This is a genomic window from Pelatocladus sp. BLCC-F211 (assembly GCF_041928655.1).
Taxonomy (GTDB): Bacteria; Cyanobacteriota; Cyanobacteriia; order Cyanobacteriales; family Nostocaceae; genus Pelatocladus.
Genome location: NZ_JBHFLM010000213.1, coordinates 1 through 49970 on the forward strand (window position 1 = coordinate 1; position 49970 = coordinate 49970).

General features: G+C 39.8%; 43 protein-coding genes and 1 pseudogene. 28 read left to right on the top strand and 16 right to left on the bottom strand.

Annotated elements, in window-relative coordinates:
* Window positions 1–139 precede the first annotated feature (139 nt).
* Window positions 140–478: pseudogene (locus ACE1AT_RS25555) on the bottom strand (Uma2 family endonuclease); the annotation flags it as partial.
* A 213-nt stretch (window positions 479–691) separates the two neighbouring features.
* Between ACE1AT_RS25555 and ACE1AT_RS25560 the strand changes: the two are divergent.
* From ACE1AT_RS25560 to ACE1AT_RS25575, 4 genes are all read left to right on the top strand, one after another.
* Window positions 692–1231, top strand: coding sequence for a phosphate-starvation-inducible PsiE family protein (locus tag ACE1AT_RS25560; RefSeq protein ID WP_374873523.1), 540 nt, complete (start codon window positions 692–694; stop codon window positions 1229–1231).
* A 158-nt stretch (window positions 1232–1389) separates the two neighbouring features.
* Window positions 1390–1632, top strand: coding sequence for a hypothetical protein (locus ACE1AT_RS25565; RefSeq protein ID WP_374873525.1), 243 nt, complete (start codon window positions 1390–1392; stop codon window positions 1630–1632).
* A 210-nt stretch (window positions 1633–1842) separates the two neighbouring features.
* The gene (locus tag ACE1AT_RS25570) at window positions 1843–4254 is read left to right on the top strand and encodes a hypothetical protein (RefSeq protein ID WP_374873527.1); all 2412 of its coding nucleotides are present in this window, start codon (window positions 1843–1845) and stop codon (window positions 4252–4254) included.
* A gap of 255 nt (window positions 4255–4509) precedes the next feature.
* A complete protein-coding gene (locus ACE1AT_RS25575) occupies window positions 4510–4644 on the top strand; it encodes a photosystem I reaction center subunit VIII (RefSeq protein WP_071524776.1) in 135 nt (44 codons plus the stop codon).
* Between the two features lie 223 nt (window positions 4645–4867).
* On the opposite strand, the gene ACE1AT_RS25580 is transcribed toward ACE1AT_RS25575, so the two are convergent.
* The 6 genes from ACE1AT_RS25580 to ACE1AT_RS25605 form a co-directional block, all read right to left on the bottom strand.
* Window positions 4868–4987 (bottom strand): photosystem II reaction center protein J, encoded by a 120-nt coding sequence (locus tag ACE1AT_RS25580; RefSeq protein ID WP_026720600.1) that lies wholly within the window; start codon window positions 4985–4987, stop codon window positions 4868–4870.
* A 124-nt stretch (window positions 4988–5111) separates the two neighbouring features.
* The gene (locus ACE1AT_RS25585; protein ID WP_015209609.1) at window positions 5112–5231 is read right to left on the bottom strand and encodes a photosystem II reaction center protein L; all 120 of its coding nucleotides are present in this window, start codon (window positions 5229–5231) and stop codon (window positions 5112–5114) included.
* A 9-nt stretch (window positions 5232–5240) separates the two neighbouring features.
* Window positions 5241–5372, bottom strand: a complete 132-nt coding sequence (gene psbF, locus ACE1AT_RS25590) for a cytochrome b559 subunit beta (RefSeq protein ID WP_196797829.1) — start codon at window positions 5370–5372, stop codon at window positions 5241–5243.
* Window positions 5373–5381: 9 nt separating this feature from the next.
* Entirely contained in the window at window positions 5382–5630 is a 249-nt protein-coding gene (gene psbE, locus ACE1AT_RS25595) for a cytochrome b559 subunit alpha (protein ID WP_374873531.1), read from the bottom strand.
* A 241-nt stretch (window positions 5631–5871) separates the two neighbouring features.
* Window positions 5872–6882, bottom strand: coding sequence for a photosynthesis system II assembly factor Ycf48 (locus tag ACE1AT_RS25600; RefSeq protein WP_374873532.1), 1011 nt, complete (start codon window positions 6880–6882; stop codon window positions 5872–5874).
* A 127-nt stretch (window positions 6883–7009) separates the two neighbouring features.
* Complete coding sequence (locus ACE1AT_RS25605; protein WP_374873534.1) at window positions 7010–7345, bottom strand: rubredoxin; 336 nt, start codon at window positions 7343–7345, stop codon at window positions 7010–7012.
* 193 nt (window positions 7346–7538) lie between these two features.
* On the opposite strand from ACE1AT_RS25605, the gene ndhC reads away from it, so the two are divergent.
* The 3 genes from ndhC to ACE1AT_RS25620 are packed head-to-tail and all read left to right on the top strand — an operon-like array spanning window position 7539 to window position 9158.
* Complete coding sequence (gene ndhC / locus ACE1AT_RS25610) at window positions 7539–7901, top strand: photosynthetic/respiratory NAD(P)H-quinone oxidoreductase subunit C (protein ID WP_026086894.1); 363 nt, start codon at window positions 7539–7541, stop codon at window positions 7899–7901.
* Window positions 7892–8638 carry an NADH dehydrogenase subunit K gene (locus ACE1AT_RS25615; protein WP_374873537.1) on the top strand — a complete coding sequence of 249 codons (747 nt, stop codon included), beginning with the start codon at window positions 7892–7894 and terminating at the stop codon, window positions 8636–8638. The genes ndhC and ACE1AT_RS25615 overlap by 10 nt, the downstream gene beginning before the upstream one ends.
* Window positions 8631–9158, top strand: coding sequence for an NAD(P)H-quinone oxidoreductase subunit J (locus ACE1AT_RS25620; RefSeq protein WP_374873539.1), 528 nt, complete (start codon window positions 8631–8633; stop codon window positions 9156–9158). The genes ACE1AT_RS25615 and ACE1AT_RS25620 overlap by 8 nt, the downstream gene beginning before the upstream one ends.
* 343 nt (window positions 9159–9501) lie before the next feature.
* On the opposite strand, the gene ACE1AT_RS25625 is transcribed toward ACE1AT_RS25620, so the two are convergent.
* On the bottom strand, window positions 9502–10527 hold the full coding sequence (locus tag ACE1AT_RS25625) for an anti-sigma factor antagonist (RefSeq protein ID WP_374873594.1): 1026 nt from the start codon (window positions 10525–10527) through the stop codon (window positions 9502–9504).
* Between the two features lie 305 nt (window positions 10528–10832).
* Here ACE1AT_RS25625 and ACE1AT_RS25630 point away from each other — a divergent pair, with 305 nt between their 5' ends.
* On the top strand, window positions 10833–11630 hold the full coding sequence (locus tag ACE1AT_RS25630; protein ID WP_374873541.1) for a 7-carboxy-7-deazaguanine synthase QueE: 798 nt from the start codon (window positions 10833–10835) through the stop codon (window positions 11628–11630).
* A gap of 197 nt (window positions 11631–11827) precedes the next feature.
* Here ACE1AT_RS25630 and phnE read toward each other — a convergent pair whose 3' ends face one another.
* The 3 genes from phnE to ACE1AT_RS25645 form a co-directional block, all read right to left on the bottom strand.
* Window positions 11828–12622, bottom strand: a complete 795-nt coding sequence (gene phnE / locus ACE1AT_RS25635; protein ID WP_374873543.1) for a phosphonate ABC transporter, permease protein PhnE — start codon at window positions 12620–12622, stop codon at window positions 11828–11830.
* Window positions 12623–12694: 72 nt separating this feature from the next.
* Window positions 12695–13426, bottom strand: coding sequence for a phosphonate ABC transporter ATP-binding protein (locus ACE1AT_RS25640; RefSeq protein ID WP_374873545.1), 732 nt, complete (start codon window positions 13424–13426; stop codon window positions 12695–12697).
* Between the two features lie 174 nt (window positions 13427–13600).
* Window positions 13601–14575: a phosphate/phosphite/phosphonate ABC transporter substrate-binding protein gene (locus tag ACE1AT_RS25645; protein ID WP_374873547.1), complete on the bottom strand. Its 975-nt coding sequence runs from the start codon at window positions 14573–14575 to the stop codon at window positions 13601–13603.
* Window positions 14576–14797: 222 nt separating this feature from the next.
* Between ACE1AT_RS25645 and ACE1AT_RS25650 the strand changes: the two genes are divergently transcribed.
* From ACE1AT_RS25650 to ACE1AT_RS25660, 3 genes are all read left to right on the top strand, one after another.
* The gene (locus ACE1AT_RS25650) at window positions 14798–15445 is read left to right on the top strand and encodes a histidine phosphatase family protein (protein ID WP_374873549.1); all 648 of its coding nucleotides are present in this window, start codon (window positions 14798–14800) and stop codon (window positions 15443–15445) included.
* Window positions 15446–15556: 111 nt separating this feature from the next.
* Window positions 15557–16582: a glucokinase gene (locus tag ACE1AT_RS25655; RefSeq protein ID WP_374873551.1), complete on the top strand. Its 1026-nt coding sequence runs from the start codon at window positions 15557–15559 to the stop codon at window positions 16580–16582.
* A 121-nt stretch (window positions 16583–16703) separates the two neighbouring features.
* On the top strand, window positions 16704–17306 hold the full coding sequence (locus ACE1AT_RS25660; RefSeq protein WP_374873553.1) for a hypothetical protein: 603 nt from the start codon (window positions 16704–16706) through the stop codon (window positions 17304–17306).
* A 94-nt stretch (window positions 17307–17400) separates the two neighbouring features.
* Here ACE1AT_RS25660 and ACE1AT_RS25665 read toward each other — a convergent pair whose 3' ends face one another.
* Window positions 17401–18840: a glycoside hydrolase 100 family protein gene (locus tag ACE1AT_RS25665; RefSeq protein WP_374873595.1), complete on the bottom strand. Its 1440-nt coding sequence runs from the start codon at window positions 18838–18840 to the stop codon at window positions 17401–17403.
* Window positions 18841–20741: 1901 nt separating this feature from the next.
* Here ACE1AT_RS25665 and ACE1AT_RS25670 point away from each other — a divergent pair.
* The 7 genes from ACE1AT_RS25670 (at window position 20742) to ACE1AT_RS25700 (ending at window position 28760) form a co-directional block, all read left to right on the top strand.
* On the top strand, window positions 20742–21827 hold the full coding sequence (locus ACE1AT_RS25670; protein WP_374873554.1) for a hypothetical protein: 1086 nt from the start codon (window positions 20742–20744) through the stop codon (window positions 21825–21827).
* 67 nt (window positions 21828–21894) lie between these two features.
* Window positions 21895–23412 (top strand): lysine--tRNA ligase, encoded by a 1518-nt coding sequence (gene lysS, locus ACE1AT_RS25675; protein ID WP_374873556.1) that lies wholly within the window; start codon window positions 21895–21897, stop codon window positions 23410–23412.
* Window positions 23413–23581: 169 nt separating this feature from the next.
* A complete protein-coding gene (locus ACE1AT_RS25680) occupies window positions 23582–24337 on the top strand; it encodes a YebC/PmpR family DNA-binding transcriptional regulator (protein WP_374873558.1) in 756 nt (251 codons plus the stop codon).
* A gap of 324 nt (window positions 24338–24661) precedes the next feature.
* Window positions 24662–25945 carry an FAD-dependent hydroxylase gene (locus ACE1AT_RS25685; protein WP_374873560.1) on the top strand — a complete coding sequence of 428 codons (1284 nt, stop codon included), beginning with the start codon at window positions 24662–24664 and terminating at the stop codon, window positions 25943–25945.
* Between the two features lie 352 nt (window positions 25946–26297).
* The gene (locus ACE1AT_RS25690) at window positions 26298–27578 is read left to right on the top strand and encodes a glycosyltransferase family 4 protein (protein ID WP_374873562.1); all 1281 of its coding nucleotides are present in this window, start codon (window positions 26298–26300) and stop codon (window positions 27576–27578) included.
* Window positions 27579–28436: 858 nt separating this feature from the next.
* Window positions 28437–28592 (top strand): hypothetical protein, encoded by a 156-nt coding sequence (locus ACE1AT_RS25695; RefSeq protein ID WP_374873564.1) that lies wholly within the window; start codon window positions 28437–28439, stop codon window positions 28590–28592.
* 9 nt (window positions 28593–28601) lie between these two features.
* A complete protein-coding gene (locus ACE1AT_RS25700; protein WP_016865305.1) occupies window positions 28602–28760 on the top strand; it encodes a hypothetical protein in 159 nt (52 codons plus the stop codon).
* Between the two features lie 302 nt (window positions 28761–29062).
* Here ACE1AT_RS25700 and ACE1AT_RS25705 read toward each other — a convergent pair whose 3' ends face one another.
* Window positions 29063–29248: a CopG family transcriptional regulator gene (locus ACE1AT_RS25705; protein ID WP_374873566.1), complete on the bottom strand. Its 186-nt coding sequence runs from the start codon at window positions 29246–29248 to the stop codon at window positions 29063–29065.
* 1030 nt (window positions 29249–30278) lie between these two features.
* Here ACE1AT_RS25705 and ACE1AT_RS25710 point away from each other — a divergent pair.
* The 3 genes from ACE1AT_RS25710 to ACE1AT_RS25720 all read left to right on the top strand — a co-directional run bounded on the left by ACE1AT_RS25710 (window position 30279) and on the right by ACE1AT_RS25720 (window position 34284).
* On the top strand, window positions 30279–32015 hold the full coding sequence (locus tag ACE1AT_RS25710) for a ScyA-related TPP-binding enzyme (protein WP_374873568.1): 1737 nt from the start codon (window positions 30279–30281) through the stop codon (window positions 32013–32015).
* 38 nt (window positions 32016–32053) lie between these two features.
* Window positions 32054–33193 (top strand): 3-oxoacyl-ACP synthase III family protein, encoded by a 1140-nt coding sequence (locus ACE1AT_RS25715; RefSeq protein ID WP_374873570.1) that lies wholly within the window; start codon window positions 32054–32056, stop codon window positions 33191–33193.
* Window positions 33194–33300: 107 nt separating this feature from the next.
* Window positions 33301–34284, top strand: coding sequence for an SGNH/GDSL hydrolase family protein (locus ACE1AT_RS25720; RefSeq protein ID WP_374873572.1), 984 nt, complete (start codon window positions 33301–33303; stop codon window positions 34282–34284).
* A gap of 23 nt (window positions 34285–34307) precedes the next feature.
* Here ACE1AT_RS25720 and ACE1AT_RS25725 read toward each other — a convergent pair whose 3' ends face one another.
* Window positions 34308–37826: an NB-ARC domain-containing protein gene (locus ACE1AT_RS25725; protein ID WP_374873574.1), complete on the bottom strand. Its 3519-nt coding sequence runs from the start codon at window positions 37824–37826 to the stop codon at window positions 34308–34310.
* A gap of 436 nt (window positions 37827–38262) precedes the next feature.
* On the opposite strand from ACE1AT_RS25725, the gene ACE1AT_RS25730 reads away from it, so the two are divergent.
* Window positions 38263–39024, top strand: a complete 762-nt coding sequence (locus tag ACE1AT_RS25730) for a thioesterase II family protein (protein WP_374873576.1) — start codon at window positions 38263–38265, stop codon at window positions 39022–39024.
* 237 nt (window positions 39025–39261) lie between these two features.
* Here ACE1AT_RS25730 and ACE1AT_RS25735 read toward each other — a convergent pair whose 3' ends face one another.
* Both ACE1AT_RS25735 and ACE1AT_RS25740 read right to left on the bottom strand, forming a co-directional pair.
* Complete coding sequence (locus ACE1AT_RS25735; RefSeq protein WP_374873578.1) at window positions 39262–41163, bottom strand: choice-of-anchor Q domain-containing protein; 1902 nt, start codon at window positions 41161–41163, stop codon at window positions 39262–39264.
* A gap of 563 nt (window positions 41164–41726) precedes the next feature.
* Complete coding sequence (locus ACE1AT_RS25740; RefSeq protein WP_374873580.1) at window positions 41727–43160, bottom strand: pentapeptide repeat-containing protein; 1434 nt, start codon at window positions 43158–43160, stop codon at window positions 41727–41729.
* A gap of 557 nt (window positions 43161–43717) precedes the next feature.
* Here ACE1AT_RS25740 and ACE1AT_RS25745 point away from each other — a divergent pair.
* From ACE1AT_RS25745 to ACE1AT_RS25770, 6 genes are all read left to right on the top strand, one after another.
* On the top strand, window positions 43718–44923 hold the full coding sequence (locus ACE1AT_RS25745; RefSeq protein WP_374873582.1) for an FAD-dependent oxidoreductase: 1206 nt from the start codon (window positions 43718–43720) through the stop codon (window positions 44921–44923).
* 63 nt (window positions 44924–44986) lie between these two features.
* Window positions 44987–45781, top strand: a complete 795-nt coding sequence (locus ACE1AT_RS25750; protein WP_374873584.1) for an alpha/beta fold hydrolase — start codon at window positions 44987–44989, stop codon at window positions 45779–45781.
* Between the two features lie 707 nt (window positions 45782–46488).
* Window positions 46489–47733 (top strand): ABC transporter substrate-binding protein, encoded by a 1245-nt coding sequence (locus ACE1AT_RS25755; protein WP_374873586.1) that lies wholly within the window; start codon window positions 46489–46491, stop codon window positions 47731–47733.
* Between the two features lie 8 nt (window positions 47734–47741).
* A complete protein-coding gene (locus ACE1AT_RS25760) occupies window positions 47742–48692 on the top strand; it encodes a branched-chain amino acid ABC transporter permease (protein WP_374873588.1) in 951 nt (316 codons plus the stop codon).
* 4 nt (window positions 48693–48696) lie between these two features.
* Window positions 48697–49299 carry a Uma2 family endonuclease gene (locus tag ACE1AT_RS25765; RefSeq protein WP_374873590.1) on the top strand — a complete coding sequence of 201 codons (603 nt, stop codon included), beginning with the start codon at window positions 48697–48699 and terminating at the stop codon, window positions 49297–49299.
* A 79-nt stretch (window positions 49300–49378) separates the two neighbouring features.
* On the top strand, window positions 49379–49834 hold the full coding sequence (locus tag ACE1AT_RS25770; protein ID WP_374873592.1) for a cupin domain-containing protein: 456 nt from the start codon (window positions 49379–49381) through the stop codon (window positions 49832–49834).
* Window positions 49835–49970 lie beyond the last annotated feature (136 nt).

Consider the following 49970-nt stretch of genomic DNA (forward strand, 5'->3'; position numbering starts at 1 on the left):
CGTGGTGATAACACTCCACCTTCTTTGCTTCCACAAGTTACTCCTTGTTCTGATGATTCTGAGTTATTGAAAGCGGCTTAATTTCATTCCTTGATTTTGGGAAATGTTTTTTGTTTTCTTTACACCCCCTGAACGCTTACGGAATAGATTCGGCTTGACTAACAGTAGATGCTTTTTTCCAGAGTGTTTCATTTATTAGGTTAGGACGATTTAGTATCACCACATCTGGCGAGTAAGCTGAATCGTTCTCAGATGGCTTAACAAATGCTGTTTTAGGGACAAAGTAAGGCAGTTTTAAACGTTTATATTCTGTAACTATTTCTCCAACTAAAAATCCAACTACCTCTTCATGATCACCTGTAGGTGGGGGCATCTCAATAATTACTCCATCGTATAATTCATAGCGTCGCTGTGGGTTTTCTGGATACCAAGTAACGAATTCATCAAATGTAACTAGTTTCCGTAAAGCTTGAGTCATGACTTAATTCCTCAACGCAAAAATTAGTATATGCCTGAAAGTATTGAAAGTATCAAAAACTAATCAAAATCTTCATACACCCCTACACCTTTTTTTCTAAAAGCCAAAAACCTTGCTTGCATGTTCCCCTCATCCTTAATTCTGCCAAAATAAAAGTATTGGGTGGACTGGCTGGTGTGTCAACAGTTGTCCCAATACCAAAATGGAAAATTCATGAGAAAGCGCCCCAAAAGCCAATTTTTGTTTTGCGATCGCTGGTTTGATCGACACTGGATAGTCCGCAATATGGAAGCCTTCCAAGATTTAATTGTGGTTATCTTGTGTTTGAGCTTGTTTAGCGTCATGCTGATGCAACTATGGTCGATATTTATGGCCCTCACACAACAACTGGACTATAAACTAGTGACTGCCAAAATATTATTTATCTTAATTTTGGTGGAATTGTTTCGACTGCTGATGATTTACTTACAAGAACACAGCATTGCTGTAGGTGTGGCAGTTGAAGTCACAATTGTATCAGTACTCCGAGAAGTAGTTGTGCATGGAGCTTTGGAAATTTCTTGGATTCAGGGAGCTTCAATTTGTGCCTTATTATTAATTCTTGGTGCATTACTAATAGTGTGTGCCAAAACACCGCATATGGATTGCATTAGTGCTAACACAAAATCTTGCCCAAATGTATATATAGAGAGTAATCAACTACAAAAAGAGCAAGAATTTGACCGATCCGCATCAATCCAAAAAAGGAGATAAGGAGGGGACATATCAATTCAAAATTCCAAATTCAAAATTAAGAACTTTTTGACTTTTGATTTTTGACTTTTGACTTGTTTTATACCCTTCTGGACAGATGAACACCTCTTTGAGGGCTAGTAGAAGTAATTATAGAAAGCCTAAAGGAGGGTGAATCAATGACTCAAACGACAGAAAGACAAGCTCAAAATCCTATCAGCGATCTAGAATACGACTTTTTGACTGTGCTGCACAATAAAGGCGAAGCAATTAAAGCTTACGACACTTATATCCAAGATGCACAACAAGCTGGTTCCCAGCCTTGTGTAGAGTTGTTTCAAAAACTTCGTCAGTCTGACATTGAGCAAGCACAAGAGATCCGCAACCATCTTCAGCAAGTAATGCAAAAAGGTAAGATGTAGGCTTGGTGCTACAAAGCGATCGCTTTCTAAATTTGTAGAAGAAAAAGCGATCGCTATACTTATTCATAACCACAAAAATATCTCTAAACAAGCAAATACAGTATCTTCATTGGCAAAACACGTGGGCTTTCTGCTTGTAATCGTGTAAACTGGCAGACAAACTAAAGCTATGATTACATGCATGGCTCTGGGTTCTCAGCAGATGTGACAATGGAACACTGGCAATTTCTTATACAGAAACAGGGCGATCGCTCTTGGGATTCCCTAAAATCGCCAAGCGTCGAAATCTCGGAAGGTAAGTATAGAGTTGTGGCTCGATCCAACCTTACCAATGTTGACGTGGAAGTACGGGTGACTCACTACTCAAGTTCAGAAATTCCACCAAAGCGCCGTGTTCAAAAGCGATCGCGTCGTACAAATGCTGAAGGCTTAATGGCAGTAATGCCTTTTACTTATCTCCACCCTGGACTTTGGGAGTTACAATGTTCTGGCGATTTAATGTCAAATCTTTTTGGTCAGCCTTGGCAGCATAGTATACAATTGCAAGTCTTGCCCCTGAGAAGAGATGGAGTGATGGGCAGATTGGGAGGTGAGGCAAGTAAGTACAAAGAAATCTCCACAATCGCCCAAACCAGTACGATTGAGAAAGAAGATGCGATTATTAATCAGCCTGTCAGCCCAGTTTGGCTACAAGGCCAGACAGCAGAGCAAATATTACAACAATTAGTAGAGTTAGTTTTACCAGTTTCCGAGCCTTTAGCAGAAGATGAAGTTATAGAGGATTCACCTCCACTAATCCCAGAACTACCACTGCTGCTGAGTTTAGAACAAGAAAACTATATCGCTCGTTGGGGGCAAATTCTCAGCATTGATGGGTGCGTGGAGTTCCCAGAAACATCGACTCTGCAAAAGTTATTGACCGGAGAACTACGGCTTGAGTTGCGATCGCCTCAAAGCCTAGAAATATTAGCCCAAAGACGGGAAACCTTACCAGAAAAGCTACTACCCTTTTCGATTAAATCTTCAATTGCAATCCCCACTGATTGTGAATCGAAACTCATCTTGGGTGAGATTAGTTTGTATGGCACACTCACACTCACCCCAAAGAGTGAAACTACACTGTTAGCTAGCCAATCTTTTACAATCACAGCCGATATTACGCAATTACTCGCAACTAGTACACCAGCAACTGAACCAGAGCCAGCACCAATACCACAAACCGAAGTAACGCCAGAACCATCTTTAAAGCTGGATCTAGAACTTTTTAATATTGTTAAATCTCAAAAAATAGCTCAGTTATCATTTACTGAACCTACTCCCAACATTCTGCCCCCATTAGTTACACGTTCTCATAAATCACCTAATTTTCGTTCGCCACAACTGCCTAAGTTTCCTCAAAAGCAGACTCCTATTGCTGTTTGCGAACCCCGAACCCAAAAAGAGTCTTTGGAAGCAAAAGATTCTGTGAATGTTGAGCAGATAGCAACAATGGATACCAGTGCAATTGTTCTTGCTTCGGCGACTCCCACACAGGTGCAGTCTTTACCTAAAGAAATTTCTTTTGCCATTGTCAAGCGTAGAGCAAGAAAGGACAGTACTTTTCCATTCTTGAGACGAATCAAAAACTTACCAGGCGATCGCGAAAATATTACAAGCGGTGTACCAGAAACATCTGAATCGCGTTTGCTGGAAAACTCTGATCACAGCCATGGCACTGCGGTTGTAGAAGATACACATCAATTAGCAACAACTCTTGATGATTCTTCTAACGACTCTGTAGCAGTAGTTGTGCAACGCCATTCTGAATTGTTAACAGTAGAAACTTCCAACATGTCGCCTCTGATTAGGAAGTGGATGCAGAGTCATGGATACACTTTGCCTGAACCTATCGATGTAGAGTATGAAGATTACGATCTTTGTGTCGCCACTCACCAAGAGATATCCGAACAACAATTTTTGTCCCCCATTGAAGCTGAAACCCCAGAAGTAGAAACCAAAGCAGAAGAACCAGAAGCAGCAGAAGAACAGGAAACTAAAGAACAATTCCCATTACCCCAATCTCCTTTTCTCTCAACCTCTCCATCCTCCCCTCTCCCCCTTCCTCCTCCACCTTCGCCATTTCGTATCCGACAATTCAAAACACCACCAGCTTGGTTAGCTAGAGAAATTGTTGTAGATGACGCTGATGATCAAGAAAAAGTTGGTGATTTATTACAGCAGCAGGAGGAAATTTCTGTGGCGATCGCTCCTACAATCATTGAACCCTTACCAATTCCGCAATTATATGTACCAGAAGGCGAATTAATTTCTGGTAAGTTTGTGAAAGTACGTGTACAGCTAGATTGTGTACATCCTAACGTTGCTATTAAGCTATGGGTTAAAGATTGCCAAACGCGCTGTATACTTGACGGGCCATGTTTACTCACCAGTTTCCTCCCCACAGCTTCCGGATTAGAGGTGATTGATCAAATCTATATTCCTCTGGGTTGTTTAGAAGTTCGTATAGAAGCGATCGCTGTAGATACAACCAACCAACAAGAAAGCCACAAAGCCACTGTTGTCAGAAGCGTGATTCCAGAAGACTTACCAACTCTGCAACTAGATGAACTCCTGGATCTTTAGTAAAGTGAGGGTGTGTAGACGCGTAGCGGCTACTTGCAGAAGTCGCTACGCGCCTACCCGTAAGGGTCGGTGTAAGGGTGTGGAAGAATAACAAATGACAAATGACCAATGACCATTGACCCTCAGCAATGAGTACTAAACATATGTTTACAAATAGCTTTTCTGTGTTAAAAATCTTTAGAAATTACAAATTTAGGCGAAGAATTGCAGTAAGCTCATTTTGAATTGTAGTGTGCTTTAAGAGGAATCTTTACTATGGTGACTTCACTTTTGGCTTCATACCCTGCTTCATTCTTGTCTCCAATTCTTGTTTACAGTATTGGTTGGATTGTGCCAATTGTTGTATTCTCCTTTCTACTGATCTACATCGAGCGCGAAGATATTGCTTAAATTAGTCATTAGTCATTAGTCATTAGTCATTAGTCATTAGTCATTAATCACTGGTTAGAATTAATTAACTTTTGACACAGGACAAATGACAAAAGACACAGGACAAATGACTAAAATAATAAATTAATACCGCCTATCTCTAGGAGATGGGCGGTTTTTTAATGCTGATTTCTAAACAAATTGCTAGAAAATTGCGGCTTTTAGTATTAGGTTCGTGTCAATTTTAGACAGAAGAACCCATTCCAGCGTAGGCTCCATAAAAGAAAATACCTACAACAGTAATCACACCTAATCCTGCGATTGTAGCAACAATCCACAAAGGAATTCTCCCACTTCCAGACACTGTTTTCTCCTCCCTAAACGCAAAATCAACACAGATTAATTATCAGTTATCAGTTATCAGTTATCGGTTATCGGTTATATAACTTCAGATAACTGTTCACTGATTAATTACCAACATATTCCAGTTAGTTGAAGAAGTAACTGGAAAACAGAATCCCTAGAACAAAAACTAGCAGTAGTCCCAGGTACAGTGAAGTCCGGTTAAGTTCAACCGGTTGATTGTTAGGATTGGGGCTTCTTTCCATTGTTTTCTCCTAGCGTTGAATAAACTGCATTGCGGCGATCGCGCCCAAAAAGAAGACTGTTGGCACAGCTAGGGTATGAACGGCCAGCCATCTGACGGTAAAAATTGGGTATTGTATTGGTTGATTATCGGTGGAATTCATAATTGCAAACTACTTCTCAATAAATTGTTCAACTTGTTGTTTTGCTTCATAACGGTTATTCACAATCGGCAATTCTTGCCGTACTTGTGTGTAATACTCGTTGGGGCGAGGTGTGCCAAACACATCGTATGCCAAACCGGTGCTGACAAATAACCAACCTGCTATGAACAATGCTGGAATGGTAATGCTATGAATTACCCAATAGCGAATGCTGGTAATAATATCCGAAAACGGACGTTCTCCAGTAGTTCCTGACATTTAGATTCCTACCTGTCTTTTCAAAGATGTTTTAATGGGTAGACTTCTTGGTTTTACCCAAGTACACTACATCTCATCTGGATGTTTGCCCCCAGACGGGACTACTACACACTCGCCCGATTGGGTTTGTGTCTATGTGGATTTTTTACATGAATTCATTATCCTATAAAGTTAAGAAAGAGTTACATCTTGCAACTTCTTTCTCAGAAATTAAGCAATGAATTCTTAAAGTTTTGTTACATTAAGCGGCATCACTTTTGGCAGCAGTGGCAATATCTGGTTGATACTTTAATAAATAACCGCGATCGCCAATCACAAATCCCTGCTCAGGTGAAAAGAAAACTATTTTGTATAAATTAGCAGGAATTCCTTCCACATCACGATCTTTTTCCCAAGTTTTGCCACCATCAGGACTGTGTAACAAATTACCGCTACCACCACTGAGCCAAACTTCTTCTGGAGTGCGATAAGCCATATCAAGCAAGCCCCAACTTGTAGCTAGTTCAGGATTTTGTGCTTCTTGCCATTTTTCAGCATCAGCAGTTTCGCTAAATTGTACCTGTCCTCCCCGCGCCAGCATCCACAACTGTCCATTTTGGGTAAAACCCATATTTTCTACACGTCGGGAACTATTGCGGTTATGAGGAACCCATGCATTTTGACCGGGTTCCCAAGTAGAGTAGAAATTTCCTTTAGCAGAAACAGCAACATACTTCCCATCGGGGGAACGTTCTATATTCCGCACCACACCAACTGCTTCTTCTACTTGAGCTTTCCAATTTTGACCGCCGTCTGTGGTTTTGTAAATTGCTCCCACATCAGTAGCCATTTCTGCTGAATTTCCTCCTTGGGCAAGAATACTAACTGGATTCCCAGGTAGCTTTTCACTCACAGGAATTCGCAACCACGATTTACCCTCATCAGTACTGTGCAGCAACAAAGAAGGTTCACCAACAATCCATCCTTCTTGACCTGTAAAACTGACAGAGTTAAAGCGGTACTTGCGATCGTCTAATTGCAGTTTAATTGGTTGCCAAGTTTCACCCCCATCTTTGCTTTCCAAAAGAGTAGCGTCACTGCCTACTAAGAAACCATGCTGAGGATTGCCAGTAAAAGCAATATCTAACAATTTGGCATCTGTGTCTACAGAAATTATTTCCCAAGGATTGTAACTTGTAGAGGGAACCTTACTACAACCGACACATACTAGAACAACTGCAAACAGGGCAATTAGTTTTTGCCAAATTTTCATTCTTGAACGCATTTGTATTTATTAGTTTTTTGTAAATTTAGTTTATGGTTACTCAGTCAGGGAAGGCAGCGCCTTGGACAGTTGTCCTGGTTGTCGCAACTGCCCCATCCCATCCTAAGAGCGCGTCCTATTGCAAGCCATAAAGACTGAGGAAAAATAAGACACCAAGAGCCAAAGCCCCAAAAATCAGAATACTCTTCTGAGTAGGGGTTAATTTGTTGACACCGAAACCATAACTGAGGTTTTCTTCAAAACCAGAAGCTTTACCCGCAGGACCGACATTGGCAAAAGCATTCTTCTTGGCACTACAAACTGGACAACGCCAAGTTAGCGGTAATTCTGCGAATGGTGTGTCTGGGGCAATGTCATGTTTTTCGTCCCCTTTGCTGGGTTCGTAGACATAACCGCAGGCGCGACACTCGTAGCGGTCTAAAACCGAATTTTCAACAGCTTGTTCGCTCATGGCTCTGGCATGGGTGAGGGTCAAAGCTTAAATATACGTTAAAAATTATGACATAATTGTTAGGTTTTTCTATAGCAAGCAACAACGAATCAAATATACTCTGAGTCTGTTTTGCAAAACTCAGAAATGCCTAAACTATATAATGTAAAAGAAAGTAACAGGTTATTTCCACCCATAACGGTAGATATTGATTGTGTTTGTCCTTAGCGGTTACGAGTACCTTCTAGGCTTCTTGATGATCTGTAGCTTAGTGCCTGCCTTAGCTCTTGCGGCATCTAAGCTGCTGCGACCCAGTAGTCGCAGCCCAGAACGTCGCACCACCTACGAATCCGGCATGGAACCCATTGGCGGAGCCTGGATTCAGTTCAATATTCGCTATTACATGTTTGCCTTAGTCTTCGTGGTATTTGACGTAGAAACGGTGTTTTTATATCCTTGGGCAGTTGCTTTCCACCGTTTAGGTCTATTGGCATTCATCGAAGCGCTAATCTTTATCGCAATTCTTGTAGTTGCCCTAGTTTATGCATGGCGCAAAGGAGCTTTGGAATGGTCTTAGATGCTAATTTAACAGCCAAAGATTTAGAACAGCAGCAAAAAGAGCGGATTCTCAACCCCATTGGACGTTCGACAGTGACTCATGAACTGTCGGAAAACGTCATTTTAACCACAGTTGATGACCTTTACAACTGGGCGCGTCTTTCTAGTCTTTGGCCTTTGTTGTTTGGTACAGCTTGCTGCTTTATTGAATTTGCAGCATTAATTGGTTCTCGCTTTGACTTCGATCGCTTTGGACTTATTCCCCGTTCTAGTCCCCGACAAGCTGATTTGATTATTACAGCCGGAACAATCACGATGAAGATGGCACCCCAATTGGTGCGTCTTTATGAACAAATGCCAGAACCGAAGTACGTGATTGCGATGGGAGCTTGTACCATTACTGGCGGGATGTTCAGCGTCGATTCTCCTTCAGCAGTACGCGGAGTCGATAAACTGATTCCGGTGGATGTGTACTTACCCGGTTGTCCGCCCCGTCCAGAAGCGATTATTGATGCGATTATTAAATTACGCAAAAAAATCGCCAATGATTCCATGCAAGAGCGGGATGTAATCAAGCAAACCCACCGCTACTACAGTACGACTCACAGCATGAAATCAGTGCCACAAATCCACACTGGTGAGTATTTGCTCAGTGATACTCGTTTTGCACCACCGAAGGAATTGAGCGAAGCGATTGGTATGCCTATACCACCTGCTTTGTTGACAGAGAAGAAGGAGGAGGTAAACCGTGGCTGAAGAATCAAAACCAGTGCCAGCAGAAGAAAAATCTCTAGAAGTAGCAGCAGGTAAAGTTTCCCAGTGGTTAACGGAAAACGGCTTTTCAAATGAACCTTTACAACCTGATGTTAACGGTGTAGAGATCATTAAGGTAGAGGCAGATTTCTTACTGCCAACTTGCACTGCTTTGTATGCCTATGGGTTTAATTATCTTCAGGTTCAAGGCGCGATTGATTTAGGCCCTGGACAGGAATTAGTCAGCTTCTATCACCTGGTTAAAGTTGATGATAATGCTGATCAGCCAGAGGAAGTAAGAGTCAAAGTTTTCCTTCCACGGGAAAATCCGAGAGTACCTTCAGTTTATTGGATTTGGAAAACATCTGACTGGCAAGAGCGCGAATCTTACGATATGTTCGGGATTATTTACGAAGGACATCCGAATTTGAAGCGGATTTTAATGCCGGAAGATTGGGTAGGTTGGCCTTTACGTAAGGATTATGTTTCACCTGATTTTTACGAGTTGCAAGACGCTTATTAGTAGTGAATAGCACCTCATCGTGTTAACCCCCTTCTCCCGATAAGTGGAGAGGGGGGTGGTTTTTTGGAACGCAAAGGGACGCGGAGTGCGATCGCTCAGGTAAGATAAGCGATGATAGGAATATTCAAATGTTATTGGTCAAGGTCTAAGAGAATGTTTGAAAAATATGGATTAAAAAATATAAAATCGCGTTCTATGCAGGTCACTCTAAAAAGTGCAAGGAGTTAGTCTTTTAGATTTTTATTTTTAGAGAGGTGGGGCAACCAAAAAATTACTTTGTAACTTTATATTTTGCAGTAAGTATGCCCCTAAACCTCTGTAAAGATATCTTTGTAGAATAAAACTAGACAGCACCACTGTTTTTGTGAAACAGGATAGTTACTGTTTTTATAATCAGTTTCAAATCGTATAGCAAACTCCAGTTTTTTTGATATTGCAAATCCAGACGAATTACATCCTCAAATTTACGTACGCTAGATCGTCCATTGACTTGCCATTCTCCAGTCATACCCGGTTTTACATCCAAACGTTGCCATTCTGGTACTTCATAACGTTCTACTTCATCGGGTGTAGGTGGTCTTGTACCGACTAGACTCATTTCTCCTTTGAGAACATTCCAAAACTGCGGTAGTTCGTCTAAACTTGTACGCCGCAAAAAGCGTCCTATTTTAGTAATTCTGGGATCATTGTCAATTTTGAAAAATGCCCCTTGTACTTGGTTATGTTTGGCTAATTCAGCCTTTCTGGCTTCAGCATCAACATACATGGAGCGAAATTTCCAAATGCGAAACCGTTTACCCATCCAACCACAACGAATTTGACTAAAGAAAATGGGGCCGGGATCGTCAATTGCGATCGCAATAGCAATAGGAATAAACAAAACTCCTATAATGACTAAACCTACCAATGCTCCAACAATATCGATGATCCGTTTCATCCAAGAACGGACAGAAGGATGTGTTGTCGGTAGCTGTTCTTCAAGTTGGTTCTTAGAGGGTACTGGAAGTGAGTTACTAGACTCAATGGGAAAAACCTTTTCCAGTCCTGTCAGGTTGAGTACAGCCATGACTTGGGGAGTTACATTCCGCAGTATAAATTCTATCCCTTGATCTTGAGCGATTTTAAAATTATTTACCAAAGCACCTAAACCACTACTATCCATAAAAGTAGTTTGCTGAAAGTCAATAATGATTTTCTGCGGAATTGGTTGTGTTTTAGTGATATTTTGGCAAGTTTGCTTAAAGGCTACCGCCTCTAGCACGCTTAATCGCTCTGATACCTGCACTATTGCCGTGTCATGTAAGAACATCACTGGAAAATCTACCTCTTGGGGTTGGCTAATCATGAAACCCTGCACCTTCATTGCCATGTTAGTCAATGTAATATGCCAAATATTACTTAGTTTTAGTGAATCACTTAAACTGATATGCGATCAGTTCAAATCATAACTAATCGCCAGTAGTCCGCTACCCAGGTTATGAACGGATTGAAAATGAGAAAAGATCAAAGGATAGTACCCCTTTACTTTTGCTCCACCCGTGAAAGTGTCTTTTCCGGAAGGCTAGTTACTGGAGTTGAAATTGGAGACTGCCAGTAAAGTTCACAATAGAACTATAACTTCAGAAACATTCCTACTTTTATGCCGAAAGGGCGCATACGCCTTTTGATTATCAAATGACTACTAAAATTGGTATTACACCCACAGCACGCCTGGTAGAAGTCTTTTCCGCTATTCAAGGGGAAGGACTGAATGTCGGGACACGTCAGATTTTTATTCGCTTTGCTCTTTGTGATTTGCGCTGTCAATTCTGTGATAGCGCTCATACATGGAATGCACCCACTACCTGTAGGATAGAGCGATCGCCAGGAAGACGCGATTTTGAAATTTACTCAAACCCTGTCTCTTTACCTATCTTACTCGAATGGATCGAGCGGCAAAATATACCTTCTTTACACGATAGCATTAGCTTGACTGGTGGCGAACCTCTACTTCATGCTGGGTTTTTAGTGGAGTTTTTACCACAGATACGTGCAATTACTGCTTTGCCTATATATTTAGAGACTGGAGGACACCGTCCAGAACAGTTGGCAATGATTTTGCCCTATTTAGACTCTGTAGGTATGGATTTGAAATTACCCAGTACTAGTGGTGAAAATCGTTGGCAAGAACACAGCAAATTTCTCCAACTTTGTTATGAATCACAAGTAGAAGTTTTTGTCAAAATAATCATTTCTGACGAAACCAACCCTGCTGAATTAGAGCGTTCAGCTTTACTTGTGGCACAGGTCAGTCCATCGATCCCAATATTTTTACAACCTGTTACTCCTTTGCCTGCTTCTAAACAATTCACTGAAAATCCTGTGCTTGCCCCTTCTCCAGAACAGGTATTGATGTGGCAAGCTTTGATCAAGCGCTTCGTTAAGCAGGTGCGGGTAATACCTCAAACACATAAGATGCTGAATCAGCTTTAGATTTAATAATTTAGTGGTTATTAGTTATTTACTACTGACCACTATCTACTAACTAGCAATGTTCTTTTATAAAGATAAATGCAAGAATTAAGTAAAATTTGTGAATTTTTGATATAAAAAATGTACTTAGTTTGACAGTTAACCTAGTCTTAATACGGTATCTTAATTCTTAAACCAGTGGGGTTCTCACGCTCCCGCTATATTTTGATAGAATCAAGGCGTTTACGCAACTGACTGCTAAAGAAATCTATGATAGTGACGACTATCAACAACACCAACATCATGGTTGTTGCTTTGTTATATTCAAAGCCATCTATATAACTTTTCAACTGAAAGCCAATACCACCTGCTCCAACTACACCCAACACAGAAGCAGCGCGGATATTGTACTCAAACATCCACAGTGTATATCCTAAGCCCAAAGGCAAGACTTGGGGTAAAATGCCATATTGCGCTGTTTGTAATCTTGATGCTCCCGTAACTTGCAAAAATTCTATAGAACGAGAGTCTACTGCTTCGATCGCTTGTTGGTAAAACTTGGCAAGGTAGCCAATCGTATAGATGCTTAAAGCCAAAGTACCAGCAGGGGCACCCAGCCCAGTTGCTGCGACAAAAATTAAACCCAGAATAATCGAAGGAACCGAACGCACTATATTTTGTAAAAGATTAGCCAACCATTGTAACCAAACAGGGGCAACATTACGGGCGCTAGCAATAGCAATTGGTAGAGAAAGAATTGCTCCTAAAGTTGTTCCCCACAAAGACATTTGTATTGTTTCAACTAATGCTTGAATAGCAATATCTAAAACAGCCGGCTCTGGTGGAAATAATCTAGAAATAAAATCACTTATGTAGGGCCAACTATTCTTGAGAAGTTCAAAATCTACCTTCAGACCCTGCAAAGCCCAAGCGTAAATGGCTAATATCAGGCACAATATCAGTAGGCGACTTAGCCAAGCAAAACGCTGACAAAAACTTACAAAATACTTCATTTTTATACAACTCAGTCACCAAAGACTAATCTAAGCGAACATGATATTAATTCTGATTAATTCTTTTTTCTTCTACTTTTTAATCACAGAAAACTGGGCTTGCAAATTTTCACAATGGCCGTCATAAACAACACGTCCATTATCTAAGACGATCGCTCGTTGAGCATATTCTGCTGCTATACCCAAATCGTGCAGAACTGTGACAATGGTTATGCCTTGCTGAGAATGTAATTGAGATAAAGTATCCATCACCTGTTTACAGGCCATGACATCCAAACCTGTAATCGGTTCATCGGCTAAAAGAATTTGGGGAGATTGAATTAAAGCACGAGCGATCGCTACCCGTTGTTGCTGTCCACCACTGAGTAAACTCGTTTTTTGATCAGCTTGTCCTTTCAAACCCAATTGTTCTAATATCTCTAACGCTTGACGGCGATCGCGTTTAGGAAAACCAAACAGGGTTTGCCAAGTTGTACGTGTACCTAGTTTCCCACACAAAACATTATCAATTGCCGGAAGTTGGGGAATTAATCCTCCACCTTGAAATAACATCCCGATGTCTCGCCTAATTTGCGTTAAAGTACGAGGATTCATCGGCACACCATTAATATTGATACTTCCTTGCTCTAAGGGTACTAGTCCAACAAGCGATCGCAGTAGCGTAGATTTACCCGCACCATTGAGTCCTAGCAAAGCTACAAACTCACCATGATGAATTTGGCAACTAATCCCATTCAAAATGGGGCGCTGTAAAGATGGTGAGTATGCTGTTTTTAGATTGTGACACTCAATAGCGGGATGCATAGGGATGTGTGCAAAGACAAGGAGGACAAAACAAGTCAAAAGTCATAGACGCGCAAGCGGCTTCCCGTTCGACAAAGTCGTTCCCGCAGGGTAGGGTAAGTCAAAAGTCAAAATTAAGAATTTTTGATTTGTTGCCCAATGACGAATGACAAATGACAAATGACCGTTAACTCTTTACGGCTGAATTCCTGCTAGTTGCAGGGCATTGCGTAAAGGTGCTAGATGTTGGTTATGGTCAACTTTGACCAATTCTGTAGAGTTATATAAGTTACGCAGCAATTGGTTATTTTGTGACTGATTCAACAGCAGCATAGCGTTGATAATTTTGTCGCGTGTAGGGGTGGGAACGTCATCATCAATAGCAACGCCGTGAGCAGGAACACCAGAGATTTTGTGGAGAATTCGCACTTGATTCTTTTCTGCTTCCGTAATGTACGGAGGATTAAGTGCATATTCTGACACAGCTGCTACATCTGCTTGACCACGTAACACAGCTTGTATGGCTTTGCCGTAATTGCCACCATAGGCAACTTGTCCAAAGAAATTATTCAAGCGATCGCGGTTTTCTACAAGCCCTTGTTTCACAAGTTCACCAGTGGGGAAAATAAACCCAGATCCAGAAGTGGGAGAGGTGAAAGCTATTCTTTTGCCGCGCAATTGTGACAAAGTGGCTTTAGCTGTGGACTGGGTTTTAAAAGGGCTATTTTTGGGAACAACAAATACTGAGTTATACGTGTATTTACCTGAATAAGTGGGGCGAACTTCAGCTAAATACAAACGAGCATTTGCCAATTGTTCAGCTTTCAACGCCGGACGGCTACTCAAGAAAGCGATATCAGCACGGTTAGCTCTTAAGGCTTCCACTGCTGCGGTGTCGTCACCAATCTGTGCTTTGACTGGAACTCCTAACTGTTTAGACAAAAATGTAGCTACAGCATTGGCTTTATTTTGCAAATCTGTAGAGTCAGAACGACTAGGAAAGATTACTACTAATTCATTTGTCTTTCCTTGGGCGAGTAAGGTTTGCTCTTTTTGATTGGGAATGAGATGAGCGATCGCCGACCTGTCTCCTAATGTACTGGCAAGCAAACCCGTAAGGGCTACATATGCCACACTTACACCCAGCACACCCTGTTTTGTGACTCTCATTTGTCTTTCTCCATTGGGAATTATTATCAGTATTTATGCGAATTTATTGCAATTGTTTTTCTTAAGACTTTAGAGTTTTGAGGAATCAAAGTCAAGATGAATTGTGTAAATATCGCTTTTGATTTATCCACCAAGACAGCAACCAGAATTTTTACAACAAAGAGAACATGAGATGATATTTACTTTGCAGTCTGCAAAGTGTATCCGCTTGGCAATCAACCCATGAGTCAAATCATCTGGATAGCAAGACACGCTAACCGCCTTGATTTTGTTAACCCTGATTGGTTTCTTACCGCCGAACGACGTTATGATCCCCCTTTGTCTGAAGATGGTTTCATACAAGCGAAGCAACTAGCTAACCGTCTCAAGAAAGAAAAAATTGCCCATATTTTCGCTTCGCCTTTCTTGCGAACCGTACAAACGGCAAACGCTGTTGCAGAAGTTCTGGATTTACCAATTAAACTGGAAACAGGTTTAAGTGAATGGCTCAATCCTGCTTGGATGACAGAGGAACCAGAAAGGCTTTCTATTCCTGCCCTGGCTGGACTATTCCCTAGAATAGATACTAGCTACACTCCCCGTATTACTGCTAAATATCCAGAAACTCAACCACAAGTGCGGGCCCGTTCCGGACAAACTGCTAGATGTCTAGCCACAGAATATTCTCCAGACAATATTTTGCTGGTGGGACATGGTGCATCTGTACTAGGCGCGGCTATGGGACTTGTTGGTGAAATTGCTGTAACGGAAGTTAAAGCATCTTTATGTAGCTTAGTAAAACTTGTACGTCAACATCCAGAATGGTTTCTCGAACTCAAGGGAGATACTTCCCACTTAACACAGGTCGAGGAATTTGTTCGGTTTAATTGATGGATATTAGGAGTATGTCACTGGGAAAAAATCAACTACTAACTACTGTAGGGTAGCACAGCTAGCTGTGTACCCCTAGCAATCAGCAACCAGCAACTACCATATATATTTATGACTTTACTACTAGCAGGAGACATCGGCGGCACAAAAACCATTCTGCGAGTGATGGAAGAAACAGAAGCACCTCTTTTACGGACGGTGTATGAACAGCGTTACCGCAGTGGGGATTTTCCTGATTTAGTGCCAATAGTACAGCAGTTTTTGACGGCGGCTAACACACCCATACCGGAAAGAGCTTGTTTTGCGATCGCTGGGCCTATAGTTCACAATACTGCCAAGCTGACTAATTTGGCTTGGTTTCTGGAAACCGAACGTCTACAACAACAACTCGGTATCAATCATGTCTCTTTAATCAATGATTTTACTGCTGTTGCCTATGGCATTCTAGGTTTAGAACCCCAGGATTTTTATACACTTCAACCTGGGAAACCAAACCCTGATGCACCCATCGGGATTATTGGTGCTGGTACTGGTTTAGGACAAGGATTTCTCATCAAACAGGGAAATTTTTATCAAGCTTTTCCTTCTGAGGGTGGACATGCTGATTTTGCTCCTCGTACTGAGTTAGAGTTTCAACTGCTGAAATATCTGTTGGATAAACACGGTATCCAGCGCGTTTCTGCGGAAAGAGTAGTTTCTGGTTTAGGAATTGTTTCTATTTACCAATTTTTACGCGATCGCAAAATTAGCAATGAATCACCAGAGATAGCTGAAATAGTCAGAACTTGGGAACAAGAAGCAGGAAAACCAGAAAAAAGCGTTGATCCAGGTGCAGTCATTGGTAATGCTGCTTTACAAGGAAGCGATCGCCTTAGTGAACAAACAATGCAGTTATTTATAGAAGCTTACGGCGCTGAGGCTGGTAATCTTGCCCTCAAACTTCTTCCTTATGGTGGTTTATATGTTGCCGGTGGGATAGCCCCAAAAATCCTGTCTTTAATTCAAAAAGGTGACTTTTTGTTCAACTTTACTCATAAAGGTAGAATGCGTTCCTTGTTAGAAGAAATACCAGTACATGTTGTAATAAATCAACAAGTGGGATTAATTGGTGCTGCTATTTACGCTTCTAGGTTATAGTATATATACGTAGGATAAGAATGCTCTTTTTACACAAATTTACGGGTGCTTCTAAAGTTTTTGTTAAGCTATAACAAACCTATTATCCTACGTGATATCAGCACGTGTAAAAGCAAAAACTATGACAAAAAGAGTGTTGTTTTCCTTAATTACTATAGCCTTACTATGTAGCGGATTTACTCGTGTCGAGGCGCGTCCCCCCCAGCGCCCCCTTTCCCCAACCAAACCAGCTCCCAATAAACCAATTAAGTCAGAATGGAAGCTATTCACTGCCCCAGATGGTAGCTTTAGTGTCTTAATGCCGGGAATGCCTAAAGCCATTACCCAAACTCAAAAGACCTATATGGGGGAAATAAACTTACAAGTTTTCGTTGGTCAACTAGCTAACCAAGAAGTGGCTTACGTAGTCGCATACAATGACTTTCCCCATAGCTATGGTCAAATGACAAATCCCCAATTAATACTTAACAATGCCCAAACTCTAGCTGTAAAAGCTACCCAAAGTAATTTAATTGGACAACGTAGCATTAATAGTTCAAATGGTCATCCCGGCAAAGAAATTGAGTATATTAACTCTGGTGGGAAAATCACTAAAAACCGAATGTATGTTGCTGATGGACGTTTGTATCAAGTCATGGCGATCGCAACTAAAAAACAACAGAAGACTTTATCTCAAACTATTGATGGATACTTGAATTCTTTCCAGTTAGTTTTGAAAAAATGAGGATTATGATTGACGCAAAGAAGACATTGAAAGTTGGCATTGGGCATTGCAAATAGCCAACAATCAACCACTAACTACTAACAACAGAATAGGTTCAAACGTCAAAGCTGTTGATTTGAAATTCACAAGCCCTAGAAAACTGTTGTGTTACGAATTCCTCAAAACTAACTAATGGCAAACAAGAGGGATTTTTAATCAATTCTTTTGCTAATAAAAAGCCTGCAACTGTCCATGTTTGATATTTTCTTGCTTGTTTGCCTTGCAGTCGCCCTCTTCTACCATCGTAATACTCTGGCCATTCATCATCTTTAAGACGTTCTTGGGCAATTTCAATTGCTCTGTCTGCTAAATATACTCTTTTAGTTTTAATGGCTGCTGCTGCCAACATCCACATTAAAACGGGCCAATTGCCACCGTTGTGATAAGACCAAGGTATATTCTTAGGATCGCAGCCAGTAATAATTCTATATTCTTCATTTTCCAAGGCTGGAAAAGTGATTTTCATCGGCATATCTCCGACTAAGTCATCCCAGCGTTTCTCAATTAAATTCATGATGGCTTGCGATTGTTGTTCGCTAGCAAGATCAGAAATAATTGCAACTAAATTTCCTAATGTGAAAAAGCGGGTATCCATCTGTGATGGGCCAACATTTCCTGCTAGATAACCACCTTGTTTTGGCAACCACCGATCTAATTCAGCATAAGGAAGCGAATCTACATATATATTGAATTCATTAACGGCTTCTTTGCCATACTCTTCACCTTTGTAGCGGTAAATAGCATTGAGACGATTTAAGTCTATCCAGTAATGTTTACGGATATGAGCGCGTAAAATCGGTAAGCGATTATCAATAGCTGTAACAATATCTTGATTGCCTTGGCAAATTAGCAATTCTCGCCCAGCACGTAATGCGGAGTAAAACAGAGATTGTATTTCTAAAGGATGTCCGTATATACCCAAACGACGGTCAATCATACAAGCACCGTCTGGAACCAACAGGGTAGGATACATATCAAAACGTGTCGCTAAGGACAGTTCCATAATCAACCTGATTCCTTGTTGAAAATCGCTTTGATATGCCAATGAATAATCCTGGGTAGCTACTACATAAGCACGTAGCAGAATCATCCACCAAAAACATGAATCTACTGGTGTGACTCTAGCGATTGCATGTTCTCCAAAATCTGCTTCTAAATATTCTTCACCACTTTGAGATACAACTACTTTAAAGCTAGCTGGAATCATGCCTCGACCAGGTTTGTAGGCATCCAATTGATTCTCTTTTGGCTGTAACTTTAAAGTTACTTCTAGAAAGTTACGAACAATTTCTGTTCTACCTTGAATGAGAAATAGTAGACCAGAAGAAACAAAATCGCGAATAAAGCATTGATCGTAATTGAGCGCATCTATTGTACTATCAATGGCGGCGAGTGTCCCAACTGGACGACCTTGATAGTACATAATCGATTTTTCTAAAACTTCCCAAGCTTCTCTTTCTACATTTTCAATTGTTGCCAAATCTTCTAATTGCATCGCCTCAATATCTCCATATAAATTTGTATTTTTCATTCGACATTGAATAAATAAAACTTAATTTATTCCTTACGATATCCTCACCATTATCAACATATTTTTTAATTCAAAAATAAAGATGAATGCTATTTCTAAAAATATTTTCGCTGTTCAAATAATCAATTTTATGATTGGCATTTTTAGCCTGAAAAAATGCATTTCTTGCTATTTTTATTAAAATAGCAAGAAACCTACTTGTTATAACCAAGCTCAATATATCCTTTAACACTTGGAAATTTATCAGGATTTAATTACTTTTTACCATACAAAAACATATATGAGTAGGTATTTAAATTTTTGTAAATTTAAATACTTTTACACCAGAAGTGTCTTTAGCTCTAACTAAATAATTTACTGACACAATAAAAATTATAACGATTTTTCATAATATGCAATAGTAATTTTAAAAATCATTTTTTATATTTAACATAGTAATTAATTTTACTTTTTATCTGCTAATCTTCTTTAGCAACAAAATAAATTAAACTTAATATAGTGCATCAAAAAATACACATCTAATAAAAAACCAACCTATTTTGAAAATAGTTATTTTAAATAAATAACAAATTTAATCATAGATAAATTATCGTCATACATACATTTAAAATCTTTTTGATGATCGGTAATTTTTTTCTTAATTATCCCTTGCTACTTATGCAAAATAGTGGTCTAATAAACCTCTACTAGTCAGCAAGTTTACTGATCAAAGTTTTTTTATGAGATTAGGAAAGAATGCAATACTACACTCGCCAAATAGATTAGAACGAACTTTTAGCTTTTTCGCCCCTTGTTATGGGAATGCGATCGCACACTAAAAAGTTGGTAGATACAAAAAACTAACTAGCTACACAAATGGCTATTCTGAGAAACAACTAGATGAGAGAAGCATATATATTAAAATAGCATATTATTTTGTAGCTATTGTTACTTTTATCATATCAAATTTCAGAAGTACATCAAGTATGGAAAACAACTATTTCCCAAAAATTTTCTTAAATCTTCCGGATAACAACTAAAGTTTGTGTACTTTACAAGCAAAAGGGGTTCGTATAGAAAAACTCCTAGTTCTCTGGATTAAAATTAAAAAATAATAAAGTTAAATCCCGCGACCTAGCAATGTGCGCCCAGCGTGCCTATTTGAAAAATCAAGGGTTGAAAGCCTTTGTCTAGAGGGTTTTGTTGCTTTCGCCATGACTGAGCGTTGCCTGATGCAAGAGTCATCCGATTTTGGATTTTGGATTTTGGATTTTGGATTTTGGATTTTGGATTTTGGATTTTGGATTTTGGATTTTGGATTTTGGATTTTGGATTTTGGATTTTGGATTGACCCCACGGATAAATCCGCTTTCTTGTACCCTGCTCGGAATGGTTGGTCAACAGAATAGAATTGCCTGTGTAGACTTCCAAAAATTTAACCCACCTTGATTTAGTGATATCAATTTCAAGGCTATATAGTTAAAGTACGATTCAACTGACTAATATTTTGATTTGGAGCATTAATTTAGTATTCACAAATCTGGATTAGGTGATAAAAACAAAAAATAAATCAACAAATATCAGCCAAAAGGACGACTTGGAATTCTTTTAGTCCACAAATAGTAAACTTTGGCCAAAAGCCTTGAAAAGTATTTGTGGACGGTTTATATCAACAATGGAAATAGCTCTAATAAGAGTACTAAATAGTGAGACCGAAAAACTCACTTATCTTAACCACAAATCAAATTTAATTAGCTTAAATTAGTTTATCATAAATATTCATTTAATTAAAATTACTTATTCTCGTAGAAAAATACTCCTAATTAACCATATGAGTTTGATTAATCATACGGAAAAATAAAAAATAAACTCAAAAGGAAAAATTGATGCTTAAAGCAGTAGAAACTGTTAAAACTCCTTCAGTAGAACGCTTGCTCAAACTTTGGGCAAAGCGTTATACACTGGATTTTTCTCACGTCTCACTAGACAAGTATATTCATACTAGTTTATTGGCAACCGCTTCACCAGAGGGACGAGCTTTTACATCTGCTAGGTTGATGAAGAATCTATTAGATATTAATTGCCAGATGGGATGTATACAAGCGAAAACTTTTTATAGTTATATCCCCAACATTATAGATTTGAACGAAGCAAGGCTGATAACTCAATTTGCTTTTCGAGTATATAAACAAACACTTGAATTTTATGAAAAAAACTCTCTTCAAGCACATTTATCCATAACAGAAATATTTGAAAGTAATAATATTTCTATATTGGGGATATCGGAAATCACTGAATTAGCCTATTTACTTGAACCAGTATTACTTGTATTTCAAGAGCAACACATAATTTCCAAAGATTGGCGTGCTCTTGGGTTCATGACAACGCAAATAAATTTTACAAATCAGTTAATTCTCAAAAAACTTACGTCAACAGAAAAAATATTACTAACTCCCTACTTAAAATTTGTTGAAGAACAAGTTGCCATACCTTGGCAACTTGTTTGTGCTAGCGCTACCAAGTATGAGGTAGATTCACCGGAATTAAATCTTATAGAACAGATGATGTTAGCTACACCAGAGATAGCTGAGTCGATTTATCGTCAATTGGTGGAGTTATTACCCAATCATTATAGCCGCAGGGGAGAATTGAGTAACCCAAGCATCAAACACTCTTGCCTTCGTGACTTGAATATGTTTCAAGCTTACTTGTGGTTGTGCTTTTTAGAAAAGAGCATGGAATCCATAGAAAGGGAACTTATACCTTTGTGTGTGATGGTTGTCAAGGGTGTAGGTATTAAATGGGAAATGACAGAAAAATGGTGTCAACTCTTGGTAGATGAAATTAGCAGCCACCTGAACGCAGAACAGAAGATGTTATTGTGTCCTTATCTGCAAGAAATGCAACAGCTATTTTTGAGTGAGCGATCGCGCTTGGGTTATAAAGAAGAATTAACTGGCGGTGTTATTTGACAGTTATAGTGTTGCCTACATTGCCAGCATCTATAATTAATTCTTGCCCTATGTTAGTTCGTTAATTATGTCGGAAGAAGATATCCGTGCTACGCGGCTAGAGAAAGTAGAACAGTTTAGACAGTTAGGGATGAATCCCTACGCCTATCGTTGGGAATCTACCCATCACGCAGCGCAATTGCAGGAAAAATTTGCTGATTTAGCCAATGGAGAAGAAGTAGATATAGATGTCGCTGTGGCTGGACGCATTATGGTGCGTCGCGTCTTCGGTAAACTAGCTTTCTTTGATATAGAAGATGAAACTGGCAAAATTCAGCTTTATTTAGACAAAAACCGCATCCAAGCAGGTATGGCAGATATTGATGCTAATGCCTTTAACCATCTCAAACAGCTTACAGATGTTGGTGACATCTTGGGTGCAAAAGGAACAATTAAACGGACTGAAAAGGGCGAATTATCAGTTTATGTTAAAGAATATACAATATTAACTAAATCTTTGTTGCCCTTGCCTGATAAATGGCACGGTTTGACAGATGTAGCTAAACGTTATCGACAACGCTACGTAGACTTAATCGTTAACCCAGAAGTTCGGCAAACTTTCCGCCGTCGCGCTCAAATTACTGCTGGTATTCGTAAATACTTAGAAGAGCGTGATTTCTTGGAAATTGAAACTCCTGTTTTACAAGCAGAAGCAGGAGGTGCTGATGCGCGGCCATTTATTACCCACCACAACACCTTAGATATGGAGTTGTATTTGCGGATTGCCACAGAACTCCATCTCAAGCGATTGATTGTCGGTGGTTTTGAAAAAGTATTTGAACTGGGACGAATTTTCCGTAATGAGGGAATTTCTACCCGTCATAATCCAGAATTTACTACGGTGGAAATTTACCAAGCCTACGCCGACTACAACGATATGATGGCGCTGACGGAAGGAATTATTACCAGCGTTGCTCAAGAAACACTTAGCACATTACAAATTACCTACCAAGGACAAGCAGTTGATTTAACGCCATCTTGGCGTCGTGTTACCATGCATGACTTGGTAAAAGAATATACAGGATTAGATTTCCGAGCCTTTCAAAGCTTAGAAGCAGCCAAAACTGCATCTAAAAATGCTGGATTAGAAAAAATAGAAGATTGTCCTTCTATTGGTAAGCTGCTGAATGAAGCCTTTGAACAAAAAGTAGAGGCTAACTTAATTCAGCCTACTTTTGTAATTGACTATCCCGTCGAAATATCGCCCTTGGCAAAACCGCACCGTTCCCAGCCTGGTTTGGTGGAACGTTTTGAATTATTTATTGTTGGACGCGAAACAGCCAACAGTTTCTCAGAACTTACAGATCCCATTGATCAACGCCAACGCTTAGAAGAACAAGCAGCCCGCAAAGCCGCAGGTGATTTAGAAGCCCAAGGAGTAGATGAAGACTTCCTGACAGCCTTAGAATATGGAATGCCTCCCACTGGAGGTTTAGGTATTGGCATTGACAGGTTAGTAATGTTGCTAACTGACTGTGCTAGCATCCGAGATGCGATCGCCTTCCCCTTACTCAAGCCAGAAAAATCTGAACAAATCGGGGAATAGGGGATCAGGGATCGGGGATCGGGGGAACAAGGGAAGGGGAACAACTTCTCAGTTATCAGTTATCAAATTAAACTGGAAACTGGTAACTGTTAACTGATTCATGCCCGATCCCCAACCCTCAATCCCCAATCCCCGATCCCTAACTGATAACTGATAACTGTTTCAACGTATGGCAGGACATAGTAAATGGGCAAATATTAAACGCCAAAAAGCAGTAGTGGATGCCAAAAAGGGTAAGACATTCACCCAACTTTCACGGGCGATTATTATTGCTGCTAGGAGTGGTATTCCAGATCCAGCAGGTAATTTCCAACTGCGAACAGCGATCGACAAAGCCAAAGCGGCGGGTATTCCCAACGAAAATATTGAAAGGGCGATCGCTAAAGGTGCGGGAACTTTTGCAGGTGATGGATCTCAGCTTGAAGCTATTCGTTACGAAGGTTATGGCCCTGGGGGCGTTGCTGTTTTAATCGAAGCCTTGACAGACAATCGTAATCGTACCGCAGCTGACTTACGCACCGCCTTTAGCAAAAATGGCGGTAATCTTGGTGAAACAGGATGTGTCAGTTGGATGTTTGATCAAAAAGGCGTTTGTATTGTTGAGGGAGTAGAAGATGAAGAAAAACTTTTAGAAGCATCCCTAGAAGGTGGTGCGGAATCCTACGAAATGACTGATGAGAAAACTGCTGAGGTTTTTACTGAGGTGACAAACTTAGAAAACCTCAACCAAGCCCTTAAAGAAAATAATTTTCAGGTGACAGACGCCGAACTACGTTGGATTCCAAGTAACAACGTCGAAGTTAATAACCCAGAACAGGCGCGATCGCTACTTAAATTAATAGATACTTTAGAAGGCTTGGATGATGTGCAGAACGTCACCGCCAACTTTGAAATGTCAGAAGAATTAATGGCTGTCATGTCTTAGCTTAAACTGCAATAAGAATTTCACATTAATTACACAGTACCGACATATTAGTTTGAGATATTGATATTGTTGATGACCAAATGTTAGTAACAGGTAGTGCCAAGCAACCAACAACTAACCATTAACAACCAATAACAAGTAACTTTATCTTACTCTTCAACACACTTAAACACGGTTTTTACCCTACTGCGTATCTCATGCACCAGTAGGGTTTTTATTTAATTAGTTGTTAGTTCTTAGTTTTCCTCCGTGTCCCCCTTCCCTTGTCCTCTACGGCGCGATCGCGTAAAAATAATAATTAAAACGCTGTAATTTGTCTTAACAATGGTGCAAGCACAGCTTCCACAAACTTTTTCCCCTAAGCAGGTAGCTACAAGCAAACGGGAATACGACTATGATTTGGTCATAGTCGGTGGCGGAATTATCGGCCTTACCCTAGCCTCTGCTTTTAAAAACTCAGGATTGAGTATCCTGCTGATTGAAGCAAAACCAGAATCCGCAGCAGTAGCCAAGGGACAAGCCTACGCCGTACACATGCTGTCGGCGCTAATTTATCAAGGTATTGGAGTCTGGGACAAAATCTTACCTCAAATTGAAACTTACCGCCGTGTCCGGCTTTCTGATGCTGATCACCCAAATGTGGTGGAGTTTACCACAGCAGACATCAATAAACAAGATTTGGGTTATGTGGCGGAACACCAAGCACTGTTGTATCCTCTGCGCGAGTTTGTCAAAGAATGTCCAAATGTGACTTATTTGTGTCCAGCAGAAGTAATAAATACTCATTATCACCAGGACATAGCCACAATAGATGTCAAAGTCGCCGGAGAAATGCGGACAGTCCGTAGCAAATTAGTAGTAGCTGCTGATGGTTCGCGATCGCCTATTCGCCAAGCTGCTGGAATTAAAACTCATGGTTGGAAATACTGGCAGTCTTGTATTGTGGCATTTGTCAAACCGGAAAAACCACATAATCATACTGCCTACGAAAAATTTTGGTCTAGTGGCCCCTTCGCAATTTTACCTTTGCCGGGAAATCGTTGTCGCATTGTCTGGACTGCCCCCCATGAAGAAGCAAAAGCCTTGTGTGCTTTGGATGATGAGCAATTTCTCACACAATTAAGTCGGCGTTTTGGTAATCAGCTGGGTAAGTTGGAATTGCTTGGCGATCGCTTTATTTTTCAGGTACAACTGATGCAGAGCGATCATTACGCCCTACACCGATTAGCTTTGGTGGGTGATGCAGCACACAATTGTCATCCCGTGGGCGGTCAAGGTTTAAACTTGGGTATCCGCGATGCAGCAGCTTTAGCCCAAGTGATTCAACAAGCACATCACACTGGTGAAGATATCGGTAATATCAAAATCCTCAAACGCTACGAACGTTGGCGTAAAAGGGAAAACCTGACTATTCTAGGTTTTACAGATTTATTAGATAGAGTCTTTTCTAATACATTTTTACCCGTAATGCTAGTTCGTCGTCTTGGTTTATGGGTAATGCAGCGAGTACCAATATTGAAAATATACACTCTCAAATTGATGATTGGCTTGAAAGGACGCACACCCGAATTAGCCCAACGTCATATAGCATTCCTAAATCATTCGTGAACAACAATATCCCCGACTTAGGGGTAGCTGGTGAATAGGGGATCTGGGGGTTTGTAGAGACGTTGCAGTGCAACGTCTCTATTTTATTTAATTTTTTACTATGTTACTGGAGTTTTTACTTAGATAATCATACTTAAAAAGCATTCTTTTTTTTACTCCATAAAAGTAAAAAATAATACTCGTGCGATTAAGTTGCAAGTATTAAATTTTACTCAAAATTTACTTGCAAAGCACTGACATTAAGACAATCCAAGGAGAAAATTCAGATAGAAGCGCAATCTCTACCTGGAATGATTTTCAGGAAAAATTTGCTGAATTAACCGAAAACCAGGGTTGTTTGGATTGATTTGTTATGCGGATTTTAATTTACTCTTATAACTACTACCCAGAACCAATAGGGATAGCCCCCCTAATGACTGAATTAGCAGAGGGACTCGTTAAACGAGGGCATCAGGTACGTGTAGTGACTGCTATGCCAAACTACCCAGAACGTCGAATCTACGACGGGTATAAAAAAAAGTTGTATCTGACCGAATATAAAAATGGCGTTCAAATTCAACGCAGTTATGTTTGGATTCGCCCTCAACCCAACCTCCTAGATAGGGTGTTACTAGATGCGAGCTTTGTTATTACAAGTTTTCTACCAGCCTTGAGGGGTTGGCGTCCAGATGTAATTCTTGCAACTTCACCATCTTTACCTGTGTGTATTCCAACAGCCTTATTGGGATGGTTACAGAATTGTCCTGTGGTATTAAACCTTCAAGATATATTGCCAGAAGCAGCGATTCATGTTGGCTTGATAAAAAATCAATTACTTGTTAAAGCCTTTACAGCATTAGAAAAATTTGCCTACCACACTGCGACTAAAATTAGTGTCATTGCTGATGGATTTGTAGAAAATTTGATAGATAAAGATGTAAAAGCGAATAAAATTGTACAAATTCCCAACTGGGTTGATGTCAATTTTATTCGTCCTTTACCAAAAGAAAATAACTCTTTCCGCAGCGAGCATCAACTAAATGATAAATTTTTAGTTTTATATTCTGGTAACATTGCCCTGACTCAAGGCTTGGAAACAGTAGTAAAAGCTGCCTCTACGTTGCAACATATTCCAGACATTAAGTTTGTGATTGTAGGAGAGGCAAAAGGTCTACAAAGATTACAGCAAGAATGCCAAAACTGTGGTGCAGATAACGTTTTATTGCTGCCTTTTCAACCCCGTGAACAATTACCAGAGATGTTGGCTGCTGCTGATGTTGGTTTGGTAGTGCAAAAGAAAAATGTGATATCCTTCAACATGCCATCCAAAATTCAAGTTTTACTTGCCAGTGGTAAAGCATTAATTGCATCTGTACCTGATAACGGTACTGCTGCAAGAGCAATTAGACAAAGCGGCGGCGGTGTTGTCGTCCCTCCAGAAGATCCCCATGCTCTAGCCAAGGCAATTTTGGATTTGTACCAACACCCTCAAAAAGTTAAAACTCTCGGCTATAACAGTCGCCAATTTGCCGTTGAACAATATTCTTTTGACCAAGCTTTAAATCATTATGAGTCTTTGTTCTACACAATGATTGCTGATAGTCCAGCAATTGAATCCGCTGTTGTTTCTAAGCAAGAAGTTAAAATCAGTTAACAATGATTGGTTATCAGTTATCAGGGATTTGTGTTGACGCCGATACCAAATGCCTCAAGTTTAGAGTCGATATTTACCAAGATACGCTCATGATTCTCTTATTTGTTGCTATTTATACAATGAAATTATATAAATATTGTACAAATAGAGAATAATATACCTTGAATACACTAAAAAATTAATGGTTTTTCTCAAAAATCTTGAAGCAAATCTCATTATTTCCATACTTTTTATACATACTCTGAGCATGAAGGTTCTAATGGAAGGAATTCATGCATCTTGACAAAACTAAAGTTGAAGCTTGGACTGATTTTACATAATCAACTATTTGACACTGCGTAGCAGCTTACAATAATCTGTCAAGTTTAAGGAGTAAAAAGGAAAGCAGCCGATATTACCTGTTGTTTAACAACCAAGAAAACACTATCCAAGTCTTGACCTGACTAGGCAACAAACTTCAAAATAGTACTGAGCCTAGATATTTATTAAGTACGAGTCTTTCTGAATAAAGCTGTTTGTGGGGAGATTCCAGGCTCAGGCTAATTAGCCCATGAGGGAAGAAACGTTGTAAAATTTACCAAATTCTACTAACCAATGATTGTTTACAAAGCGATTCCAGAACATACTGAACCTAAAGCCCGTAAATATAGTCTTCACTCTTTTGCGAGTAATACAGCTATTTAGGGAAAAACTGTGTCGATAACTTGTAGTTAGCTTAAGCAACTAATGCAGGTGCTTGATAAAATATCATCTTATTAGCAAGCAAAATCACCCGTTCATTCAAATATTGGTCAGTTTAAGGATGGTATTTGGCTTTATTCAAAACCACATGATGAACTTTCAAACAAGAATGAGATCATGAACACCATTCGCGAGGGACAAATTCAGGAAGGTGACAAAAAACATTTTAGACTTTCAGTCAACTTCGTTGACCAAACACTTGAATTTGCTTCTTCACCAGATTTAATGAATACAGATTTTTGTATTTTCCATAAGTTTGTGGTATTCAACTAAATTTCAATTATGAACAAAAAATGGGCTGTTAAGCGGATTACTGTTAACTTGGCATCAAACGAAGCCAATAAGCTTGAAAAATACTGTGATCAGACAGGTAGAGCAGCAACGGATGTGATTAGGGAACTCATTCGAGCTTTACCGATGACTAGACCGGAGCAGCATTAGAACCAGGTTTAGTCTTGAGATTAATGATGATTTTGGCAAACTAGTTTTTGCGTCAGGCAGGATTTTCAGTCTCTTGCAAGTGCACTAGCCAGTAATTAATAGATTAGAGATTCCTTAGTCAGCTAATAGACTAAGGAATCTCTACAATTTTACTCTACACTGATTAGTTGTATGTTTTCCAGATAACATTTAAGGAAATATTTTGCTATTTTACTGAAATTTTCTGAACTTAGATTACCCAACTCGTATAAAGTGGCTAGGATTCTTGCAAAGACTGGAATTTTACAATTCGGCGTGAAAAATTAGGTTATGGGCAACTCTTGAATGAGTTCCCGAACTATGTCCGTTGCTTCTTTTCCCGTCCAGTCACAATGTTGTTCAAGTTTTCTAACTTCATCTGGTGTCAATTCAAGCGTTATTTGTTTCACTGATGCTTTTTTACTGGGTGTTGCAAAAATTGGAAATACATTTGCACCTGTTTTGTTCATTATTTTTATACTTCATTATTTAAGATGATTTAGTATTGCCAATCCAGAACCATCTTTACCAGTGAAAATCTAGTTTTTGAGATTTAACTTAAGATTTTTAATTATTCTATTTAATATTTATAAAGCACAAGCACCAGATACAAAAAAATTACTGGTAGCAAGTTGAACATAAAACTATATGCACAAATCCTGATGATTAAAGTTTTGGAAGCTTATTTGATGTATTTTAATATACAACAAAATAATATATACACTAGTAACATCTACATCAGATTTTATAATTTTGTCAAGTAGTTAAAGTCATATAAGTTCGCGCAGGCGTACTTCTTTTGAATAGGCGTTATTTCTAAGATACTGTTACTCAATTCGTGTAGGGGTTTAAGCCTTCACAAAACTCTTGATTTTGGACTATTATCCCGCCCTGCAATCAATTAATTGGGGGCTAATAGCTCAACTACTTTAAAACGCGCTAAGTATGGTCAGGTAATCAGGATGTAAGATTAGAAATTCTATGAGCTTAAAAAAAATTTACAATTATTCTTTAAATTATTTATTAACTTCCTGATTTTGGCTTGTCTAAATTTTAAAATAATCACAACAATCAGACAGCGTGATCGCTAAAACTATGATTGTGCTTAGGTTTCCTCGAAGCACACATCCTGATAATCAGCAGAGTAACAAAAGAATATTTAGATAATTTGGCGATCGCATCTCATAACTCGAAAGCTGATTAGCGACCAACAGCTTGTTGATACTATTCTCAATTGCCAGATGTGAACATATTGAGAGAATGCCCTTTTTACTTCAATATTATTAAGACATATAGGCGTTCATATCTAGACTCAAAAGATATTAGTCTTTCTGTGAACTAGTTTCAAATATACTGTCTGGTCTTTTGTTAGAGATATCTAGATAATAAGCGGCTTATATGAAGTTGTTATGATAAAATTCTTTCACTGTAAAAATTTTAGCGTGACTAAATATTGTGCATTTAGTCTGCCTAGTATGGACGCTAAATAGATAGAAAGATATGAAAATTAATACGGCTAGACAGTTCAGTTCCCCAGAAAATATATCTGATAGTGATTCATCTGCACCTTTGTCGGTAGCAGAGGCTGTAGTTAAGATATTGGAAGAACTAGGAGTGCTATATGCATTTGGTGTCTCCGGGGGTGCGATCGCGCCACTGTGGGGTGCATTGCATAATAGTTCTCTGCAAGTACTCCACTTTCGGCATGAAGCAGGAGCTGCGTTTGCAGCGACAGAAGCGTATTTTGCTAGCGATCGCCCAGTAGTAGTATTTACTACCACAGGACCAGGAATTACGAATGCTTTGACAGGAATATTAGCTGCCCGTTGGGAAGGTGCTAAGGTTATTTTGCTGTCAGGTGCAACACCTTCACCACGACGCGGACGCTGGGCTCTCCAAGAAACTAGCACCTACACTATATCTAGTACAGGCCTTTTGACTTCAGGGAGAATATTTAATTATGCAACTACTCTGGAATCTAGTGATGAACTTCCAGAAATTGCACGAAGACTTGCCCTTGGCTTTGCACGATCTGGAGGATTCGTAGCCCATCTGAGTATCCCTAAAAACATCCAGACAAGCTTAATCAAAGAATCGTTACCAAAGGTAGCTTTGTCTTACGCTTTGCCAAGCGCCAGTGATCAAACAATGGCAGAATGTGCGCGATTGCTGTCTGAAGGATCTTTTGCAATCTGGGTTGGGTTTGGTGCGCGAGGTGCGGCGGCGGAGATTCTTCAACTTGCTGAAAGAACAGGGGCTGCTGTCATGTGTTCACCCCGTGGTAAGGGTATTTTTCCCGAAAATCATCCTCAATTTGTGGGCGCTACAGGCTTTGGTGGACATGGATCAGTTCTAGTCTACATGCAAGAGCAACGTCCTTTGCGTACGCTCGTACTTGGAACACGCCTTGGTGAACTTACCTCTTTCTGGAATCCGGCGATGATCCCTACACGAGGATTTGTGCATGTTGATCTGAACGCAGAGGTTCCAGGAACAGCATATCCATCTGCTGAGACGTTTGCTATCCAGTCTGATGTTGGAATGTTTCTCAAAGGACTGCTGAAATACTTCCCAGAAAATATAGGTTCCTCATTAGCGATCGCTTTGCCTCATCCTAAACGTGATTTCATCGAACCACAAGCAGACGGTTTGGTGCGACCTCAATTTTTGATGGATGTAATTCAACGGCTAATTGTCGAGGAAACAGATTTACTGCTCATGGCAGAGTCTGCTAACTCACTGGCTTGGGTAAATCCAATACTACAATTTGCCAAACCGGGCCGCTTTCGTGTCAGTACTAGCTTTGCGTCTATGGGACATTTTGTTACAGGTGTCGTGGGTGCAGCTTTAGCACGTCAAGGTAAAGCAGTAGCCATTGTTGGAGATGGTGCCATGCTCATGAACAACGAGGTGAGTACAGCTGTAAAATATCAAATTCCTGCCATCTGGATTGTACTCAATGATGGGCGCTATAACATATGTGAACAGGGAATGACGTATTTAGGTTTTAAGGGCGTAGATGCAACAATTCCACAGGCAGATTTTGTCAAAATTGCCCAAGGAATGGGGGCCGATGGTATCCGTGTTGAAAGGGAATGTGACATCCAGGCGGCATTAGAAAAAGCGATCGCAGCTCCTTGTCCATTTGTAGTTGATGTACTCATCGATCCCACCCAAATACCATCATCTGAAGGCCGTTATCAAAGTCTGATTTCACAAGGCGCTACAAATTATTAAATTAATTATTTCACTTTGTTTAATAGGGCAATTCAACTATGGTGTATCCTCCAGTAGGCATTCGTTCGCTCGCTATCAGTTTGCCAAGCATTAAACGTACAAGAGATTATTACATAGAAAAATACCCAGACTTAGTGGCTCAATCGGAGCAAAAAAGTCTGGCAAAGCTGTTTTCTCTGACTGGCTCTACTCCCAGTAATGAGTTTGACCTAGAGATGATGCCTTATTTGTCTGATCCTTTTCGTGGAACGGTTGAGCAGAGACTGCTTGGACCAGGGGAGTCCTCCCTGACACTAGAATATGATGCAGCAACAAAAGCTCTTGAAGCAGCCAAGCTTTCTCTTGACGATATTGATCTCATGCTTGTTGCTTCAGTCTGGCCTGAACAAATTGGATTTGGCAATGCTGCCTTTCTTGCCCAGCAACTTGAATTTCAGGGTGCGGCTTGGAATCTAGATGCAGCGTGTGGAGTAACACCAGTTGCACTTCAGACTGCCTGTGCCTTGGTGCGAGGAGGAGAGTACAAAAAAGTGCTTGTGGTTGTCTCATGTACGTACTCTCGCTTTTTCGATGAACGCGATACTATCTTCTGGTGTATTAGTGATGGTGCTGGGGCTTTTGTTGTCGATACACTCGAACAAAATCAGGGAGTTTTAGGTACAAAAACAATTAATACACAACTATTGTGTAACACTTTATTCTCTACAATTTCAGAAGACGAACAGGGTCATCCACTAGTTCGTATGCAGATTGGAAAAGAAGCAAACAAGCTCTTCCGAGAAACGGCTGTGGATTTTCTCCGTACTTGTTGTGAAGGTGCTGCTAGTGCAGCTGGTGTAACCCTAGAGCATATCGACTTTTTTCTTTTTAATACACCTACAGCTTGGTTTGCACGCTTTTGCACACGTGTACTTGGCATTGAACCAGAGCGGACAATCAATATTCATCCACAATATGCAAATATTGGATCTGTACTCTCTTTAGCTAATATGTACCATGCTGCACAGTTGGGTAAAATTCGTGAAAATGACTTAGTCCTGCTCTATGGATTTGGTGCAGCAGGTGTAGCCTCTGCGAGTGTGATGCGCTGGGGAAATGTGGCTCTAGGTCTTGATCCTCTTAGAGAAACAGACTCAACAGTGAAAGTTTCTGAAGGCAGTAGGTATGTATCTTGTTGATTAAATACTCTTGGTTTGTAGTAAGCACTTAAGTGCTTACTGCTTATATATCTGTATTTTTTATTTAGATAATCGGTATAATACCGAAAACATATCTAAGGTTAGCTGTGCAAAGAAAATTCTTGGCAGCAGGGTTTCTTTTATTGTCTGTTGCTTTTCCACTCAAAGTTTTAGCAAAGAGTTATGACGAAATTTATATATTTGGTGATAGTTTCTCTGACACAGGTAATGTATTTAATGCCACAGGTGGAGCTATCCCGCCCAGCCCATATTTTGATGGGCGTTTTTCCAACGGTTCAGTTTGGGTGGAATATCTCGCCTCTGATTTAGGGATAAATTTTAATCCACAGACCAACTTTGCTTTTGGAGGTGCAACCACAGGGTTTGATAATATTGGCTTGGCAGGTTTACCAGGATTGCAGCAACAAATTAATAGCTTTACAACAGCAAATGCGACTGCTGATCCGAATGCTCTTTACATTGTCTGGGCTAGTACGAATGATTATATAAAGTATTTTTTTGGTGATTTTCCCGATCCGACTCAGACAGTCACAAATATATCAACTGCGGTAGAATCACTGATTGCTGTCGGTGCTAAAGATATTATGGTGGTTAACCAACCCGATTTAGGAAAATTCCCAATTACAGAAGGAAATAATCAAACTTCTGATGTACTTAGCAATTTGATCAGTACACATAACTCCAACTTGACCGCAAGCATCAATTTATTGGATGAGCAATTAAGTCCAAATATCAATATTATTGGTCTTGATGTTAATTCCTTATTTAATAGGATCATTGCAGATCCACAGGAATTTGGTTTTACCAATGCGACTGACTCTTGCATTCCAGGAGACTTATCAGTTGTATCTATAAATCCTCCCACACAACCAGTTAACTGTACCCCAGATACATTTGTGTTCTGGGATCAACTTCATCCAACGACTGCTACTCATAAGGTAATTGGAGAATTAGCATTTTCAACACTTAAGAAAGAAAAGGTGCCTGTTCCTGAACCTTCTCCTGTCTTGGGGGTATTAACGTTTGGTGCTTTAGGTGTAGTTTCTCTACTAAAAGGTAAGGGACGATAATACTATAGGGTTAATCGGTTTACTTATGTAATAACTGCTCCTAAAGCTTTTAAAGAAGCTTTCTGCGCTTCTGTGATACCAATAACATTGGAAATATTTGCACCTTCATATGGTCTCTCATTCCTTAAAGTTTTAAGGCACTCTCCAGTGTTAACGTCCCAAAATTTAATCGTGTCATCTTGGCTACCACTTGCTAGTATTTGACCATTGGGACTGAAGACAACAGACCAAACTAATTGTGTATGTCCCTCCAGAGTTTTAATGCATTGATTTGTGCGGAGATCCCAAAGCTTCACAGTTTGATCTTGACTACTACTCGCTAGCATGGAGTTATCTGGACTAAAGGCTACTGAGTATACAGAACTGGTATGGCCGTTCAAAGTTTGAACACATTCTCCAGTTTTGACATTCCACAGCTTTATCGTTTGGTCGGTACTACTGCTAGCTAGTATATGGCCATCAGAACTGTAAGTTATGCACCAGATCCAATTATTATGTCCAAAGAATGTCCGGATGCATTTCCCTGTTGCAACATCCCATAATTTCACTGTTTTATCGTGAGAACCAGTAGCAACGATTTGACCATTTGGATTGAAAGCAACAGACCATATCCGGTCAGTATGCCCTTCTAATATATGAATGCATTGACCAGTGTTAACATCCCATAACCTTGCTGTGTGATCATCATTTCCACTTGCAAGCATTTGACAGTTTGGGCTGAGAGCGACCGATGTGAGCCAATTTGTATGGCCTCGAAAAGTTTTAAGGCATTGACCAGTGTTGACATCCCATAGTTTCACAGTTTGATCTTCACTACCACTGGCCACGATCTGACCATTTGAACCCAGAGCAACCGACGTAACCCGATTTTTATGCCCTCGTAAAGTTTTGAGACACTTACCAGTATTAACGTCCCAGAACTTCACCATTTGATCACCACTTCCACTCACAAGCATGTGACCATTGGCACTGAATGTCACTTCCCATATTCCACTAGTGTAACCTTGCAAAGTCTTGAGGCATTGGCCAGTGCTAATATCCCATAACCTTACTGTTTGGTCACTACTGCCACTTGCCAGTGTGTGACTATCTGGACTTAAGGCAATTGACCATACCCTGCTGCTATGTCCCTGTAAAGTTTTGAGGCAATGACTGGTGCTGACATCCCACAGTTTTAGCGTTTGATCATCTCCTCCACTTCCAAGTGTATGACCATCTATACTAAAGACTATCGAATTTACACAGTCAGTATGACCGTATAATGTATTGATACATTGACCAGTTTCAACATTCCACAATCTCACCGTCTGATCATGACAACCACTAGCTAAGGTTTGACCATCTGGACTGAAGCTAACTGACCAGACTCCACCATGATGTCCTTGTAAAGTTTTGAGGCATTTGCCAGTGCTGACATCCCATAACTTCACCGTTTGGTCATTACAACCACTAGCCAAAATTTGACCATTTGGACTAAAAGCAATTGATGAGACTCTGCCATGATGGCCAGACAAAGTTTTCAGGCATTCACCAGTACTAGCATTCCACAGTTTCACAGTTTGGTCTTCACTCGCACTGGCTAATATATTACCTTTAGGAGAAAAGGCAACTAACGCAATTCCATTACTATGTCCCTGTAAAGTTGCTAGACACTCTCCGGTATTTACATCCCACAGTTTGATGGTTTGATCCTTACCACTGCTAGCGAGGACTTTTCCATCAGGACTAAAGCTAACTGACCACACCCAATCAGTGTGTCCAATACAAACAACCAGTTGTTTGCCATCTGCAACTTGATAGAGGTGAACCTGATTATCAGTGTCCCCCATAGCTAAGAGTTGACCATCAGGGCTAAATGCCACCGAATGAATACCACCAAAGGTTTCCGCAAAAATGCAGTTAGCTAGATCAGCGTGAGCAAAATTTACATTGTGCAAAATTACACTGCGTAGGTCAGCTTGCCAAACAGCAAGATCAGAAAAATCATAGCCGCTTAAATCTGTCTGTAATTGACTAAACAAATTGAGAATATTTCCCGCACTATAGCCTGGTTCTTGAGGTGATTCTTCTCGTAGTTTTGCTAAAATTTGAGTTAATTGTTTTTCAATGCCTCTTTTACTTCTAAAGACAGTGACTAGTTCATTAATTAATGGTTCGAGGATGAGGCGAATTTGAGTTTCTTTGATGTAATCTTTAGCAGTTGCCTTCATTAAGGCGTGACATCTCAAAAGATCGAAATTTTCAGTTGTAATCTCTTCACATACCCGCTCTATCAATACATGAGTGACATACTCCATAACTACAGGTTGGAGAGTGAAAGTAGCAGCACTTTGCTCGATTAGCGATCGCCGAACCAGCGATTCTAGAGCTTCTACTAATTTTTGTGCTGGTGTGGGCGATACGATATCTTCTCGTAAATCTGATAGCGAAACTGGCTCACGATTAATTGCTAGCCAAGACATAATTTCTTTTTCTAGGTTTGATAAGCGCTTAAACTGCTGGTCTAAAACATCACGAATATCTCCAAAAACTGTTGCATCTTGTTGCAGGAATTGAGTCACATGACCACCAAAGACATCTTGAATAGTCGTGGCAATTATCTTTAAAGCTAATGGATTACCTGCATACAGATCAATCATGCTTTTACATTCTTTCTCTGTTGCAGATAGTCCCTTGACTTTCAAAATTTCCTGTCCCTCTTCCACATTTAAACCAGTCAGTAGCAACGAGTGAACAGGTAGCGCTCTCCCTTCCATTAATGCTACTTCTTTGGGTTTTTCCCGGCTAGTTAGCACTAAGCAGCTAGTGTGATCTGCTTCTCCTAGCTGTTTAAATAGCTGACCATATCCCTCATATCCTTCAGGGTAATGTCCAGAGCGATTACCACTGCTGAGAATTGACTCTGTATTGTCAAGAATCACTAGACAACGATTGTTTCGTAAATAATCAAGTAGCCTGGATATGATCTCAGCTAAGTTTTCTGGGAGGTTGCTTTCTGTTTCTTGCTCGTCAGAGAGAAATTGGATGAGATTTACGAGAATAGATTTAATCGGTGGTGCTTCTCTTAGCGATCGCCAGATGACATATTCAAATTCTTCCTGAATCCGTTGAGCAAGCTTTACAGACAAAGACGTTTTACCAATCCCGCCCATTCCTAACACTGCTACAAATCGACACCGCTCATTCAGAATCCATTGCTCTAAAGTGGCAATTTCTTGCGTACGTCCATAAAAAACTGTTGGAATAGTTGCATCTCCCCAATCTATTCGAGTATTTGAGCTGATATAGTCACTTTTATCTAGTTTTAGTTTAAAAACTATAAATAGCTTCTCAAGAGTTTTTTTATCAACCCCGGATTCGCGATTGAGTACTTTTGAGATTGTACTGGGATATAACCCAGTAAGTGAGCTCATTTCTTCAAGTGTATAGCTATTGCCAAAATTTTCCTGTGCTTCTGATGCACGCTTTGCTTCTTGAAGTTTTTGCAAACCTTTGGTAGTAAGTGCAACTCCGCGCTTGCGTCTCCAATTATGTAGACTCATATATTAAAAGTTTAATGATACTGAATTTACTCTGAATAAATTAAATTTTTGCTGAATCAATAGTTTGTCGAAATATACATCAAATAGCTTGCTTTTCTGATAAAATACTTGTTGACAACTCAACTTCAAAGATAGCTAAAATTCTTACTATATATATTACAGCCAATTTTAATGTAATTTTTATAAAATACTTGCTGCACTTGATTTTATGCTTTTTAAATTTTATTTAATAGTTATTGTATATACAATAACAAAATTGCCATGTTTAGGCTAAAAAAGCGATCGCTATCATCTTTGACATAGTATTTACTACTATGATTTAAATATTATAGAAACTGCTGTCAAACTTTAAATTTGGTCAAAAGACAGTAAAAAAGACTTTAAAACCAATTTTTTATAAGCTAGATATATCCGCACGAGCAAAAATAGTAGCAAGATGCCCAACACTTCCAATCTAGATTCTTGGTTTATTTGTCCTAAACCTAATCCAGAAGCCAAAATTCGCTTATTTTGTTTTCCCTACGCTGGTGGTAGCGCAAATATCTTTCGTAGTTGGTCAAATCATCTTCTAGCAACTGTAGAAATCTGTGCGATCGAGCTTCCTGGTAGAGGAATGCGGATTAAGTTACCTTCATTCACTCAATTAGAACCTCTAGTCACAGAGTTAGCAACTGTTTTTAAACCAAAGTTAGATAAACCATTTGCTTTCTTTGGTCACAGTATGGGCGGACTTGTGAGTTTTGAACTTGCTCGTCTACTTCGCAAACAGTATCGTGTAAAACCGAGTCATCTATTTGTATCAGCTCGCCGCGCACCTCAATTTGTTGAGAACAAACCACCGATTCACAGCTTACCAGAGCCAGAATTTATTGAAGAATTACGGCGTTTAAATGGGACTCCAGAGGCTTTACTGGAAAATGATGAACTTATGCAATTATTCATGCCGATTCTACGGGCAGATTTTGCAGTACTAGAAACTTATACTTACACTCAAGAAAAACCGCTGGATTGTCCGATCACTGCTTTTGGTGGTTTGCAAGATCAAGAAGTTACTCCTGATCAAATTAAAGCATGGCAGGAGCAAACAAGCGCTTCTTTTTCATTACATATGCTCCCTGGAGACCACTTTTTTTTGCACTCATTTCAGTCATTTTTACTAGAGATTATTTATCAGAAAATAAATGATATCAATCCCTAATAGGGATTAAGCTCACTGGCAACGTCAATCTTGACTGTGAAAAAAGTAGGCTCAAAATCATTCCTGATAATTATATTCAAAGTTTACGTCAACCTATTAGAAGTTGTGAAGAAGTTCAAAACTAGAACCAGATAAAACTTTCTGTGATTCAATTTTTATCCTTGATCAAAACCTATAGGTTGACGCTAACTCTGTTAAATCATCTGTTACTTACTAACACAGCAATTTTGTGATTGCTCAAGTATTAACCGTAACATCATTGGGAATTAATACATTCTGAGACTGACTAGAGTCTAGAAGCTGATTGGGATCAACATTAATAGATGCCCCTAAGCCTGGTTGGCGTGATCTGATGTATTCACTAAAAAGATTCTGACCAGAAGGCTTGGATTTATTCCAATTTTGGCTGTCATCTATCACACCATTGGCAGAATTGGAATTTGGAATGGTGTTATCCTCTGCTGATGTATTTGAGTAGATCAATCCATCGCTACCTGTTGCATCCGTTGACTGAGTGTAAGTAGAATCACCAATCAAAACGTCGTTATTATTATCACTAGTCAACTGAGTATTGTTGTTGCTTCCGATTAATACATCGTTACTTTCAACATCGTTAGTAATGTTATTTTGTGATGAAGATGTGTCACTCAGTAAAGGATCTTGTGAACTGGATTGAGGAGATGCAGTGACAACCATCTCAAACGCTCCAATGTCAGGTTGACTATCTCTGCTGCTCCCTAGTTGGTCAGTAGTAGGTACACCGCTGACCGTGACACCACTGTTAATAGCAGGACTACTTGATAAAAGGGGATGTACTAGAACTCCTCCAATATCTTGTAAAGGACCAAGCAGAGGATCAACAATTTGACTACCTGCGACAACTTGACCACCGAACTTTGGTCCTGGAAATTCGATATTACCGCCGCCATCCTGTAGTTGATATCCAACCTGTTGTTGTGAAGGGTCGCTAGAAGTATTGTAGGCAACAATCGAGTTGGTGAGGGTAACTGCTTGTGTCGGACTGTGGGTCCAAAATGCCCCATTTGCCCGTCCGGCTTCGTTATAGACGACGGTTGAGTTAGTAATGTTGACGGGGGCAGATTCGTCAGTGTTAATGAACACCGCTCCGCCAGCATCTTCAATTGCTTTATTTCCAGAAAAGGTTGTGTTGGTGATGTTGACTGGCGAAGAACCATCTATCCATAAACCTCCACCCTGCTTTGCAGCTGTATTGTTGGCAACGGTGACATCGTTCATCACGAGTTCACCGTGAACTACCAGTCCACCTCCTCGACCTATGCCGTTAGTATCAAAGTCTGCTGTATTACCAACAATGCTGCTGTCTTCGATAACTATCTTGTCTGAACCGTAACCCCAGAAATAAATTGCACCACCCTGTCCTGTGGTATTATTGTTCTCGAACTGAGAGTTACGAATTGTGATTGTGCCTCCGACAGTAGAATCGGGACCTACTGGGTTTGCTCCATCGATAAAGATTGCGCCACCGTTACTTTCTGAAGTATTGTTAAGAAAAACTGAGTTTTCTACAGTTACTTCACCTAACAGGTTGTATATTGCTCCACCACTGATACCTTTGTTATTGGTGAATTCGCAATCTTTAACAACAAGTACACCGGAACCATAAGTACCGATCGCCCCACCGCTAAATCCAGAATTCCCTAGAGTGCCATCGTTGCTGTCAAAGCTGCTACCAAGGACTGTCGCTTTACTGCCGTGACCGACATAGATAGCTCCGTCTTGCCAAGCACTATTGTTGTTAAAATTACAGTTCTCTACCTGAAGTGTGCCATAGTCCCAGACTGCGATCGCACCACCTCTTCCGTCTGTTCCTGTCACCATTCCGTTGGTGAGGGTGAGGTTTTTTACCGTAGCATTGACATAATTGTTTACAGAAAATATCCGTGTAGTATTATTGCCGCTAATGGTTAAATTTTCTGCCCCTGCACCATCAATCGTTACGTCTTTGGCAATGGGAAGTTCCCCACTAGTAAGTGTGATCGTCTGATTGGCAAGGCTGGGATCAAACTGGATGATGTCTCCTGCTTGAGCAGATTCGAGCGCTGCTCGTAAAGAACCTTCTCCACTGTCTGCATTGTTGGTAACGTTAATGATAGCCATGCTTTGAATTCCCTTAAAAATGAGTGTTTTGAGAGCGACATGTTGAAAAAATCACAATTTTTGTGATTCAGAAGCGATCACGTCATCGTTTCAAACGATGGGAATCACAGACAGCACCCTATTACCGTTACGTGGAAGTTAAAAGTCCTGATGATCTTATATTTGTGACCTATTTTTCAAATTTTGTGTTGATTTTCCACGTAATCTGCTAATTTTCTTTTTCATATATTTTTTTAGTAAACAGGAATTCTTTGTTTAACTACTGATTAAAAACGTGGATATACCGGAATAAATGAAAGATTTTATCCAATTATCTGGGATTTCCAACCAAATAAATTCATCAATCAATGAATAAAACACACCATAACGGAGAAAATCACAGATAAATGCGAAAAAAAGAGGGTTTTTGCGTTAAATTGATAGATATTTTTCTTTGGAAGTTCTGATTCTGGGAATAACTATTTTGATTTTGGGAAGCACCCTGGAAAAATATAAATTCTCGAAGAATCGAGTTTTGGATATTAACAATGCTTCAGAGCAGTAGCACAATTGCGCTATCTAAATCAAGTTTCAGCTTCTGCGGCAGATTTTTGTGCATGTTCTGAACGCATCCAATTTGTAGGAAGCTCCAAGTAATCTGGTAAAACAGTTGTGCGATCGCCTATTGCAAATCTAATTTGGTGTGATTGCAAGTTTTTAGCTCCTGTCAGAGTGGCTCCAGCCAGTTTCACATCACACAAATTTGTGCCAAAGAAGTCTACTCCCATCAGATTTGCATCACAGAGATTGGCTTCATGGAACATTGCTTTTTGCAAGTTGGTTCCCATCAAATTAGCTCCGTAGAGATTGGCTTCTCTCAGGCTAGCTTCAGAGAAATTAGCAAAAAATATCTCTGTGTGTTCTAGTTTGGCTGCATTCAAATTTGCTTGTTGCAAATTTGTTCCATTTAGGTTTGCGCCTTTGAGGTTTGCACCAATTAATCCTGCTTCCTGCAAGTTGGCTTTACCAAGCTTTGCTCCCTGTAAATTAGCAAGAAATAGCTTGGCATGAGAAAGATTTGCCACTTTCAGGTTACAAGATTGCAAATTAGCTTTATACAGATTTGCTTCACAGAAATTGGCTGCACGCAGACTTGCTCCAGACAAGTTTGCTGACCGCAAGTTGGCCCCAGTCAAGTTGGCTCGGTTTAAGTTTGCTCCACAGAGGTTAGCTTCTTCGAGGTTGCATGATTGTAAATCGGCTTCATATAAAACTGTGCCACAAAGTTTTGCGCCTTCGAGTTTTGCCTCAAATAAGTTAGCTTTCTGGAGGTTAGCTTTTGTCAGGTTTGCTCCCCGTAGGTCTAAACGTTGTAAGTTGGCATTCGATAGGTCTACTCGCCTAATGTCGGTATTCCTTAAATCGAGTTTTTGATTTTCTTGATCTTGTTCCCAGTTGCGTCTGCCAATTACGGTTAAGGCTGCTTGTAAATCTGTGGATACTTTGGCAACTTTTGCCAGTTCTTCTACAGAATTTTCCTGTTCTGATTTGATACTGCTATTTTCTCGGACAAATGCAGTCAGAATTTCCATAATTGTCCAGTATTGTTTCGGTGAATCCTGGGCAATTTTTTCGAGGGCATAAATTGCCCCGATCCGGGTTGCTACGTGTTCATGTCCTAACTGGGTAATGGCTGCTGTCAAACGCTCTGCAATCAAGCGTTCTTGGGCTAATTCTAGATTCTGAATGCCAATTTCGTTATTTTTTTCGGCTGCGATCGCACTCTTTTTCAATGCTTCGGTGCGCTTGGCTGCATAATAAGCATTAATTATCACTGCTAACCCTATAAATAAGCTGGCTGTTGTGTTTAACGCTTGATTCCTGCTGACTATTTTTTGTTCATTTGATAATCCCTCAACTTGTGAAACAGCAAAGAATATTACAGTTGGTGATAGGCTAAACAAAATTGCGATCGCTATCAACCAGCTTTTAAATCCATCTGTCTTCCTGCCAGACATATGGCTAGTAATCCTCACTACATAGAATTATTACGGACAATATTGAAAAAAAAGAGTATATCATTTGTCAACAAATTTCAATATCTATCATAAGGTGCAATCAAAATATTAATCATTGGGTTTGTAATTGTCTATTGATTATTAATTGTTATGTCAATGTGTCACAATCTAGCTATACATAGCACTCAATTCCTGCTACATAGGTCGGCACAAATGTAGAGACGAGAAATTTCGCGTCTCTACAGGTTAGGGTCGTTATTTCTCATTTGTCATTGATCATTGGTCATCAGTTATTGGTAAGGGTATTAAGATGTATTTACTTTTCGTAACTCGCATTACGTTTATTTCCACTTACATACTTATGTAGAGGATTTCTATAGGCGTAACTTCAAGTGTTGTAATCACCAAGTAAAAGGGTTTTACTATTGAGCCATGATGCCAAGAGGTTAATTTTTGCTTTTTAATAATATTTGCTCAAAGAAAAATTCTTTTAACCAAAATACTGAACCAAATTATACTCACCAATTCTAAAAAATCATCTCTAAACACCTCAATATATGCAGCAATCTATACAGCCAATTACTAAAGATTTAGTATTGATTGGTGGTGGTCATAGCCATGCAATAGCTTTGTTGATGTTTGGAATGAAACCTCTTAATGGAATCCGATTAACTTTAATAACTGATAAAGTTGATACACCTTACTCTGGGATGCTACCAGGGCATATTGCTGGTTTTTACAGCTATGAACAATGTCATATTAATTTGCGACAACTTACGAATTTTGCCAAAGCACAATTATATATTGACCAAGTCATTAATCTTGACCTGGAAAACAAAAAAGTTATTTGTGCCAACTGTCCAGAAATAGCATTTGATCTACTGTCAATAGATATTGGCAGCACTCCAGCCACAATTTTTGTTCCAGGGGCAGCAGAATATACAATTGGGGCAAAACCAGTGTCACATTTACTGCGTAACTGGTATCAACTACTAGAAAAAGTAGATGATCATCAGCAAGAGGCTTTGAGTATTGGGATTGTAGGGGGAGGGGCTGGTGGTGTGGAATTAGCGTTATCGATGCAAGCTCATTTGTATCAGGCGTCCAAAGTATATCCCCTCAAATTCTCCTCAAAAAGAGAAGTTATGCATAATAATACACCAAAACAGGGAGATTTGGATATTCATTTATTCCAGCGTGATGCTCAACTTATGCCCAATCATCATTGGTCTGTACAGCATACAGTCAAGCAGCTTATGATCAAACGCGGGATTAAACTACATTTAGGTGAGAGTGTATGTAAAGTTGAACCAGGTAAAGTTATATGTAAATCTGGGTTGACGGTAGAGTGCGATCGCATTTTTTGGGTGACACAAGCCTCAGCACCACAGTGGTTAAAAGCAACTGGATTAGCGACTGATGAGCAAGGCTTTATTTTGGTAAGTGACACATTGCAATCTTTGTCTCATCAGTACGTTTTTGCTACAGGGGATATTGCCACAATGGTAAATCATCCACGTCCGAAAGCAGGAGTCTTTGCAGTTCGTCAAGGTAAACCTTTATTTGAGAACTTACAACGATTTTTATTAGACAAACCTCTCAAAGCTTACATACCACAAAAACAATATTTAAGCTTAATCAGTACCGGTGACGGCAGAGCGATCGCCACACGCGGATGTTTGACTTTACCACCTCACCGATTATTGTGGCAATGGAAAGACTGGATTGATCGTCGCTTTATGGAACAGTTTCGTAGGGAATAAGGGATTGGGGATTGGGGATCGGGGACAAGGGAAGGGGGAGTGTGAAAAACATTTGGAGGTATTTTGCCAAAAGCTCAAGTTCACGGAATTGAATTGTTTTATCACATTCATGGAACTGGCGAACCGTTAATATTAATTGCTGGATTTGACTCTGATAGTTCCAGTTGGTCGGTGCTAATGCCATTTTTGGTCAAATACTATCAGGTGATCCGGTTTGATAATCGGGGAGTGGGGCAAAGTTCCGCACTAAACACTCCCTACACCATTCAGCAAATGGCTGCTGATACTTTTGCCTTACTTGAGTACCTGGAAATTTCTCAAGTGCATGTAGCAGGTCATTCGATGGGGGGTCAGATTGCTCAAGAACTCACATTAGCACATCCTGAAAAAGTTCAAAGTCTCATCCTGCTATCATCTTGGGCAAAAGGAGACAGCAAATTTCAGGCAATAATTGAGTTGTGGGGCGATTTGACCTCAAAGTTAAATCCGGTACTTTATCAAACAACCTTATTGCCCTGGTTATTTAGTGATAGATTTTATGCAATTCCAGGAGCGATCGAACAAATTATTAATCAAATCCAGAAGTACCCATATTTACCAGAGCCTGACGCACTTTATCATCAAAGTCAAGCTATTCTCAACAGCGATACTTCCGAACGTCTTGCCAGTATTCATGTTCCTACCTTAGTGATGGTGGGTGAACAAGATATGATCACACCAGTAAAATTTTCTGAACACCTCGCTCAGGGTATTCCAAATACTGAACTTGTGATTCTTGAAAAATTAGGACATGCCTGTTTTATAGAGTCTCCAGAGGTCGTAGCCCAAGAAATGCTCAAATTTTTAACAAAGCACTAGTACTCCGCCCGATTAGCAGGTGTTCGTAGTGAGGACTTTAGTCCTCAAGAAAGGACTAAAGTCCTTACTACAAACCTATCAAAATTAGTGTGGTGCAGTACTAGTAGTAGTCCGTAGAGTGTATTACGCCGTAGGAATCGCGCACCTTGAATTGTTGATGGTGCGTTGCGCTGCGCGACAACACACCCTACATTTAAATTTATTAACATAACTGGAAATATTAGCACCGACTTACTTATGTCTCCTGAATTTGTGATCTAACGACACAAGTTCGTGATCTAACGACACAAGTTTGTGATCTAACGACACAAGTTTGTGATCTAACGACACAAGTTTGTGATCTAACGACACAAGTTTGTGATCTAACGACACAAGTTTGTGATCTAACGACACAAGTTCGTGATCTAATGACAGCTAGTTGTGGAATAGCTTCATGTACGTTTCAAGCGTAGAGATATATTTACTTTGCTGTTAAGTAGGGGCTACTTTCCAAAAATTGATATTAGCGATACCTTACGGCAAGTCGCTGCGCGTCTACGCAAACATTGAATAAATGTAACAAATTTGAAAATTTCTAGTTATTCGATATGAGAAATGATATGACGTAGGTCTTTGCTGGTGAACTTTATTTGTGTGACCCTGCTTGGAAGCTTTACCTCGCTGTGGTCAAATAAATAGATTAATAGATTTAGGGAATGTTCGCACTGATGAAACAAAGTATTGCTCGGACAACAGCATTTTTGGCTTCTTGTACTCTCCTACTCACAGCTTGTGGTGGTAACACTGGTACAAACACTAGTACCAATAACAATAATACAAATACCGCTACCACCACCTCAACAACAACGGGTATATCTGGCCCCATACCTATCGGTATTGCCTTTGCCCAGACTAGCAATGTCGCATTACTTGGTCAAGAAGGAGTTGCAGGTGCAAAAATTGCTGAGAAATATTTTAATGACAAAGCCGGCGTTAACGGTACAAAGATTAAGCTGGTATTTCAAGATGCTGGTGGTGATGAAGCGGGAGCAATTAACGCTTTTCAAACTTTAATTAATAAAGATAAAGTTGTCGGTATTGTCGGCCCGACTTTATCACAACAAGCCTTTAGTGCTGACCCTATTGCTGAACGGGCAAAAGTACCAGTAATTGGTGCATCTACTACAGCTAAAGGTGTTCCCGAAATTGGTGATTATATTGCTCGTGTATCTGCACCAGTTTCTGTTGTTGCACCTAATTCTGTGAAAGCTGCATTAAAACAAAATCCTAAGATTAAAAAAGTAGCAGTTTTTTATGCTCAGAATGATGCTTTTAACAAATCAGAAACTGAAATCTTTCAAAAAACAGTTAAAGATCAAGGACTAGAAGTAGTCACGGTTCAAAAATTTCAAACTACTGATACCGATTTTCAAGCTCAAGCTACCAATGCTCTGAATTTAAAACCAGATTTAATTATTATTTCTGGTTTGGCTGCTGATGGTGGTAATTTAGTACGGCAGTTACGAGAATTAGGATACAAAGGCAATATTATTGGTGGTAATGGTTTGAATACATCAAATGTATTGTCTGTTTGTAAAGCTCTCTGTGATGGCGTGATGATTGCTCAAGCTTACAGTCCTGAACATCCAGGAGAGATTAACGCCGCATTTCGGAAAACGTACGTAGAGCAATACAAAAAAGAACCACCCCAATTTAGCGCTCAAGCTTTTACAGCAGTGCAGGTGTATGTAGAGGCTTTGAAAGCTTTAGATCAAAAAACCAAAATTAACACCCTTCCTGTAGCTAAAGTGCGGACAGAATTAAATAAACAGATACTCGCAGGTAAATACAATACACCGCTTGGTGAAATTTCATTTAGTCCAGAAGGTGAGATTGTACAAAAAGATTTTTATGTTGCCCAAATCAAGATGGAAAAAGATGGCAACACTGGTAAATTTGCATTTATTAAATAGTTGCAATTATGGATATATCTCTATTTTTGCAGCAGTTTTTAAATGGGTTATCTATTGGTAGCGTCTACGCTATTTTTGCTTTAGGATATACCCTGGTTTACTCAATTTTGGGTATCATTAATTTAGCTCATGGTGCTATTTTTACCCTGGGTGCATATTTCACCTATGCACTCATTGGTGGGAGGTTTGGATTTAATGGTTTGCTAGCCAATGCAGCTTTACCTGTGCAATTACCTTTTGCTTTAGCTTTAATTTTGGGGAGTATTTTGGCGGGATTAGTCGGGGTAGCGGTAGAAAGAATTGCTTTTTTACCCCTGCGTCAACGGGGTTCCGATCCTTTGCTGACGGTTGTTTCTAGCTTGGGTGTAGCAGTGGTAATTGTCAATTTAATTCAGTATTTAGTGGGTGCAGAAAGTTATACTTATCCAGGAAATACTTATGGCAATTTACCACCTGCAATTAACTTCGGTTCCCAAGCAAATCCGATTCCGATCCGCACTGTACAGGTAGTGATTTTTGTTGTTTCTATGGTATTTGTTGCCATCTTGACTTATTTTATTAGTCGCACAAAATACGGTAAAGCGATGCAAGCGATCGCAGAAGATGCAACAACCGCCAGTTTATTAGGAATTAACTGCGATCGCTTTATTATTCTGACGTTTTTTATCAGCAGTTTTTTAGCAGGAGTCGCGGGAACTTTAGTCGCCTCTAGTGTGAGTATAGCTGGGCCTTATTTTGGTATTGGTTTTGGTTTGCGCGGGTTAGCAGTAATTGTCTTGGGTGGTTTGGGTAGTATTCCCGGTGCGGTGTTAGGGGGTTTGGTAATTGGCTTAGTGGAAGCATTTGTTCCGGGCGAATTTTCTGGCTACAAAGATGCTATTGCTTTTGGCATTTTGTTTATTATGCTCTTAGTTAGACCACAGGGTCTGCTAGGAAAAAGATTTATTCAAAAGGTTTAAATCTATGACGACAAGCACGAAACAAAAACTTACTTTTGATCAGTTTATAGACAATTATCCAGAAGAAGGTTTTTATGAATTAGTGAATGGAGAAATTATCGAAGTGCGTTCAACTAGAAATCATGATGATGTCGCCAACTTTCTTTTATTTGCTTTTAACGATGAAATTAGACAACTGAAGTTAAATTATGTAGTCAACAATACAGCAGTATTTAGAACTATAACTGCGTCGGGTACAGAACAAGGACGCAAACCGGATGTCAGCGTCATTAACCGAGATACATGGCGTTCCAATCGATCTGATTATTCGGCACTTGAAGAACCGATTCAGTTAGCTGTAGAAGTCACATCAACAAATTGGGAAGATGACTACATCGATAAGTTGGACGAATATCAACGTTTAGGCATTTCTGAATATTGGATTGTAGATTATTTGGCAATTGGTAAAAGGGAATATCTAGGAAATCCAAAAGTTCCAAGTGTGTTTGTCTTTTTGCTAGATACAGATGGAAAATATCAGCTGACAAAGTTTACGGGTACAGAGCGAATTATCTCGCGGACTTTTCCAGAATTATCATTAACAGCAGAACAAGTATTAACAGCTTGAATAATCTCATTTTTTTGTTCGTAGTGAGGACTTCAGTCCTCAAAATAAGGATTCACGCCCTTAATCAAATTTACTTTTTATGATTATTGATCCAGAAAAAGTACCTACTGAAGCACGTTCCAATTATCCCGATGAATTTAAACCTAAAGTAGCAGGAAGAATTCGGCAACGCTTAGGCAATTTTGCCGGATTGAAAAACTTCGGGGTAAATTTAGTGAAATTAGAACCTGGAAGTTCTTCTGCTTTAAGACATTGGCATTCATGTCAAGATGAATTTATCTATGTTTTAGAAGGCGAGTTGACATTAATTACAGATGCGGGTGCAGAAGTTCTCAAACCAGGAATGGCGGCGGGATTTCCAGCAGGTGAAGCCAACGGACATCATTTAGTAAATCGTTCTTCAACAGTTGCAGTTTATTTGGAAGTAGGCGATCGCACTCCCAATGATGAAGCTAGCTATCCCGATGATGATTTAATTGCAAAAGCTAGTCCTGATGGCAAATCTATAATTTTTGCTCATAAAGATGGAACGTAACCGTTCAGGGGGTAGAAGAGAGATAGCCAAAAATGAAGCTCAAAATCTGATAAATTAAGTGGAATGGAACACAAGTGCGCCAATCAGCTAGAGCAGATATCCCAGGAAGATTGGGGAAGAACTCCAAACAGCGTCA

Bases quoted from the DNA above. Each gene is read 5' to 3' on its own strand.
- ACE1AT_RS25560 (WP_374873523.1), top strand. From the start codon at position 692: ATGAGAAAGCGCCCCAAAAGCCAATTTTTGTTTTGCGATCGCTGGTTT.
- ACE1AT_RS25565 (WP_374873525.1), top strand. From the start codon at position 1,390: ATGACTCAAACGACAGAAAGACAAGCTCAAAATCCTATCAGCGATCTA.
- ACE1AT_RS25570 (WP_374873527.1), top strand. From the start codon at position 1,843: ATGGAACACTGGCAATTTCTTATACAGAAACAGGGCGATCGCTCTTGG.
- ACE1AT_RS25575 (WP_071524776.1), top strand. From the start codon at position 4,510: ATGGTGACTTCACTTTTGGCTTCATACCCTGCTTCATTCTTGTCTCCA.
- ACE1AT_RS25585 (WP_015209609.1), bottom strand. From the start codon at position 5,231: ATGGAAAGAAGCCCCAATCCTAACAATCAACCGGTTGAACTTAACCGG.
- psbF (WP_196797829.1), bottom strand. From the start codon at position 5,372: ATGAATTCCACCGATAATCAACCAATACAATACCCAATTTTTACCGTC.
- psbE (WP_374873531.1), bottom strand. From the start codon at position 5,630: ATGTCAGGAACTACTGGAGAACGTCCGTTTTCGGATATTATTACCAGC.
- ACE1AT_RS25600 (WP_374873532.1), bottom strand. From the start codon at position 6,882: ATGAAAATTTGGCAAAAACTAATTGCCCTGTTTGCAGTTGTTCTAGTA.
- ACE1AT_RS25605 (WP_374873534.1), bottom strand. From the start codon at position 7,345: ATGAGCGAACAAGCTGTTGAAAATTCGGTTTTAGACCGCTACGAGTGT.
- ACE1AT_RS25615 (WP_374873537.1), top strand. From the start codon at position 7,892: ATGGTCTTAGATGCTAATTTAACAGCCAAAGATTTAGAACAGCAGCAA.
- ACE1AT_RS25625 (WP_374873594.1), bottom strand. From the start codon at position 10,527: ATGGCAATGAAGGTGCAGGGTTTCATGATTAGCCAACCCCAAGAGGTA.
- ACE1AT_RS25630 (WP_374873541.1), top strand. From the start codon at position 10,833: ATGACTACTAAAATTGGTATTACACCCACAGCACGCCTGGTAGAAGTC.
- phnE (WP_374873543.1), bottom strand. From the start codon at position 12,622: ATGAAGTATTTTGTAAGTTTTTGTCAGCGTTTTGCTTGGCTAAGTCGC.
- ACE1AT_RS25640 (WP_374873545.1), bottom strand. From the start codon at position 13,426: ATGCATCCCGCTATTGAGTGTCACAATCTAAAAACAGCATACTCACCA.
- ACE1AT_RS25645 (WP_374873547.1), bottom strand. From the start codon at position 14,575: ATGAGAGTCACAAAACAGGGTGTGCTGGGTGTAAGTGTGGCATATGTA.
- ACE1AT_RS25650 (WP_374873549.1), top strand. From the start codon at position 14,798: ATGAGTCAAATCATCTGGATAGCAAGACACGCTAACCGCCTTGATTTT.
- ACE1AT_RS25655 (WP_374873551.1), top strand. From the start codon at position 15,557: ATGACTTTACTACTAGCAGGAGACATCGGCGGCACAAAAACCATTCTG.
- ACE1AT_RS25660 (WP_374873553.1), top strand. From the start codon at position 16,704: ATGACAAAAAGAGTGTTGTTTTCCTTAATTACTATAGCCTTACTATGT.
- ACE1AT_RS25665 (WP_374873595.1), bottom strand. From the start codon at position 18,840: ATGCAATTAGAAGATTTGGCAACAATTGAAAATGTAGAAAGAGAAGCT.
- ACE1AT_RS25670 (WP_374873554.1), top strand. From the start codon at position 20,742: ATGCTTAAAGCAGTAGAAACTGTTAAAACTCCTTCAGTAGAACGCTTG.
- lysS (WP_374873556.1), top strand. From the start codon at position 21,895: ATGTCGGAAGAAGATATCCGTGCTACGCGGCTAGAGAAAGTAGAACAG.
- ACE1AT_RS25680 (WP_374873558.1), top strand. From the start codon at position 23,582: ATGGCAGGACATAGTAAATGGGCAAATATTAAACGCCAAAAAGCAGTA.
- ACE1AT_RS25685 (WP_374873560.1), top strand. From the start codon at position 24,662: ATGGTGCAAGCACAGCTTCCACAAACTTTTTCCCCTAAGCAGGTAGCT.
- ACE1AT_RS25690 (WP_374873562.1), top strand. From the start codon at position 26,298: ATGCGGATTTTAATTTACTCTTATAACTACTACCCAGAACCAATAGGG.
- ACE1AT_RS25695 (WP_374873564.1), top strand. From the start codon at position 28,437: ATGAACACCATTCGCGAGGGACAAATTCAGGAAGGTGACAAAAAACAT.
- ACE1AT_RS25700 (WP_016865305.1), top strand. From the start codon at position 28,602: ATGAACAAAAAATGGGCTGTTAAGCGGATTACTGTTAACTTGGCATCA.
- ACE1AT_RS25705 (WP_374873566.1), bottom strand. From the start codon at position 29,248: ATGAACAAAACAGGTGCAAATGTATTTCCAATTTTTGCAACACCCAGT.
- ACE1AT_RS25710 (WP_374873568.1), top strand. From the start codon at position 30,279: ATGAAAATTAATACGGCTAGACAGTTCAGTTCCCCAGAAAATATATCT.
- ACE1AT_RS25715 (WP_374873570.1), top strand. From the start codon at position 32,054: ATGGTGTATCCTCCAGTAGGCATTCGTTCGCTCGCTATCAGTTTGCCA.
- ACE1AT_RS25725 (WP_374873574.1), bottom strand. From the start codon at position 37,826: ATGAGTCTACATAATTGGAGACGCAAGCGCGGAGTTGCACTTACTACC.
- ACE1AT_RS25730 (WP_374873576.1), top strand. From the start codon at position 38,263: ATGCCCAACACTTCCAATCTAGATTCTTGGTTTATTTGTCCTAAACCT.
- ACE1AT_RS25735 (WP_374873578.1), bottom strand. From the start codon at position 41,163: ATGGCTATCATTAACGTTACCAACAATGCAGACAGTGGAGAAGGTTCT.
- ACE1AT_RS25740 (WP_374873580.1), bottom strand. From the start codon at position 43,160: ATGTCTGGCAGGAAGACAGATGGATTTAAAAGCTGGTTGATAGCGATC.
- ACE1AT_RS25745 (WP_374873582.1), top strand. From the start codon at position 43,718: ATGCAGCAATCTATACAGCCAATTACTAAAGATTTAGTATTGATTGGT.
- ACE1AT_RS25755 (WP_374873586.1), top strand. From the start codon at position 46,489: ATGAAACAAAGTATTGCTCGGACAACAGCATTTTTGGCTTCTTGTACT.
- ACE1AT_RS25760 (WP_374873588.1), top strand. From the start codon at position 47,742: ATGGATATATCTCTATTTTTGCAGCAGTTTTTAAATGGGTTATCTATT.
- ACE1AT_RS25765 (WP_374873590.1), top strand. From the start codon at position 48,697: ATGACGACAAGCACGAAACAAAAACTTACTTTTGATCAGTTTATAGAC.
- ACE1AT_RS25770 (WP_374873592.1), top strand. From the start codon at position 49,379: ATGATTATTGATCCAGAAAAAGTACCTACTGAAGCACGTTCCAATTAT.